Here is a 57671-nt window from a genome sequence, read left to right on the forward strand (position 1 = left end):
GCCGCCCACCTCGCCGTGCTGGCCGAACAGCGCTACGGCGGGCACGCCGGCACCACCGACCTGGTGCACCTCACCGGCGGCGTCGCGGTCGCCGCCGGGGTGATCGCCGGCGGCCGGTTGCTGCGTGGCAGCCGGGGGTTCGCCGGCGCCATCGGCCATCTCGGCCTGGACGAGTCCGGGCCGCCGTGCGAGTGCGGGCGGCGCGGATGCCTCACCGCCCTGACCGGGCTGCCCGCCGTGATCCGCCGGCTGCTGCCGGACGTCGACGCCGACGGTCCGCCGACCGACCTGCTGCCCGACCTGGAACGCCTGCACGTGCTGGCCCGCACCGGCGACGCCGGCGTGCACGCCGGCCTGGCCGACGTCGGCCGCGATCTCGGCCGGGGGATCGCCGTGCTGGCGAACCTGCTCAACCCCGAGGCCGTCGTGCTGGGCGGTCACTTCGCGACGCTGGCCCCCTGGCTGTTGCCGGCGGCCCGATCGGAGCTGGCCGCCCGGACCTACGCCCCGGGTGCCGGCGGCTGCCGGGTCGACGCGTCCACCCTGGACCGCATCGCACCGGCCCTGGGCGGCGCCACCGCCGCCCTGTCCACCGTCGAATCCGGCCGGCTGCCCGCCGGCTGAACGGCGCACCGGGCGAACGGCGACCGGCGGTCCCGGCCCGGGGCCTTGACCGGGGCGGGTCGCGGTGCCAACCTCGAACGAGCCGTCCCGTCCGGGCAACCGGGGCGGCCATTCTTCGCACGGTTGTCGAAACGCTTCGCCAGCGTCCGGGCCGACACCGCGCCACCCCACCATGCGATCCCACTCACCTTCCGGTCCGCTCGTCGAAGCGCTTCGACGGCGCCGGTCGGCGAGTCACGGAAGGCGACCACCATGACCGACAGCGTTGCCCCGCCCCGGGCCCGCCTCGACGACCTGCTACGCCAGCTCACCCTGCCGGAGAAGATCGGCCTGCTGCACCAGTGGCAGGCCGCCGTGCCCCGGCTCGGCCTGCCCCCGTTCCGGACCGGCACCGAGGCGCTGCACGGCGTCGCCTGGCTCGGCCCGGCCACCGTCTTCCCGCAGGCGCTGGGCCTGGCCAGCACCTGGAACCCCGATCTCGTCGAGGCGGTGGGCGCCGCCGTCGGCGTGGAGGTCCGCGCCAAGCACGAGGCCGACCCGACCGTCGGGCTCAACGTGTGGGCCCCGGTGGTCAACCCGCTGCGCGATCCCCGGTGGGGACGCAACGAGGAGGGCTGGTCGGAGGACACCGGACTGACCGCGCGGCTGGCCACCGCGTACGCCCACGGCCTGCGCGGTGACCACCCGAGCCGGCTGCGCACCGCGCCGACGCTCAAGCACTTCCTCGGCTACAACAACGAGACCGACCGCGCCATCACCTCCAGCGACCTGCCGCCCCGGGTGCTGCACGAGTACGAACTACCCGCCTTCCGCGCCCCGCTCGCCGCCGGCGCGGCGGTGGCCGTGATGGCCTCTTACAACCTGGTCAACGGGGTGCCGGCGCACCTGAGCCCGCTGCTGGCCGGCGAACTGCGCCGCTGGTCGCCGGACGTGCTGGTGGTCGGCGACGCCCTCGCGGTCGGCAACATCGCCGGGGTGCAGGCGTACCTGCCCGACCACGTCGCCGGCTTCGCCGCCGCCCTGCGCGCCGGCATCGACAGCTTCACCGAGGACGACGCCGACAGCGGTCCCACCGTCGCCCGGATCAGCGAGGCCCTGGACCGGGGGCTGATCGACGTCGCCGACGTCGACGCGGCGGTCCGCCGGATCCTCGGCGTCCGGCTGCGCCTGGGTGACCTGGACCCGCCGGGGGCCGACCCGTTCGCCGGGGTCTCCCCCGACGTGGTCGACTGCCCCGCCCACCGCGAGCTGGCCCGGGAGGCCGCCCGGCAGTCGGTGGTGCTGCTGCGCAACGACGCCCTGCTCCCCCTCGACGAGACGGTGCGGGTGGCGGTGCTCGGCCCGCTGGCCGACACCGTGCACACCGACTGGTACAGCGGCACCCTGCCGTACGCGGTGACCCTGCACGCGGCGCTGGCCGGGCGGCTGCCGGCGGTCACCGGCCACCCCGGCGTCGACCGGATCGCGCTGCGTGTCGGTGACCGTGCGGTGGGGTGCCCGGCCACCGCCGACGGCGGAGTGCTCACCCTCGGCGACGAGCCGGCCGCCTTCGACGTGTTCGACTGGGGCCGCGACACGGTGGCGCTGCGGGCCGCCGGCAACGGCCGGCACATCGGCGCCACCGACGACGGCGCGCTGGTCAACGACCGTCCCGGACCGGGCGGCTGGGTGGTCCGGGAGACGTTCCGCTTCCACCACCGGGCAGACGGGACGGTCCTGCTGCACCACCTGGCCACCGACCGGTACGTCACCGTCGACGACGACGGCCGGCTGCGCGTCGACGGTGACGGCCCCGGCTCGGCCACCGCCTTCGAGGTGGACCTGATCGTCGACGGGCCGGCCGCGGCCGCCGCGCTGGCCGCCGACGCGGACGTGGCGGTGGTGGCACTGGGCAACCACCCGATGGTCAACGGGCGGGAGACCGAGGACCGCGTCGACCTGGAACTGCCGCGCGGCCAGGAGGAGCTGCTGCGGGCGGTGCGCGCCGCCAATCCCCGTACCGTGCTGGTGCTCACCAGCGGCTACCCGTACGGCCTCGGGTGGGCGCAGGAACACCTGCCGGCGCTGCTGTGGTCGGCGCACGGCGGCCAGGAGCACGGCACCGCGCTGACCGACGTGCTGCTCGGCGACGCCGACCCCGCCGGGCGGCTCACCCAGACCTGGCACGCCGACGCCGGTGAGCTGCCCGACCTGCTCGACTACGACGTGATCGGCGCGGACGCCACCTACCTCTACCACCGGGGCGAACCGTTGTACCCGTTCGGCCATGGCCTGAGCTACACCGAGTTCACCTACTCCGAGCTGCGGTGCGGCACGGACCTCGCCGCCCTCGGCGAGGAGGTGCCGGTGCAGGTCGAGGTGACCAACACCGGTGCCCGCCCCGGCGTCGAGGTCGTGCAGCTCTACACCCGGCAGCGGCGCTCGCGGGTCAAGCAACCGCTGCGCCACCTGCGCGACTTCGTCCGGATCACCCTGGATCCCGGGCAGCGGCGCACGGTCACGCTGCGGCTGCGTACCGACGACCTGGCCTGGTGGGACGAGACCCGGGGTGGCCTCGTCGTCGAGGACGCCACGCACACCCTGATGGTGGGCCGGTCCGCGCGCGACGTCCGGCTGCTCGGCGCGCTGCGGGTACGCGGCGGACCGGTCGACGCGGTCCCCACCGCCACCCCGCACGACGCGGGCCGGCGGCGATGACGGCCGGCACGCCACGGCTCTCCGGCCAGCCGACCATCGTGGACGTGGCCCGGCACGCCGGGGTGGCGGTCAGCACCGTGTCGTACGTGCTCAGCGGCAAACGCACGATCTCCGCCGGAACCCGGGACCGGGTGCTCTCCAGCATCCGTCTGCTCGGCTACCACCCGCACGCCGGTGCCCGGGCCCTGGCCAGCCGGCGGGCGAACGTGGTCGCCCTGGTGCTGCCGCTGCGCAGCGGCATCCAGGTACCGGTGGTGATGCAGTTCGCCACCGCCGTGGTGACCTCGGCCCGCCGGCACGACCACGACGTGCTGCTGCTCACCTCCGACGAGGGACCGGCCGGGCTGCGACGCATCGCCGCCGGGGCGCTTGTCGACGGCATCCTGTTGATGGACGTGGAGCTGGACGACGCCCGGGTGCCGCTGCTGCGGGAGCTGGGCCGCCCCAGCGTGCTGATCGGCCTGCCCGCCGACACCACCGGGCTGACCTGCGTGGACCTGGACTTCGACCGGGCCGGTGACGTCTGCGTCGATCACCTCGCCCGGCTGGGACACCGGCGGATCGGCCTGCTCGGCGCGCCCGCCGCGGTCTACCGGCGGGGCACCGGCTTCGCCCACCGCACCCTGTCCGGGGTGACCCGGGGGGCGTCCCGGCACGGCGTGGACGTGGTGAGCACGCCCTGCGAGGAGAGCGCCACCGACGTGCGGCGTACGGTGGCGGACCTGCTGGCGCGGGGCGTGACCGGGCTGGTGGTGCAGAACGAGTCGGCGGTCGGCCCGGCCCTGGCCGCGCTGGCCGAGCTGGGCCGGCGGGTTCCCGACGATGTGTCGGTGGTGGCGATCTGCCCGGACCCGTTCGCCGCCCAGGCCAGCCCGATGCTGACCTCGGTGCCGGTGCCGGCCGAGGAGATCGGCCGGCAGGCGGTGACGCTGCTGATGGCCAAGCTGGCCGGCGAGCCGGTGCCGGAGACCACGCTGCTCCCACCCCGGTTGACCGTGCGGGACAGCACCGCCGCCCCGGGCGGTGCGCCCCGGTGACCCCGCCCCCGTCGGCCCACCGCCTCGTCGACACCGCCCCGGCCACCTGCTGGCAGGACGCGTTCCTCGCCGGCAACGGCGAGTACGGGATCATGGTGTCCGGCGCGGCGTACGCGGAGCGGATCGTCTGCAACCACCACCGGTACGTGCTGCCCAACGGCACCCGGCACGCCCGCCCGCCGGAGCTGGCCGCGCTGCTGCCCCGGATCCGGGAGCTGATCCTCACCGGCCGGCAGGCCGAGGCGGGCGTGCTGCTGGCCGGTGCCGGGCCGCTGCGCTGGACCCAGTCGTACCATCCGGGGTTCGCCCTGACCGTCGACGCCGAGGATCGGCAGGTGCACGACTACCGGCGGGTGACCGAATTCGGCACCGGAGAGGTCACCGTTCAGTGGTCCGGCGGGCGGCGACGGTCGTTCGTGTCCCGCACCGACCGGCTCGTGGTGACCGAGGTGGCGATGGGGCCGTGCACCGTCGGCGCGACCGGTGACCTGCCGGGCCGGCCGGACGGGGTGCGCTACGCGAGCGTCGCGTACCGGCGGGGTGGGCTGGTGTTCCTGCGGATCCGGGGCCGCTACCCCGACGCCGGCGGCGCGTACGGCTTCGAGGGGCTGACCCTGGTGCGCGGCGACGCCGAACCGGACGGCGACCGGGTGCGGGTGCGTGGGCCGGCGCTGCTGACCACGGTGCTGCACCGGGTGGACACCCCGGCCTGGCGGACCCGGGAGGGCGAGCGGCGACTGACCGCCGCGCCGGGCGACTACGACACGCTGCTGGCCCGGCACCTGCCCCGGCACACCGAGCCGTACCGGCGGGTGAGCCTGGACCTGGGCGTGCCCGACGCCGATCGGGAGCTGCCGGTCGGCGCGCTGCTCGACCGGCAGGCGGCCAGCCCGGACCGGCTCGACCCGGCACTGCTGGAGCGCCTGTTCCACGCCGGCCGGTACCTGCTGCTCAGCGCCTCCGGGGTGCTGCCGCCCCGGTTGACCGGGCTGTGGCTGGGCTCCTGGGACGCCGCCTGGGCGGGTGACTTCACCACCGACGCGAACCTCAATCTCCAGCTCGCCGGGGCGAACCTCGGCGCGTTGCCGGAGGTCACCGCCGCACACGCCCGGCTGGTCGGCGACCAGGTCGACGACTGGCGGCGCAACGCCCGGGCGGTCTACGGCGTGGCCGGGCTGCTCGCGCCCAGCCGCACCGACGGCGAACACGGCCACCTGTTCCACCTGCACCCGAAGTGGCCGTTCGCCGCGTGGCTGCCGGGGGCGCACTGGCTGCTGTTCCCCCTGTACGAGCACCACCGGGTGACCGGGGAACCGCTCGGCCCGGTGGCCGGCTGGCTGGTCGAGGTGGCGGAGTTCTTCGCCGGCATCCTCACCGTGACCGGCGACGACGGGCGGCTGGTGATCGTGCCGTCGTACTCGGCGGAGACCGGCCCGTTGGACCACGACAACCGGCCGCAGCCGGCGGCGGTGAACGCGACGATGGACATCGCCGCCGCCCGGCACGCCTTCCGGGTGGCCGCCGAGCTGACCGGCGAGGATCGGTGGACGGCCCTGGCCGCGCGGCTGCCCGACTACCTCGTCGACGGGCGCGGGGCCCTGACCGAGTGGGCGTGGCCGGGCTACCGCGCCGACGACGACCACCGGCACGTCAGCCACCTGTACCCGGTGTGGCCACTGGGCGAGATCGACCCGGACGACACGCCCGCCCTGGCCGCGGCCGCGCACCGGGCGTTGACGGTGCGCGGCGACGAGGACCGCTCGGCGCACGGCGGCCTGCACCGGGCCCTGGCCGCGGCGCGGCTGCGCGACGCGGACCTGGTGGCGGCGAACCTGCGCAGGATCGTGGGGGCGGACATGTTCTTCCGGTCGCTGATGAGCGCGCACAACCCGGGGCGGGTCACCTACAACGCGGACGCCGCGCACACCCTGCCGGCGGTGCTGATCGAGGCGCTCGTGCACGCCCGCGGCGACGTGGTGCGGCTGCTGCCGGCACTACCGCCGGACCTGCGGCGCGGAGTGCTGCGCGGGGTACGGCTGCCCGGCCGGCTCACCGTGACCGAGCTGGCGTGGGGCGACGGCCGGGTACGCGTCGTGCTGACCAGTGCGGTCGACCGGCGGGTCCGGGTGACGGTGGCCGACCGGTGGCACCCGGTCGAGCTGGCCGCCGGGGCGCCGGCGGACCTGACCCTCGCCTGGCGTCCGGCCGGCCCCTGACCGGCTCGGCGGCGATGCTGGCGCTCAGGTCGTCCGGGACCGCCACCACCGCTGCCACCAGCCGCGCCGCCACCGTCCGGCGGACGGGGTCGGTGCCACCGGGGGTACCGGCGGCCGGTCCACCGGGGCGGCGCGCCGGCGGTCCTCCCGCCAGCGGCGTACGGTGTCGTCGGCGTTGACCGGCCGCACCACCACCCGGGGCCCGGACGGGTTGCGCAGCCAGGAGATGATCTCCGTGTTCAGGACCGCGACGAAGGCGCGCACCGACTCCTCGGTGGGCAGGTCCCGCACCTCGGCGGGCACCTGCTCGATCTTTCGCCGCAACAGCAGCGGGGTGGGCAGCAGCAGGTCGCTGGGCAGGGACTCGCGCTCCAGGAAACTCTTGATCCACCACGCCTCGTCGTAGGGCAGGTTCCGGCCGGGGATCGGCTTGCCCATGCCGGGCAGGTTGTCGAACTCGCCGCGCTCCTGGGCGCCGCGGATCTGCGCCTCGACCGTCGCTTCCCAGCTGTCCATGTCCCCGCCACCTCCCGGGCCACCGTAACGCGGGCGGCCGGGGCGGGGCCGCCGGGAGAATTCAGCGCAGCGGGCGTACCTGGCATTCCCGGCGTCAGCCTGCCGGGCGGGCCCGCACGTGCGCCCGCTCCCCCTGCGGGCCGAAGAGAATCAGCAGCTCGGCGGGCTCGTCGGCGGCGTTGGCCAGCCAGTGCGGCACCCGGGTGTCGAACTCGGCGACCTCGCCCTCGGTGAGGACCAGGTCACGTGCCCCGAGCACCAGCCGCAGGCGTCCCGACAGCACGTAGAGCCACTCGTATCCCTCGTGGCTGCGCGGGTCCGGCTCACCGCCCGGCGTCCCCGCCGGCATGATCAGCTTGAACGCCCGCACTCCCCCGGGCCGGCGGGTCAGCGGCAGGTAGGTGACGCCGTGCCGGCGCACCGGGCGGGGGTGTACGCGCGGGTCACCGGTGGGTGGGGCGTCGACCAGTTCGTCCAGCGGTACCTGGTGGGCCTGGGCCAGCGGCAGCAGCAGCTCCAGGGTGGGCCGGCGCTGGCCGGACTCCAGCCGGGACAGGGTGCTCACCGAGATGCCGGTGGTGCGGGACAGCTGGGCCAGGGTGGTGCCGGTGCGCTCGCGCAGGGCCCGCAGGCGCGGACCGACCGCGGACAGCACGTCGCCGAGGTCACTCATCCCGCGATGTTGCCATACCAGCAAGAACATTTGCCATACTGCGACGGCCGGCGCATCGTCGCAACCGACGGCGGGGCGGACAGCCCGGCCGGAGACGAGGGGGGAAGGACCATGCGTGAGACGTACGACGTGGTGGTGGTCGGTGGCGGCGCCGCCGGGCTGAGCGGGGCGTTGGCCCTGGCGCGGGCCCGCCGGTCGGTGCTGGTGGTGGACGCCGGCGCGCCGCGCAACGCGCCCGCCGGACACGTGCACAACTTCCTGACCCGCGACGGCACGCCACCGGCGGAGCTACTGGCCGCCGGTCGGGCCGAGGTCACCGGGTACGGCGCAGAGGTCGTCACCGGCACGGTCGCCGCGGCGGAGCGGGTCGACGGCGGGTTCCGGCTTGCGCTGGCCGGGGGCGGCGCGGTGGGCGCCCGGCGGCTGCTGGTGACCACCGGTCTGGTCGACGAGCTGCCCGAGGTCGCGGGCCTGGCGGCGCGGTGGGGCCGGGACGTGCTGCACTGCCCGTACTGCCACGGGTGGGAGGTGCGTGACCAGCCGATCGGGGTGCTGGCCACCGGGCCTCTGGCCGTGCACCAGGCGTTGCTGTGGCGGCAGTGGAGCGCCGACGTGACGATGTTCCGGCACACCGCGCCCGCGTTCGGCGACGAGGAGCAGGAGCAGCTCGCCGCCCGCGACGTCGCGGTGGTCGACGGCGAGGTCGCCGCCCTGGAGGTCGCCGACGACCGGCTCACCGGGGTCCGGTTGGTCTCCGGCCTGGTGGTGCCCCGCGCCGCCCTGGTCGTCGCGCCACGCTTCGCGGCGCGCGCCGACCTGCTGACCGGTCTCGGCCTGACCGCGGCGCCGCAGGAGATGGGCGGGCACGTGATCGGCACGGCGGTGTCCGCCGACGCGTCCGGCGCCACCGACGTGCCCGGCGTGTGGGTGGCCGGCAACGTCGCCGACCCGCGCCTGCAGGTGATCGGTGCCGCCGCGGCCGGCCTGAACGCCGGGGCGATGATCAACGCGGACCTGATGGCGGAGGACACCCGGCGGGCGGTCGCCGCGCGCCGCGCCGGCTGACGGCAGACGCCGGACGTGTAGTGGGCGACCGGCGGGCACGGCGTCGCGCACCGGGCCGGCGGATGACCCGTGGGGGTACGGTCAGCCGGCCCGGTGCCGGCGGCGCATTCCCTCGGCCAGCGGCGCCGCGTCCAGGTCCCCGGCGGCCACGCGCTTTTCGACGGTACGCCGGACCAGCCGGTCGGCCAGCCCCGGCGCGTGCCGGGCCAGGGCCATCTCCAGCCGGCCCCGCCCGGTGGTGGCGACGTCCCGGGGTGCCCGGCGGGCGGTCGCGGCGCGCAGGATCGCCGCCACCACGCCCTCGACCGGCTCGAAGCGGGACACCCCGCCCAGGGACAGTCCCGCCTCGGCGGTGCTGTCGTGGATCGGGGAGGCGACCATGCTCGGGTAGACCACGCTCACCCCGACGTGGGTGCCCACCTCGTGGCGCAGCGCGTCGGCGTACGCGACCAGGGCGCGCTTGCTCACCCCGTACGCGGCGGCCAGGGGCAGTGGCAGCAGGGCCATCCGGCTGGCCACGAAGATCACCCGTCCGCGGGCGGCCTCCAGGGCGGGCAGCGCGGCGGCGGTGGTCCGCCAGGCGGCGAGCAGGTTCACCTCCAGTTGCCGGTGGACCGCCTCGTCGGGTGCCCGCTCGGCGGGGGCCGGGCCGCCCACGCCGGCGTTGTTGACCAGCAGGTCCAGCCCGCCGAGGCGGTCGACGGCGGCGGCGACGGCGGGTGGCACGGCGGCCGGGTCGGTCAGGTCGCACCCGAGCACCGGCACCCCGGCCGCGGTGCCGGGGCGCAGGTCGAGGCCGACGACGTCCGCCCCGGCGTCGCGCAGGGCGGCGCACAGCTGCCGGCCGAAGGTCCCCCGGGCGCCGGTGACCACGACCCGGCGGCCGTGCAGCGCGTTCATCGGTCACCCCCGTCGGCGCGGGTCGCGCTGCCGGCGCGCTGGGCGCGGCGGGCGCCCACGGTCAACTCGCGGCGCAGCTGGGCCAGGTAGGTGTCGAAGTCCACCCGCATCGCCGGGCGGCGCTGTCCCCAGCGGGCGGTGGCGGCGCGCAGTTCGGCGCGGATGTCGGCGTGCTGGCGCTGCCGGTCGGGCAGGGCGTACCGGCCGGCGCGGTGCGCGGCGACCAGTTTGGCCTGCGCCTCAACCAGGGGGAACGCCGCGCCGGTGGACTGCATCAGCCCGACGAACGCCAGTCCGGGGGCGTCGGGGTGGAAGATGTGCCGGTACAGCGGCAGTCCCTCCGCGCCGTCGGCGAGCAGCGCCGGGTCGAGGAAGGGCAGCTCCACCCGGTAGCCGGTGCACCAGACGACCAGGTCGACGGTGTCGGCGCGGCCGTCGGTGAAGGTGACCCGGTCGCCGTCGAAGCCGGCGACGCCGGGCCGCACCTCGATCTCGCCGTGCGCCAGGCGGGACAGCAGCCCGTCGGACAGGGTGGGGTGGTCCTGGAGGAACCCGTGCGCCGGGGCGGGCAGGCCGTGCCGGGCGGGCGCGCCGACGGTGGCGGTGAGCAGGGTCTGGCTGATCCGTTGCCGCATACGCCAGGGCAGCCGGCGGGCCAGGGCGCCGTTGAGGGTGTCCGACGGCCGGCCGAGCAGGTGCTTGGGCACCACCCAGACGCCGCGACGCAGCGACAGCAGGGTCCGCTCGGCGGCGTACGAGGCGTCCACGGCGATGTCCATCGCGGAGTTGCCGCCGCCGACGACCAGCACCCGCCGGCCGGCGAGCTGTTCCGGGCCCCGGTAGGCGTGGCTGTGTATCTGCCGCACCGTGCCGGAGCCGGTGGGCTCGGGCTGCGGCGGCTTGGGCACCCGGTTGTGGCCGTTGGCGACCACCACCGCGTCGACGGTGACCCGGACCGGTCCGTCCGGGCCGTCGGCGTGCACCGTCCACCGGTCGCCGGGTTCGGGCACCACCCGGTCGACGGTGTGCCGCAGCCGGATCGCGGCGTGCAGGCCGAACCGGTCGGCGTACGAGGTGAGCCAGCCGGCGATCCGGGCGTGGTCGGGGTAGTCCGGCCAGTCCACCGGCATCGGGTGGTCGGCGAACTCGGTGCGGGTGCGGCTGGTGTTCAGGTGCAGGGTCCGGTAGGCCGGCGAGCCGGTGGCGCCGTAGACCCAGAGCCCACCGACCTGGTCACCGGCCTCGAAGCAGACGGCGGGCACACCGGCGTCGGCGAGGGCCTTGAGGGTGGCCAGGCCGGCCGCGCCCGCGCCGATCACCGCCACCGAGGGCTGCGGGTCCACGGCCGGCTCCTTCCGATTAATCCAACGACTGTCGGATAATGGCCTCCTCGGTGCGGCGCGTCAAGGGCCGGCCGGACCCGCCGGTCCGTACAGCCCGTCGAGGAAGCGGTGCACGAACACCCGGAACTCGCGGCGCTGCCGCGCCGGGGACTCCCCGCCGGCGGCGAGGGCCACCACGTGCCCGTGCACCGCCCAGACCAGGGCCCGCACCGTCACGAGCGGGGTCGGCTCCACCAGCGCGCCGCTGGCCGCCGCGGCGTCGAGCAGTTCGGCGACCAGCCGGTACAGCGGCGCGGCGTACCGCTGGTCCAGCTCGGCGTGCCGCTGCGGCTCCAGCCAGCGGCGCAGCCACAGCGCGGTGGTCTCCGGCCGGTCCTCCAGGAAGTCCACGAACACGTCGACGAGGTCGTGCAGGGCGCGCAGCGCCGCCGGCGGTCCCTGGGCCAGGGCGGCGCGGGCGTGCTCGGCGGCGGCGGTGAGCACGTCCCGCTCGGCCTCGAACACCCGCGCGAAGCAGGCGTCGTAGAGCTGCGCCTTCGTACCCGTGTGGTGGGCGACCGTCGCGACGTCGACCCCGGCGGCGGCGGCGACCTCCCGCAGCCCGACGGCGTCGAAACCCCGCTGGGCGAACAGCGCGGCGGCCGCGGTGAGCACCACCTCCCGGGTGGGTCGGGTCTCGTCGCGGCGGGGCCGACCCGGGCGGCGGCGGGGCATGGTCATGGCCGCCATTCTGCCCCTACAATCCAGCATCCGTTGGATTGGCGGGCGGTACGCCCGGAGAGGACGCGGCCATGAGCGGGCTCGACCAGCAGCCGGCCGGTACCGGCGTCACCGCCCTGCCCCGGGGGCCGTTGCTCGGCTTCGCCACCGGGTCGGTCGGCATGGGCGTCTGGGTGACCGTGCCCGGACTCCTGCTGCTGTACTTCCTCACCGACGTGCTGGCCGTCGCGCCGTGGCTGGCCGGCCTGGCACTGCTGCTGCCGAAGATCGCCGACGTGGTGCTGCACCCGTGGATCGGGCACCGCTGCGACGTCGAGCTGGCCCGCCGGGGTGACCGGCGGCGGCTGCTGCTGGTCGGCTGCGCGCTGCCGCTGGCGTTCGCGGCGCTGTTCGCGGTGCCCGGCGGCCTGACCGGCGCGCCGGCCGCGGCCTGGGTGGCGGTGGCGTTCGTCGCCGGCAACCTGCTCTTCGCCGCCTACCAGGTGCCCTACCTGGCGACCCCGGCGGACCTGCGGATCGGCTACCACGAGCGGACCCGGCTGATGGCCTTCCGGATGGTGGTGCTGACCCTGGGCATCCTCGTCTCCGGCCTGCTGGCGCCGCTGATCGCCGGCGGGGACTCCGCCACCCGCGCCGGCTACCAGCGGATGGGCGTGCTGCTGGCGGTCGGGATGCTGGTGACCATGCTGGTCGGCGTGACCGGGATCGCCCGGCTGCGCCGGGCCGCCGCCGGGCCGGACGGGCACGCGGCGGGCTGGCGGGCGCTGCTGCAAGCCCTGCGGGACCGGCAGTTCCGCTGGCTGGTCGGCGCGTACCTGGCCATGTCCACCACCACCCACCTGGTGCTCGCCGGGGTGCCCTACTACGCCGAGTACGAGCTGGGCCGTCCCGGCCTGACCACGGTGCTGGTGGCGGCGTTCGTCGCCCCGGCGCTGCTGGTCACCCCGGGGTGGCTGGCGGTGGCCCGCCGGGTCGGCAAGCAGCGGGCCCTGCTGGCCGCCCAGGGCGCCTTCGCCGCCGGGTCCCTGGTGCTGGCGGTGGGCCGCCCGGCCGGACTGCCGGTGCTGGTCGCCGCGGTGGCGGTGCTGGGGGTCGCGTTCGCCGGGATGCAGCTGCTGCCCTTCTCGATGGTCCCGGACGTGATCCGCGCCGGTGGTGGCGCCGCCGGCACCTACACCGGGGTGTGGACCGCCACCGAGGCCACCGGCGCGGCGCTGGGCCCCTGGGCGTACGCGCTGTGCCTGGCCGCCGGCGGTTTCGTCGCCTCCGCCGCCGGCGAGACCGTGGTGCAGCCCGACGCCGCGCTGGACGCGATCCGCTGGGGATTCGGGCTGCTGCCAGCCGCGGCGATGCTCGCGGCGCTGCTGCTGCAACGCCGCTACACCCTCGACGGCGCCGCCCGCGCCGACGCCTGAGCCGCCCGGCACTACACTTCGCCCTCGATGGACGCCCCGGCCACCGACCCCGAGACCCGCCCCTGCGCCCACTGCGGGCGCGACGTGCCGCAGCGCGCCGGCGCCGGCCGCCCGTTCCGGTACTGCCGGGACAACGACGGCGCCTGCCAGCGCGCGTCGCGCAACAACCGGATGCGGCACCGCAACGCCCCCGGCCTGACCGGTCAGGTCGCCCGCACCTGGGAGGCGGTGGACCGGCTCGACCAGATCGTGGCGACCCTCAGCGAGGCGCTGCACGCCGAGCTGTCCCCGGTCGGGGTGGAACGGCAGGTGGCGCAGGCCCGCGCCGAGGCGGCCACCCAGGTGGCGGCGGCGCAGGCCGAACGCGACGACGTCCGCCGGGACGCCGAGGACGCCACCGCCGCGGCCGTGCGGGCCCGGGAGGAGGCCCGGGTCGCGGTGGCCGACGCCGAGGCCGCCCGCGAGCAGGCCCGCCACGCCACCGCGGAGACCACCGCCGCCACCGAGCGGGCGCAGCAGGCGGAGACGGCCCGCGAGCAGGCCCGGCACGCCGCCGGCGCCGCCGAGGCGTTGCGGGTGCAGGCCGAACGGGACCGCGACGCGGCCCGCGACGAGCTGCGTACCCTGCGGGTCGAGGTGGAGGCCGAGCGGCGCCGCGCCGCCGAGGCCAACGCCGAGCGGGACGCGGCCCGCGCCGACGCCGAACGCGCCGCCACCGAGGCGCTGGACCGCGCCGACCGTGCGCGCGGCGAGGCCGACCGGGCCAGGACGGAGGCGGATCGCTGGCGGGTGACCGCCGAGCAGGCGCACGCGCGGGCCGAGCGGGCGGCGGCGGAGGCCGTCGAGGCGCAACGGGCGAGCCGGCAGGCCGACGCCGCCCGCGAGCAGGCGTCGGTGGCGGCGGAACGGGCCCGCGCGGACCTGGCTGACCTGGCCGGCCGGCACGACGCGTCGCGAGAGGACCTGACCGCCGCGCGGGCCGCCACGAGCGCCGCCGAGGGCAGGCTGGCGGAGCTCACGGTACGGCTGCACGCCGCCGAGTCCGACCGGGACGAGGCTCGGCAGCAGGTGACCCGGCTGGCCAAGCAGGTCAGTGACCTCGCCGCCGCGCTGGCCGGCCTGGCCCCCGGCCGCCCGACGCCCTGACCCACCCGCCAGGTGCGGTCGAGCGGGTCAGGCGTCGACGTAACCGGGCCAGCCGACCGGATCGGCCCGCAGTTCGGCAAGCAGTTCCGGACGCCGTTGCGCCAACCGCTGGACGTGCTGCTCGCGCAGCCACCGGACCATCCATTCGGCGGTGGCGGTGGCCGGGCCACCGTGCCGCCATCCGACCACCAGCCGGACTCGGAGGTCCTCGGCGAGCCGTACGGTGCGCAGCGCACCGGCGGGAACCAGCGTCGCGCTGGTGAGAGCCACCGCTTCCCCCGCCTCCAGGATGTGCCGGCCGCTGGGTCCGTTGAGGGCGGTGAACCGGACCCGGGGCACGAAGCCCGCGGCACGGCATACGGCCAGCACCGACCGGTGGTTCCGGGTGCCGGCCGGCCCGGTCAGCCAGTCGTGGCCGGCCAGATCGCGCAGCTCGACGGTCTCCCGGTCGCTGACCGCTGTCCGGGGCAGGAGCACGTACGCCGGTTCCTCGAACGCCACGGCCGTGGTCCATCCGGGCGGTGTGGTGAGGCTGGCCAGGGGTAGGTCGGCGTAGACGCAGATGTCGGCGTTGCGCATGTCGGGGGTCCAGTCCGGGCCGGGCACGCTCACGATGTGCTGCTGCACGTCGACCAGCGCCTCGTCACGGAGCGCGTCGAGAAGTCCGGTGAATCCGAACTCGCAGGCCACCTCCAGGTCGCAGGGTACGCCCGGGTCGTCCTCGGGCATTCCCGTCGCCGCCAACCGGGACAGCGACTTCTCCAGTAGCCGCAGGTGGGGCAGCAACCGGTCGAGCGCGGGTGTGGCGGACACCCCGCCGGGGGCGCGCTGGAACAGCACGTTTCCCCAGCGTCGTTCGATCCGGCTCAGCTGGGCGCTCAACGAAGGCTGGGGCAACCCGAGCTGCCGGGCGGCCCCGCTGATCGAGCCGCTGGCCAGGATCGCGGTCACCACCCGTACGTGCCGTACCGGCAGGACCTCGACGCCGAGGACGGCGGTGACCGCCGCGCACGCCGAAGCCGCCTCGCCGATCGCGCCGAGGGCGGCCCGGCCCCCGTCGGTGAGGTGGTAGCCGCTGCCCGCCCGGCGCAGCCACGGCGTGGCGCCGGAGGTGGCGAGCCGGCGCAGTCGTTTGCGGACGGCGGTTTCGCCGAGCCCGAGCCGGCTGGCGAGGGCCGACTGGTCAGCTCCGTCGGCAACCCCGAGCACCAACCGCAGATCCACCGAGTCCACGCCCCGAATGGTATGGCAGCCGCGCCGGTTGGTAGTGCCGGCGATCGACTAACCCTGATGGAATTCTTCCGACCGGACGATCGCGCAGCTCAACCCGCCGTTGCGCGCCGGTCGTCGTACGGCCTCGTCCGGCGCGACGGGGGCTCTGCTACTTCTACGCCGGGCGGCCGTCGAACCGGACGCCCGGCGAGGGCCCGCACTCCCGGATCGGCACGCGGGACTTCACCCACGGCGACCCGGTCACCGCCACCGCCCCGGTCGCCGGCGGCCTCGTGGACCGCCTGCTGGGATACGGGGCAGCACTCCGGGCCGGGGCGGGGTGATGATGGGGCGATGGGGAAGACACACGAACGCATCGACGGCCGGCTGCGCACCTTCATCGAGGAGCAGCCCCTGTTCTTCACCGCGACCGCTCCGCTGTCCGGTGACGGCACCATCAACCTGTCGCCCAAGGGCCTGCGCGGTTCGTGGGCGGTGCTGGACGGGCACACCGTGGCCTACCTGGACTTCGCCGGCTCCAACGCCGAGACCGTCGCCCACCTGCGGGAGAACGGCCGGATCACGCTGATGTGGTGCGCGTTCACCGGCCCGCCGAACATCGTGCGGGTGCACGGGCGGGGCGAGCCGGTGTTCCGCGACGACCCGCGCTTCACCACGCTGGCCGCCCACTTCCCGGACATCGACACCAGCCAGCACGGCCTGCGGGCGATCATCGTGGTGCGCGCCGAGCTGATCCGGGACACCTGCGGCTACGCGGTGCCGTTCATGACCTACGACGCCGACCGGGACCTGCACGCCAAGCGGTTCGCCCGGGAGGACGACGCGTCGCTGGACCGCTACTTCGCCGGCAAGGACCACGTCGCCACCAGCATCGACGGCCTCCCCGGCCTGCCGCTGCCGCTGCCGCCCACCCCGGTGGCCTGACCTTCCGGCCGGCCGCGGTCAGTGGATGCCGGCCATCAGGGTCCGGATCTGCCGGGTGAACAGCACCGCCGCGCCGCCGAGCAGCACCGAGGCCAGGCCGAAGGCGAGGAAGTACACCGGCGGTGACCAGGTGTCGGCCAGGCGGGCGACCTGGCCGCCGATCGCGTCGCCGACGGCGGTGGCGAGGAACCACAGGCCCAACATCTGGCTGGCGTACTTCACCGGGGCCAGTTTGGTGGTGGCCGACAGCCCGACCGGGCTCAGTGACAGCTCACCGGCGACCTGGACGGCGTAGACGGCGACCAGCCACCACGGGGAGACCAGGTCGCCGCCGACGGCGGCCCGCGCGGCGGCGGCCATCAGCACGAACGACAGGCCGTTGAGCACCAGCCCGACGGCGAACTTCACCGGGGTGGACACCCGGTGGCCCAGCCGCACCCACAGCAGGGCGGCCAGCGGCGCCCCGATGATGATCAGGATCGGGTTGACCGACTGGAGCCAGGACGCCGGGAAGGTGAACCCGGCGACGTCACGGTCGGTGTCCTCGGCCGCGAAGACGTTCAGCACCGACCCGGCCTGGTCGTAGATCAACCAGAACGCGGCGGCGAACACGAACAACCACACGTAGGCCTTCATCCGGTTGCGTTCGGTGGGGCTCAGTTCCCGGTCCAGCAGGATCCGCGCGAAGTACACGACGGTCACCAGCACGGTGACCGCGGTGAGCAGGTTGACCACGGTGTCGACGGTGAACAGCCCGGCCAGGGCGAGGACCGCGGCCACCAGCACCACCACGGCGGTGGCCGCGCCGATGCGCCACAGCGCCCGGCGGCGGTCCGCGCCGAGCAGCGGGTCGGCCGGGCGGGCGCCGGCGTCGCCGAGCCGCCGCCCGCCCAGGACGTACTGGATCACGCCGAGGGTCATCCCGATCGCCGCCGCACCGAACCCCAGATGCCAGTTGATCTTCTCGCCGAGGAAACCGGTGACCAGCGGCGCGAGGAACGCGCCCAGGTTGATGCCCATGTAGAAGATCGAGAAGCCGGCGTCGCGGCGGGGCGAGTCCCGGTCGTAGAGGTCACCCACCATGCTGGAGATGTTCGGCTTGAGCAGGCCGGTGCCGACCACGATCAGCGCCATCCCGGCGAAGACGCTCCACCGCACCGGGATCGCCATCACGTAGTGACCGGCGGCGATGACGATCCCACCGACCAGGACGCTGCGGCGCGCGCCGATCAGCCGGTCGGCGACCCACCCGCCGGGCAGCGCCAGCAGGTACACCATCGCGTTGTAGGTGCCGTACACGGCGTTGGCGGTGGACTCCCCCAGCCCCTGGCCGTCGTCGGCCACCGACGCGGTCAGGTACAGCACCAGGATCGCCCGCATGCCGTAGAAACTGAACCGCTCCCACATCTCGGTGAGGAAGAGGGTCGCCAGGGCGGGCGGGTGCCCGAAGAAGCCCCGCCCGGCGGGTGGCCGGGCGGCGACCGGCGTCTCACTGGTCATGGCGGACCTCCGCTGTCGCTCGGGGCGGCTGACATCCCCGTTGGCGGCGGAAACACTCCACCGTTTCGACCGGGTCGGGCCGCGTGCGCGTCGGGTGCGCGGCGCGGCCGGTTACCCTTGGGTCGGCCCGACCGCGCACGCGGCGACGCCACCGGCGGGAATGGCCCGGCGGGTACGGGCCGTTGGACCAGAAGACCAGCACCACGAACGAGGGGAAGTCGATCATGGGCGAGCGTATGCTGCGCGGAAGCCGGCTGGGCGCGGTCAGCTACGAATCCGACCGCAACACGGAGCTCGCGCCGCGGCAGACCCGCGAGTACCTGTGTGCCAAGGGCCACCAGTTCGAGGTGCCGTTCGCCGTCGACGCCGAGGTCCCGACGACCTGGGAGTGCAAGTTCGACGGCAGCGTCGCGCGGCTGGTCGACGGCAACGAGCCGGAGCAGAAGAAGGCCAAGCCGCCGCGTACCCACTGGGACATGCTGCTGGAGCGTCGCTCGATCGCCGAGCTGGAGGACATCCTCGCCGAACGGCTCCAGGAGGTCCGCACCCGCCGCGGTCGCGCCTGACCCACCCGCACGACAGCGCCCCCGGCAGCCTCGGCTGCCGGGGGCGCTCGCCGTACCCGAATCCTAGTTGCGGCCCGGCTCGACGATCTCGCCCTCGATGGCCCGGCCGCCGTCGACCACCGTGGGCTCGGCCGTCGGCGGCGCCGGCGGCGGCTGCGGGTCGCCGCGACGCACCCGCACCCGGCGCGGCCCGAACAGGTCACCGGCGACCATCGACGACACCCGCCGCTCCGCGGCGCGTCGCACACCGGCGCGCGACAACCGGCGCAACGGCGGCACCAGCAGCAGCAACCCCACCAGACCGCTGAGCAGGCCCGGCGCCGCCAGCAGCAGCGCCCCGACCAGCCCCACCAGGCCGTCGGTGACCTGCGCCCCCGGTGGCTGGCCGGCCTCGGCCGCGGCCCGGAAACCCCGCCACGCCCGCATCCCCTCGCGGCGCAGCAGCACCAGGCCCAGCAGCGACGCGACGAACACCGCCAGCACCGCCGTGCCGAACCCGACCTGCCGGCCGACGGCCACGAACACCACCAGCTCCAGCACCACCGCCAGCAGCAGCGCCAGCGGTACGAATCTCAGTCCTCGGCGCATCTCACCCCATCCACCCTGCGTGGGGCCCTCGTCCGGTTGTGTCCGCTCGTGTCCGGTCCACCCGCGGCCGGTGGGGCGTCACCACCCGTCCAGCATGACACGCCCACACTCAGGGCCACCGCACCTGACCGGTGGGGGTGCCGTGCACGCCCCGGCGCACCGCCCGCCGCCGGTCCTGCACCCCCCACATGGTGATCCGCCACAACGCCTCGGCCACGATCAGCGGGCTCATCTTGCTGGTGCCCCGCTCCCGCTCGGCGAACGTGATCGGCACCTCCACCATCCGCGCCCCCGCCTGATGGGCCAGCCGGGCCAGCTCCACCTGGAACGAGTAGCCCTGGGAGCACACCGCGTCCAGGTCGACGGCGTCCAGCACCGCCAGCCGGTACACCCGGTAGCCGCCGGTCGCGTCGGACACCGGCACACCCAGCGCGAGGCGCGCGTACAGGTTGCCGGCGCGGGACAGCAGCAGCCGCCGCAGCGGCCAGTTCACCACCCGCGCCCCCTCGGTCCACCGGGACCCGATCACCACGTCGGCGTCGGCGGCGGCGGCCAGCAACGCCGGTAGTTCCTCCGGGGCGTGCGAGCCGTCGGCGTCCATCTCCACCACCGCGTCGAAGCCACGCTCGCGTGCCCACGCGAAACCGGCCAGGTAGGCCGCGCCGAGTCCCTGCTTGCCCTCGCGGTGCAGCACGTGCACCCGAGGGTCGGCGTCGGCCAGCGCGCCGGCCAGCGCGCCGGTGCCGTCGGGGCTGTTGTCGTCGGCGACGAGCACCTCCACCTGCGGGGCGGCCCGCCGTACCCGGGTGACGATCTGCCGTACGTTGTCGGCCTCGTTGTAGGTCGGGATCACCACGAGCACCCGACCTGGTCCGGGGTGTCCCGATTCGGGCGTGCGGACCTCGGTCGCTTCGGCCACTGGTCGCTTCCCCCTCCGCCGGCGCAGTCCCGCCGGCCGTCATCCGGTGTGCGGCCACCCCGGCTCGCCGGCCGCGCCACGCCGCCGGCGCAGCACCGCCGCGCCGGCCAGAGCGGCCACCGCGAGCGCGGTCAGCGCCACCTCCGGCCACAACCCGACCCGGGTGGCCAGGGTGCGCCCGTCGGCGAGCCGCATCTCGCGGACCACCACCGCGCGGGTGTTGAACCCGGTGGCGTCGCTTACCCGCCCGTCGGGGGTGACGAACCCGGACACCCCGACCGTGGAGGCCATCAGCGCCGGCCGGCCGTGCTCGACGGCCCGCAACCGCACCATCGCCAGCTGCTGCCGGGCCTCCGCCACGTCGAACGTGGCGTTGTTGGTCTGCACCACCAGCAGCTGCGCGCCGCCGGTGACGGTGTCCCGGACCACCTCGTCGTAGGCGACCTCGAAGCAGATGACGTCACCCAACACGGCCGGGCCGGTGCGCAGCACACCCGGTTCGGTGCCGGGCACGAAGTCGGCGCGGACCCGGTCGACCTCCTTGCTGACCATCCGGGCGACGTCACGCAACGGCACGTACTCGGCGAACGGCACCGGGTGCCGCTTGGTGTACAGCTGGGCGAGGTCCGGGCCGCTGCCCGGACGCCACAACAGCCCCGCGTTGCGCACCTGCCCCACACCGGGGCCGCGCAGCACCGCCCCGACCAGGATCGGCGCCCCGATCGCGTCGGCGGCCGCGGAGATCCGGGCGCCGGCCGAGGCGTCCCGCAGCGGGTCGATGTCCGAGGAGTTCTCCGGCCACACCACCAGGTCGGGGCGGCGCTGGGCACCGGCCTGCACCTGCCGGGCCAGCTCGACGGTGGCGTCGGCGTGGTTGTTGAGCACCGCCTGCCGCTGCGCGTTGAAGTCCAGCCCGAGCCGCGGCACGTTGCCCTGCACGATCGCCACCCGCACCGCCGCGCCGGGATCGGCGGCGCCGACCGGCACCAGCAGCCCGACGGCGGGCACGGCCAGGGCCGCGGCGGCCAACCCGGCCACCGGCGCCCACGGTCGCCGACCCGGCCGCCCGGCGGCGGTGGCCACACCGGCGGCGAGGAATCCCCCGGTCAGGGCGACGGCGAAGGTCACCAGCGGGGCGCCGCCCCACGCGGCCAGTCGCAGCAGCGGCGAGTCGTCCTGGCTGAACGCCAGCCGCCCCCACGGGAACCCGCCGAACGGGGTCCGGTCGCGCAACGCCTCCTGCGCCACCCACAGCAGGGCGGTCACCGCCGGCCACGCCACCCGGAACCGGTCGGCCAGCGGCGAGGCGTACGCGGCGGCGGCGCCCAGCAGCGCCAGATAACCGGCCTGCAGCAGCGACAGCAGCACCCACGGCAGGTAGCCGGTGTGCAGATTCGTCCAGCTCAGCATCGGCGCGAACAGGGCCACCCCGGTCAGGAAACCCAGGCCCGCCCCGGCCCGCGGGCGGCGGCGGTGCACCGCGACGGCCAGCGCCGCCACCCCCACCGGGGCCAGCGGCCATACCCCGTACGGGGGGAAGGCCAGCAGCAGCGCGACCCCGGCGAGCACCGCGAGGACGACGGCCACCGGCAGGGCCACCGCGGCGGCGGCGTCCTGGGACGGGGGTGCCTCGTCGGCCTGGTTGCGGCTGCTGTCCACGGTCGTCACGGGGGTGAAGGCTACCCGGCCGGCGGCGGGTCGCCGGTGGTGACCGGGCGGGGGAAGCAGCCCAGGAATCGCAGGGCGCTGCGCCGGTCGCCGCGCATCCGCAGCAGTCCGTCGCGTTCGGCGTCGTCCAGGCGCCGGTAGCCGTACACGACCTCCAGCAGGCTGCCGACGTCGTCGGTGGCCACAGTGGCGACGCACCGGTCCGTTTCGCCGCGGGTGACGGTCAGGCCGCCGCCCGGGTCGGCCACGGCGACGAACCGGTCGGCGCCGACCCGGACGGCGACCGGCGATGTCGGGCCGCCGTCAGGGCCGGGATCGTACGTGGTGCGCAGGGCGAGCATCAGGGCGTCCACGCTGAGCTGCCCGGTGGGCGGCAGCGGTTGCCGGCTACCCCACCGTCCCAGCGCCAGCAGGGTCTCCTCCAACTCCCGGCCCCGCGCGGTCAGCTCGTACACCCGGGCGCTGGCCGGGGGACCGAGGACACGCCGGGTGACCAGCCCGGCGTGCTCCAGCTCCCGCAATCGCTGCGACAGCACGTTCTGGCTGATCGCGGGCAGTCCCCGGGTGAGATCGGCGAACCGTTTCGGGCCGAGCAGCAGTTCACGGACGACCAGCAGCGCCCACCGCTCGCCGACCACGGTCAGCGCCCGGGCCACGCCGCAGAAGTCGTCGTAGGAACGCATCGGTCCAGGATAACCACGGTGCTTGCCCCGCCGTAGAGTCTGCTCCTAGAGTAGGAGTGATTAGTGCTGGAGGGGGATCACCGTGACCGTGACCGTGGCCAGCGCCCTGCCGCAGGGCGATCTACGACTGCTCGACCATCCGGTGGCGCATCAGCTGCAACACCTGGCCGCCCACCGCCGCTACGGCGGCGAGGCACAGGAGGCCGCCGTACGCGCCGAGACCGACGTGCCGGGTCTGCGGATGGCCCGCACCGGCCTGCGCCCCACCTGGGTGGGGGTGCTCGACTTCACCACCCGCTTGCCCGGCGGCGGCACCGCCGACGACTTCGCCCGCCGGGGGCAGGCATGACCTACGTGCTGATCCCCGGCGCCGGTGGCAGCGGCGCCTACTGGGACCTGCTCGTCGCCGAACTGCGCCGACGCGGCCACGACGCCGACGCGGTGGACCTGCCGGCCGCCGACGACACCGCCGCCCTGCCCGAGTACGCCGAGGTGGTCCGCTCCGCCGTCGGCGACCGCCACGGCGTGACCCTGGTCGCCCAGTCCCTCGGCGCGTTCACCGCACCCCTGGTCGCCGACGACCCCCGGGTGTCGCAGGTGGTGCTGGTCAACCCGATGATCCCCGCGCCTGGCGAGACCGCCGGCCAGTGGTGGGAGGCCACCGGCCACGCCGCCGCCCGCGCCGCGTACGCGCAAGCGCAGGGCCGCGACCCGCATCCCGACGTCGACCTGATGGTCGACTTCTTCCACGACGTCGCTCCCGACGTCACCGCCCGCGCCCTGGCCGGTGAGGCGCAACCGGAGTCGGCGGCCGTGTTCACCACACCGAACCCGCTGCGCCGCTGGCCGGACGTACCCACCCGGGTCGTCACCGGCCGCGACGACCGGTTCTTCCCGGCGCAGTTCCAACGCCGGCTGGCCCGCGAACGCCTCGACGTCGACGTCGACATCCTGCCCGGCGGGCACCTGATCGCGCTGAGCCAGCCCCGGCTGCTGGCCGACCAGATCGAGTCCTACCAGGACCGACGGGGCCGCTAAGAAAGAAATCGGGGCGCGGCTCGCGCCGCGCCCCGATGCTCCCAGGCCCTCCCCGGCCGGTGGGGCGAGAATGCGGCACGCCGACCTTCGGACCGACCCGACGAAAGACTGGCTGTCCCCGCCTGGCCGTTGTCTACTGGCCGTGCACCTCACCCTGCCCGTACACCGGTAACCGCGACCGGTTCGCGCCGCCCCGCCGACCCCCGCCCGCTGGACCTGGCCGCCGCGACGCACTGCTCGGTGTCGCTCGGCCAGCGGACGAAGGGACGAAGCGAACAACAGCCGCTTCCCGTAGTAGGACTCAAAGACGGTACGTGCTGCACCCCCGCCGCTGTCAACCCACCCCCGACGAGTCGCGCCGGTCACACCGGCGTGTCGCGCCGGCGCGCCTGGCTCACAAGGCGCCCAGCAGCGCCCGGGCCGCCTCGGGATGCTCCCCGGCGAGCAACCCCCCGGCGGCCAGGACGTAGTCGACGTCGACGACCCGGCGGGCGGCCCGGGGCAACGGCCACCCCCCGGCGTGGTCGGCCAGCACCCCGGCGAGCACACCCGCCGCGGTCCCCGCGGAGGCGTGCCGCAGCACCCCGCCGGACCCGACCAGCAGCCGCACGTCCCGCAGGTCCCGGCCGGCGCGTTCCCCGGTGCCCGCGCCCCGGGCGTGCCGGCGCAGCGCCACCGTCGCCGCCAACGCCGCCAGCCGGGCGTCCACCGCCCGCTGCGCCTCCTCGACCGGCAGGAACCCCGGGTCGGCGGCCCGGGCGTCCGCGGCGACGGCCAGCACACCCGCGTCGGCGGCGGACAGCAGCCGCTCCTGCACGGCGGCGCGCACCACCCCCGGGGCGCTCCACCGCACCCCCAGGTCACCCTCCACCGTCCGCGCCCGCCACAGGGTCCCGGCGACCTCCCGACCCGGCCCGCCGGCCCGCTCGTCCGGCGTGAGCACCGAGTACACGTCGGTGGTCGCCCCACCCACGTCCACCACGGCCAGGTCCCCGCCCAGGGTGTCGGCCAGGACCTCCACCCCGGTGAGCACCGCGTCCGGCGTCGCCGCGCGCACCAGCCGCGCGAACCGGCCACCCCGGGACAGCCGCTTACCGCCGATGACGTGCCGCAGGAACACCGCGCGGATCGCCGCCCGCGCCGACTCCGGCGCGAGCACCCCGATGCGCGGCAACACGTTGTCCGCCACCGTCACCGGCACCCCGGCGGCGGCCAGCACCGCGTGCAGGTCGTCGCGGACCTCGCCGTTGCCGGCCAGCACCACCGGCACCCGCCACCGGGCCCGCGCCAACCGGGTCGCGTTGTGCGTCAACGTCTCCGCGTCACCGCCGTCGGTGCCACCGGCCAGCAACACCACATCGGGCCGGGCCGCCCGCAACGCCGACACATCTCCCCCGCCCAACCGACCGGCCGCCACGTGCACCACGTTCGCGCCCGCCGACAGGCCGACCCGCCGCCCGGCCTGCGCGGTCACCAGCGGCTCGTACCCGATCACCGCCAGGCGCAGCCCCCCGCCGGCCGACGAACACACGTACCACGGCGCGTCACCCACCCGCAGCCCCGCGGTGGCCGCCGCGACCGCCGCGTCCAGGCCGTGCAGCACGTCACTGTCCACCGTCGTGCGCGCCGACGCCGCGCCGAACAGGCCGCCGCCGTCCAGGTCGACCACCGCGACCTTGGTGTACGTCGAACCGACATCGGCGCAGACGGCGACGTTCACGGTGCCGCCGTTCCTCGCGGCTGCGGGGCTCGCAGACCCGGCTCACTCCTCGCGCTCACGGTGCCGGCGGTACGACCACGGTGCCGGTCGCGGTGACCGCCACCAGCGGCTCGTCGAGGACCTCGGCGGCGGACTCCCCCTTGTCGGGGCGCCCCCGGCACACCACCCGCGCGGCGAAGTCGATGGTGCGGCTGCGGGTGCCCACCCGGGTCACCGTCGCGGTCACCTCCAGCACGTCACCGGCCTTCATCGGCGCCCGGAACTGCACGTCGGAGTAGGACGCGAACAACCCCTCGTCACCGTCAGTGCGGATGCACACCTCGGTGGCCACGTCACCGAACAACCCCAACGCGTACGCCCCGTCGACCAGGTTCCCCGCGTAGTGCGCATGGGAGTACGGCACGTACCGCCGGTGCGTCACCGTCAACCCCAGCCGCTCGCTCATGCTGGCACCCTCCTGTTCGTGACCAACGCGTGCACCAGGTACGACGCCACCTCACCGGGAGTGGTGCCCCGCCCGAAGATCCGGTCCACACCCAGCTCACCGGCCATGTGCTCGTCGAACCTCGGCCCGCCGACGATCAGCAGCGGACGCTTCTGCGCCGGCATCGCCTCCCGGAACGCCGCGGTCATCTCCCGGGTGTTGTGCAGGTGCGCGTCGCGCTGCGTCACCACCTGCGACACCAGCACCGCGTCGGCCCGTTGCGCCCGCGCCGCCTCCACCAACTCCGGCACACTCACCTGCGCGCCCAGGTTCGTCACCGTCAACTCCCGGTAGTACTCCAGGCCCTTCTCCCCCGCGATGCCCTTGACGTTGAGGATCGCGTCGATGCCCACGGTGTGCGCGTCGGTGCCGATACACGCCCCCACCACCGACAACTTGCGGCGCAGCCGCCGCTTCACCACCGCGTTGACCTCCTTCGCGCTCAGCAGCGGATAGTCACGCTCCACCACCCGCACCGCGGACAGGTCCACCAGATGGTTCACCCGCCCGTACACCACGAAGAACGTGAACCCGTCGCCGACCGGCTTGGCGTGCACCAGCATCGCCGGGTCGATGCCCATCTTCGCGGCCAACTGCACCGCCGCGCCCTCGGCCCGCTTGTCGTGCGGCACCGGCAGGGTGAACGACACCTGCACCATGCCGTCACCCGTGGTGTCCCCGTACGGCCGGACGATCGTCGTGTCACTCACGAGGCCCGCTCCAGGATGTCAGTGGCCGGGTTGTAGTAACCGCTCTCGTGCCGCGCCACCCCGGCCAGGCCCTTGCCCCGGTCCGCGGGCCGCTTCATGATCCCGAAGGTGCCCTCGGCGATCGCGGTCAGCAACGACTGCTCCCCGATCCGCTCCAACAGGTCCACCGCCTCACCGAGAACCCGGTTGGCGCGCTGCTGGATGAACCCACCCGGCGCCGGCACGAAGTCCTCGTGCAACCCACCGGCCGCGCCCAACACGTACCGCACGTTCTGCAGGGCGATGTCCCGGTCCGACAGCCACGGCGTCACCACCGCCTCGGTCATCATCCCCACCAGCAGAATCCCCTGCCCGGTCATCGTGCCCACCAGGTTGAAGAACCCGTCGAGCAGATTGCCCCGGAACACGTCACCGGTCATGTGCTTCGTCGGCGGCATCCACTTCAACGGCGCGTCCGGGAACAACTCCCGCGCCAGCAACGCGTGCGCCAACTCCAGCCGGAACGACTCCGGCACCTCCGGGTTGATCTCGAACGCGTGCCCCAACCCCAACTGCCAGTCCGCCAGCCCCGCCTCATGGGCGAAGAACTCGTTGAGCAACTGCGACACCGTCACCGTGTGCGCCTCGTCCACCGCGTCCGCGGTGGTCAGGTAGTTGTCCTCACCGGTGTTGATGATGATCCCCGCCCGGGCGTGCACCTGCCGGGAGAACCGCTGGTCCACGAACGTACGGACCGGGTTGATGTCGCGGAACAGAATCCCGTACATCGAGTCGTTGAGCATCATGTCCAGCCGCTCCAGACCGGCCAGCGTCGCCATCTCCGGCATGCACAACCCCGACGCGTAGTTCGTCAGCCGCACGTACCGACCCAACTCCCGCGACGTCTGGTCCAACGCCGCCCGCATCAACCGGAAGTTCTCCTGCGTCGCGTACGTCCCCGCGAAACCCTCCCGGGTCGCCCCCTCCGGCACGTAGTCCAGCAACGACTGCCCCGTCGACCGGATCACCGCGATCACGTCCGCACCGGCCCGCGCCGCCGCCTGCGCCTGCGGGATGTCCTCGTAGATGTCCCCGGTCGCCACGATCAGATAGATCCACGGCCGCGACGGCGGATCCCCGTACCGCCTCACCAGCCGCTCCCGCTCGGCCCGCCGCCGGTCCACCAGCCGGACGCCCGCGGCGACCGCCCTCCGCGCGGCCCGGCGGGCAGCGGTGCCCGCCTTCCCGACCGGCACCTCGAAGCGCACCGACCCGGCGGCGGCCTTCTGCGCCAGCAACGTCACGTCCGCCACGCCCTCCCGGGCCATCGCGTCGAACACCGGCGCCGCCACCCCGTGCCCCAGGCCAACGTCGGCGACCACCGCGTCCACGAGCCGGTTCACCCACGGAATGCCGTCCGGGTCGGCACCGGACACCCCGGCCAGCCGCAACACCGCACGCTCCACCGACACCGTGGTGTGGCTGCGCGCCAGCTCCACCACCGGCGCGCCGGCGCGCCGGGCCAACTCCCGCGCCCGCGCCACCAGCACCGGATCCAGGTCAAGCTTCCCGCTCACGCAGCACCTTCCTGATAGATGACCTCACCACGCAGCACCGTGCGCCGGCACACCGGCAACGGCGTCGGATCCTGCGGACCCCGCGCCTCCGGGTCCTCCGCCAGCAGCACCGGCAACCCCCGGTCCACCCCCGCCGGGGTGTCCCACACCGCGAACGTCGCCGGCGCCCCCAACGCCAACACACCCTCGTTGTCCAGGTGCACCGCCCGCCACCCGCCCCGGGTGTGCGCCGCGAACGCCGCCCGCACACTCATCCGCTGCTTCGGGTTGTGGTGCGCCGCCGCCGCCCGCACCGACCCCCACGGATCCAGCGGCGTCACCGGCGAATCCGACCCGAACGCCAACGCCACCCCCACCGAGTGCATCGCACCCATCGGGTTGGACTCCAACGACCGGTCCAGACCCAACCGCGACTCGTACATCCGACCCGCGCCACCCCACAACCGGTCGAACGCCGGCTGCATCGACGCCACGATCCCGTACTCCACGAACCCGGCGATCAACCGCTTACTCATGATCTCCGCGTGCTCCACCCGGTGCCGGGCCGCCCGCAACCGGTCCGTGCCCACCTCCACCGCCGCCGCCGCGAAACCCTCCAGCACCGTGCCGATCGCCGCGTCACCGATCGCGTGGAACCCGCCCTGCATCCCGTGCGCCGCACAGTCCACCAGGTGATCACGCACCTGCTCCACGCTCAGGTAACCGTGCCCGCACGACCCCCCGCCGGAATCCAGGTACGCCGACGACACATGCGCCGTCCGCGAACCCAACGCCCCGTCGGCGAACAGATCCCCACCCGCGCCCACCGCACCCAACTCCCGGGCCCGCGCCGCGCCGGACAACTCACCCCAGTACCCGTACACCTCCGGCACCTGAGCCCCGGAGACCGCCAACAAGCCGGTGAAGTCCTCCTCGTCGGAGATCTCCGGACCGCCGCACTCGTGCACCGCCGCGATCCCCAACGACGCCGCGTGCCGCAGCGCCACCCGCTGCGCCGCCGTCCGCTGCGCCCGGCTCACCGACCCCTGCGCCGCCGCCCGCACCACGTGGTGCGCGTCCCGCCGCAACCAACCCGACACGTCGTACCCCGGCGCGGCCGCCGCCTCCGGACACGCCGCCAGCAACGCCGACGACACCAACGCCGAATGGATCGACGCCTGCGACAGGTACACCCGCCGCCCACCGGCCGCCCGGTCCAACCCGACCGCGTCCGGCAACCGCCGATCCGCCCACGACGACTCGTCCCACCCGTGCCCCAGCACCACCGCGTCACCCGGCAACCCCGCCGCGAACGCCGCCACCGCGTCCACCAGCTCACCGGCCGACCGCACCCCCGACAGGTCCAGGCCCGACAACACCAGCCCGGTGTCCGTGGCGTGCACGTGCGCGTCCACGAACGCCGGCGTCACCAACGCGCCGTCCAGCTCCACCACCTGATCGGCCACCGGCGCGTCCGCATCCGCACCCAACCAGGCGATCCGACCGTCACGCACCAGCAGCGCCGTCGCGCGCGGATCCGCCGGGCAGTGCAGCACTCCGCCGCGGTACAACGTCGAGGGGTTCATCATGGCAATCAGTCTGCCGCCAGCCGGGCCTCGAAGAGGCGACGCACCCCCGGCTCGGACCGCAACAACCCCAACGCCAACTCCGCATGCCCCGGCACATACCCGTTGCCCACCAGCATCGTCACGTCCGCCGCCAGACCCTCGGCACCCAACGCCGCCGCCGCGAAACTCGTCGCCATCGAGAAGAAGATCACCGTGCCGCCGTCGGCGGTGGCCAGCACCGCCCCGTGCTCGCAGCCCGGCACATCCACACACACCACCGTCACGTCCGCCGGCGCACCCAACGCCGACGTCACCGCCGTCGACAACGCCACCGGATCCCGCGCATCGGCCAACGCCACCACATCGGCCAGCCCGACCCGCTCCAGCGCCGCACGCTCCGCCACCACCGGAACCACCCCGACCGTACGACCGGCACCCGCCCGCCGCGCCGCGGCCAACGACAACGACCCGCTCTTACCCGCACCACCGATCACCGCCACCCGCACCGGCGTCGGATCACCCTCGCGCCGTCGCCGCGCCACGTGATCGGCCACCACCCGCGTGGTCAGCGCCGGCGCCCCACACACGTCCAGCACCGCCAGGGACAACTCCGGGTGCAGATCGGCCGGCAGCACCGCCGCGATCGACCGGGCGAACAGAATCGCGTACCCGTCACACGGCACCTGCTCGCTGCGGCCGTCCCACCGGGCCAGGCCGTCCAGGATCGTCAGCGGCGTCAACGTCAGCGACACCAGCGTCGCCACCCGCTCCCCCGCCTTCACCCCGAGCGGCGACCGCCGCCCGGCCTCCTCCACCGTGCCGATCAACATCCCACCGGACCCGGTCACCGGATTCTGCATCTTGCCCCGGGCGGACACGATCTCCAGGACCTCCGCGCGCACCGCGTCCCCGTCACCGCCGTGCTTCTCCCACAACTGCCGGAAACTCGCCGCGTCCAGATTCAACCGCTCCACCCGGATCCGGACCTCGTTCGCCGCGATCTCCGGACGCGCGTCCAGCCGCCAGGCCGCCTGCGGCAGCACCCCCGCCGGTTCCACGACGCGGTGCAGACCCACCGGTGACGTCACGCCGACCTCCCCTGTCAACCGCTCGAAGCCCCGGCCAGGACTCGCATCACGGGAAAACTTACGGCAGACTAATTTCTTCACCGGATAATTTCCAGTAGCCTTCGGGCCGCTGATCAACAACACCGCACCGAGGAGGGGCCGTGACCCAGACCCGACCGCCGGAGACCATCCCCGCGGCCCGCCCCGCACCCGTCGCCGTACCCACCACCGGACAGCCCTACGAATACCGCCGCGCACCCCTGGTCGAACCCGACTGGACCCGCTTCCCCGGATGGCGCCACGTCACCCGGGACCAGTGGGAAAGCGCCCAGTGGCAACGCGTCAACTGCGTCAAGAACATCAAGCAGCTCCGCGCCGTCCTCGGCGACCTCGTCGACGACACCTTCTACGACGACCTCGCCGCCGACCAGGCCGCCCTGGCCACGATGTCCATGCTCGTGCCACCGCAGATGATCAACACGATGGTGCCGTTCGCGCCGATGACCACCGAGGCCTTCCACGCCGACCCCATCCGGCGCTACATGATCCCCGTCGCCTCCGACCGGCGCACCGACTGGCCCTCCCACCCCTACGCCAGCCGCGACTCACTCCACGAACACGACATGTGGGTCGCCGAAGGCCTCACCCACCGCTACCCCACCAAAGTCCTCGCCGAACTGCTCTCCACCTGCCCGCAGTACTGCGGCCACTGCACCCGCATGGACCTCGTCGGCAACTCCACCCCCGCCGTCGACAAACTCAAACTCACCCTCAAGCCCGTCGACCGCTACGACGCCCACATCAGCTACCTCAAGGCCCACCCCGGCGTCCGCGACGTCGTCGTCTCCGGCGGCGACGTCGCCAACGTCCCCTGGCGCAACCTCGAGACCTACCTGATGCGGCTGCTCGAACTCGAAACCGTCCGCGACATCCGGCTCGCCACCAAGGCCCTCATGGGCCTACCCCAACACTGGCTCCAGCCCGACGTCGTCGAAGGCCTCGAACGCGTCGCCCGCACCGCCGCCCGCCGCGGCGTCAACCTCGCCATCCACACCCACGTCAACCACGCCCAGTCGCTGACCCCACTGGTCGCCCGCGCCGCCCAGACCGCCCTCGACGTCGGCGTCCGCGACGTCCGCAACCAGGGCGTCCTCATGCGCGGCGTCAACGCCACCGCACCCGACCTGCTCGACCTCTGCTTCGCCCTGCAGGGCGAAGCCGGAATCCTGCCGTACTACTTCTACATGTGCGACATGATCCCCAACGCCGAACACTGGCGGGTCCCGGTCTGGCACGCCCAGCAGCTGCAGCACGACATCATGGGCTACCTGCCCGGCTACGCCACCCCGCGCATCGTCTGCGACGTGCCCTTCGTCGGCAAACGCTGGGTCCACATGCTCACCGACTACGACCGCGACCGCGGCATCTCGTACTGGACGAAGAACTACCGCACCTCCATCGAGTCCGCCGACCTGGAAACCCTCAACAAGCGCTACGCCTACTACGACCCGATCGACACCCTGCCCCCCACCGGGCAGCAGTGGTGGGCCGAACACCGCGACGACTGACCCACCCCACCGTCACCCCCGCCACCACCCGGTGCGCGGGGGTGACACCGTCTCAGCCCCGCGGCGCGTACATGATCACCGCGACCCCCACCAGGCAGATCAGCGCACCCGCCACGTCCCACCGGTCCGGCCGGAACCCGTCCACCACCACACCCCACGCCAACGACCCGGCCACGAACACACCCCCGTACGCGGCCAGGATCCGCCCGAAGTTCGGATCCGGCTGGAACGTCGCCACGAACCCGTAACAGCCCAGCGCGATCACCCCCGCCGCGACCCACCACAACCCGCGGCTCTCCCGCCAGCCCTGCCAGACCAACCACGCACCACCGATCTCGGCCAACGCGGCGAGCAGGAACAACACCAAAGAACGGACGACCGACACGCCGCGACCCTACCGACCACCGATTTCCTCCCGTGCCGCGAACTCGATCGGACACTCCGCGCTGCCGACACAGTCGACCAGATCCGCACACCCCGCCGACAGCGCCGCCCGCAACGTCCCGGCCACCACCGCCAGCTCCGCCATCCGCCCCTCCACCTCGGCCAACTTCGCCGCCGCCCGCGCCGCCAACGGCACCTCCCGGTGTCCCCGACGCCCGGCGTCGAGCAGATCGGCCACCTCGTCCAGCCGGAAACCCAGGCGCTGGGCGGCCTTGATGACCCGCAGCACCGTCACCGTCTCCGCCGGGTAGAGGCGGTGCCCACCGGGGCTGCGCGCCGGCGCGGCCAGCAGGCCCCGCCGCTCGTAGTAACGCAACGTCTGCCGGTTCACCCCGGCCGCCTGCGCCACCTGCCCAGTACGCAACCCGCTCACGCCGCGAGCCTCGTCACGCGGGCGGCCAGCGCGTCCAGCACCTCGACGTACGCCGGCGGCACCACCACCTCCACCACCAGCGACTCCGGTGCCACCGTGACGGCGAACATGAAGAACGCGCAGCAGTCGCTCTCCCGCCGGGTCAGGTCGCGCACCTTCGCCTCGACCGTCGGGTCCAGTTCCCACCGCAGCCGGTCGGGCGCCACCCGCTCCTGGGCCCGCAGGGCGGCGGTGAGCAACTCGTCGAACTCGACCAGCCGCTCCGGCCGGCGCACCCTGGGCAGGGTGCACGCCTCCGGCACCCACTCGTGGTTCCCGCTCATGCTCCGACGGTAAGCCGGTACCCCGGTACCGGATGCAACCCCGGACAGCGGGAAGGGCCGCCGGTCCTCCGGCGGCCCTTCCCGTTCGGCGCGGTCACCGCGTGAAGGCGTCCCGCACGTCGCGACCGGCGTCCTTCGCGTGCTCCCCGGCATTCTTCGCCCGGGCGTCGCTCTGGGCGGTGGCGCCCTCGGCGCGCATCCGCTCGTTGTCGGTCATGTCACCGATCCGCTCCTTGGCGGCGCCGGTGAGCTGCTCGGCCTTGTTCTTGGCCTTGTCGGCGAAGCTCATCTTCCGCTCCCCTCGGTCGGGTTGCTGGCCGTGGATGGTGTTCCCGGTGCCGGTCGGCTCATGCGACCGGCGGCACACCCTGTAAGGCATCCTAGGAAGCTAGGTGTGGTGGTCGGAAGCGCGCCCCGCACGGCACCGGGAATGGTTGACTGGACAGATGGGGGACATCCTGCTGATCCGGCACGGCGAGACCACCTGGAGCGCCAGCCACCGGCACACCTCGTACACCGATCTGGAGCTGACCCCCGACGGCGAGCGGCAGGCCCGCGCGCTCGGCGGGTTCCTCACCGGCCGGCACTTCGCCGCCGTGCTGACCAGCCCGCGCCTCCGGGCGCGGCGCACCGCCCAGCTCGCCGGCCTCCCCCTCACCCGCACCGACGACGACCTGGCCGAGTGGAACTACGGCGAGTACGAGGGACGCACCACCGCCGACATCCGCGAGGACAACCCCGGCTGGACCATCTGGAACGACGGCTGCCCCGGCGGCGAGTCACCCAGCGAGGTCGGCGAACGCCTCGACCGCCTGCTCGCCCGCGTGCATCCGCTGCGGGAACGCGGCACCGTCGCCCTGGTCGGCCACGCGCACAGCCTGCGCGTGCTCGGGGCCCGCTGGATCGGCCTGCCACCGTCGGCCGGCGGGCTGTTCCGGCTGGAGACCGCCACCGTGAGCCTGCTCGGTCATGAGCACGGGCGGCCGGTCATCCTGCGGTGGAACCAGCCGGTTCCCCCGAGCCCCGACCCCGCGACCGCACCGGCGGGTCGGCACTGATCCTCGGCGGGCGGCTCTCGTACGGGGTGGACAGCACCACCGTCGTCCGGGTGGTCACGTTCGCCGCCGTACGGATCTCCTGGAGCACCCGCTCCAGGTCCGACGGGCCGGCCACCCGCACCAGCAGCAGGTAGAAGTCCTCCCCCGCCACCGAGTAGCACGAATCGATCTCCGGAAGGTGGGCCAACCGCTCCGGCGCGTCGTCCGGCTGGGACGGGTCGAACGGCCGGATCGCGACGAACGCGGTCAACGGCAGGTCGAGCGCCTCGAACGACACCCGGGCCGCGTACCCCCGGATCACGCCGCGCTGCTCCAACCGGCGCACCCGCTGGTGCACCGCGGAGACCGACAGCCCCACCTTCTCCGCCAGGTCGGTGTACGACAACCGACCGTCAGCGGTCAGCGCGGCGACGATGGCCCGGTCGATCTCCTCCACGGCGTGCAACCTACCGTAACCGGACCGACCACCGGCAACCCGCGAACGGTCCCGGTCCGGCTTCGCCGCCGCGGGCCGACGGTCAGGCCGCCCCGGCGAACCGTCGGGGCGTCAGCGGGCCGCGCGCTCGCGTACCGCGTCGGCGGCGTAGTGCAACACCTCGGCGATGTCGTCCTCGTCCAGGAACGGCAGGTCGGTCAGGATGTCGGTGGTGCTCATCCCGTCCGCCAGCAGTGCCAGGATCATCGTCACCGGCACCCGGGACTGCCGTACGCAGGGTGCGCCGCCCATCACCTCGGGGTCGACGGTGATCCGTGGGAACGTCACCGGCACAGGCTACGCGATCGCCCGTCGATCACTCCCTGGCCAGCGCGCGGGAGATCACCAGCCGCTGGATCTGGTTGGTGCCCTCCACGATCTGCAGCACCTTCGCCTCCCGCAGGTAACGCTCCACCGGGTGGTCGGCGACGTAGCCGGCCCCGCCGAGCACCTGCACCGCGTCGGTGGTCACCCGCATCGCCACGTCGGTGGCGAACAGCTTCGCCTTCGCCGCCTCGATGGAGTACGGCCGGCCGGCGTCGCGCAGCCGCGCCGCGGCCAGCGTCAACGCCCGCGCCGCCGAGATCTGGGTGGCGCTGTCGGCGAGCAGGAACCCGAGGCCCTGGAAGTCGATGATCGCCCGGCCGAACTGCTGCCGTTCCCGCGCGTAGCCCACCGCGTAGTCCAGCGCGCCCTGGGCCAGCCCCACCGCGCAGGCGGCGATGCCGAGCCGACCCGAGTCGAGGGCGGACATGGCGATGGTGAAGCCCGCGCCCTCGCCACCGATCAGGCGGTCGGCCGGCACCCGGGCGTCGTCGAAGGCGATCTGCGCCACCGGGGAGGCGTGCAGGCCCATCGTCCGCTCGGCGGCCTGCGGCTCGATGCCCGGCGTGCCCCGGTCGGCCAGCAGGCAGGAGATGCCCTTCGGGCCGGGCCCGCCGGTGCGGCAGAAGATGTTGTAGAAGTCGGCGACCTGGGCGTGGGTGATCCACGCCTTGGTGCCCGAGACCAGGTAGTCGGCGCCGTCGCGGACGGCCCGGGTGCTCAGCGCCGCCGCGTCCGAGCCACCCTCCGGCTCGGACAGGCAGTACGCCCCCAGCAGCTCCCCGCCGATCATGTCCGGGAGCAGCTTGCGCTGCTCGTCGGTGCCGAACTGGGCGACCGGGTAGCACGACAGGGTGTGCACGCTGACCGCCTCGGCCACGGCGAGCCAGCGGCTGGCGAGGATCTCCAGCACCTGGAGATAGACCTCGTAGGGCTGCGCCGCGCCACCGTGTTCCTCGGGGTACGGCAGGCCGAGCAGTCCGGCCCGACCGAGCGTACGCAGCACCTCGCGGGGGAACTCCGCGCGCTGCTCGAAGTCGGCGGCCTTGCCGGCGAGTTCCCGGTCGGCCAGTTCGGTGGCGAGGTCGAGCAGGTCGTGGGCCTCGTCGGTGGGCAGGATCCGGTCGACAGTCATGGCGCGATGAGCTCCGTAGGGGACGAAGGTGAGCTGGTGGCCCGCCGTGGTCGGCCGCCGGACGGGTACCCGCCGGCCGCCACCCCCACAGCTTAACGGTCGTTCGGGTGCCGGCGTAGCGGCGGCGGCGATCTCCCCGTCCTCCCCGCCGCGGCACCGGGACAGCGGCGCTTGCCAGCAGGGGCGAAGATGGGCAGACATTCAACCCCGGCGATGAGAGGGGCTCCGGCTGGTGTATCCGGACCTGTACACGACGTGCGCGCAGGTGCTCCCCGTGCTGATGCTCGCCCTGCTCTGGGAGTCACGGTTCCTGGAACGGCTGCGGCGACAGTCCCGGCGGCCCCGGCGGGAGGACCCGCAGGGGGTGCGGTTCTGGACCAAGCAGCGGGTGCGCTGGTATTCGAGTTTCGTCGCCACCACCAGCGTCGCCGGAACGGCCACCGCCCTGCTGGTGCTGGCCGGGTTGCTGGACGACGCGGCGGTGGTCCGGGTATTCGTCTGCGCGTGCACCCTGCTGACCCTGGCCACCCTGCTGACCCGCACGCTGATCGACATCGCCGCGGCGACCCTGCCGGACTGAACGGCCGGTCGACGCACGGGTGGGCGGACCATCGGAGAACGGGGCGGGAGGCAACGATGGAGCGGGTGAAGTGTCGGGCAGCGGACAGTCGGGGCGGGGCCGGGACATCGACTGCGAGCATGAACCTCCCCCGTGCCGCCGTGCCCGCGGAACCGGCGGCCGGCGGACCGCCCCTCCCCCGCCGGACCGACACCCCCGGAAGGACGATCCCGTACGACAGACGGCGTGACAGACCGGATGGTCCATGACCCACCTCCCACCCCACGATCAGAGCGAACGGCACCGTATCGAGGAGGAGCTGATCTCCATGCTCGCCGAGATGCCGCTGTTGCAGCAGCCGGACAGTCGACAGCTGCTGGTGCAGAAGCTCCGCGAACGGTTGACCGGCGGCAGCACTCTCCACGACATCAACAACCCCCGCATGCAGAGCATGGAGATCGTCGGAGCCTGCCTCTCCGGAGACGGCCAACTGGGCACGCTCCTCCAGGTGCTCGCCCTCTTCGACCCGGCGGCGGCCCAGCTGACCCGCCTGGAACGGCTGCACTGCGAGCTGGGCGCGATCGGTCTGCTCACCAGCACCGACTGGGCCGAGTTGCGGGCACCCCTGTCGGCGAACCGACCGCGCTCCCTCGGCCGGCTCTACCAGAGCGCCAGCTCCCACCAGCTCGCCATGGCTCCGCACTGGTGCGTGAGCGCCTGGGACGTGTTCATCTACCTCACCGGGCAGAACGCCCCGCCCCGCGGCCTGCCACCGAACATGCTCTTCCTCGCCCTGCTGGAGCCGGAGGTGGACGCGGAGGTCGGCAGCCTGATCCGGTCCCGCAACCAGCGGGAGGCGACCCGGCTCGGGCTGACTCCCGACCTCGACCGGCGTCGCCGGGAGGTCAACGCCGGCGGCGGCTCCGCCACCCCCTTCGTCTACCTGGTCATCCAGGTGGAGCCCGACCTGGAACCGGGCAGCACCGGATACACCGTGTCGCACTACCGGCAGTGGCACGGCGCGGAGACCTGGCACTCGCGCCTGTGGGGTCAGGTCCCCGGCGTGCCCTACACCGGGCTGGAGGAAACCGTCGAGGGGATCATCCGGCAGATGGAGGTCGAGTGGTCCCACCGGCGGGCCGAGGTCGCCGTCGAACTCGTCCTGCCGGTGGCCCTGCTCAACGAGGACGTCGCCTGGTGGCGCAAGGAACGGGCCAGCGCCTATCTGCCGCAGAAGGTCCTGGCGATGGACTACCCGGTCGTCGTACGCAGCCTCGACCGGCTCCGCCAGCCCGAGTGGCACCGGGCGTGGCGGCTGCGGTGGAACCGGATGCAGGCCGAGCCGGCCCACAGTCGGGTTTACCGCAGCGAGCCCGACGGGGAGGCCTACCTCACCCGGCTGGAGGCCGACCTCAACGCCGATCCCCGGTGGACGACGTTGCTGCTCAGCGAGCCGCCCACACCGGTGAACGACTGGGGACTGAGCGAGATGATGACCGCCCTGCGGGCCGGCCTGCCGGCCGTCGTGTGGCATCGGGAACGACCATCGGACGATCGATTCTGGGAGGAGATCCAGGGGATGACAGCCGACGGCAAGGTGGCGAGACTGCCGGTGCACGCCCGACACTCCCGACTGGACGCGCTGCGGTTGGCGCCCCCGCACCTGGACGACCACGCCGGCCGGCACCTGGTGGTGCTCTGGGACGACCCGGACCGCACCCCCGAGCTGCGGCAGCCGGTGGACACCCTGGGCGGCGAGGCGTGACCGGCCCGGCGTCCGGCCCGCCCGTCGACGGCGACCGGCGGATCTACCACGGCACCGGCCGGATACTCGATCCCACCGAGCGGGACCGGCGCTGGCCCGACCCGCCGCACTGGCGGGCCTTCGGAGGCGGCCCGGACGAGCCCGATCCCGCACCGGACGACGCCGAACTGGAGCGGCGGCTGGGCCGGCCGGTGCTCTCCGACCACGCCGACCCGGACGAGGTCGACGCGGTCAACGCCGCGCTGCGCCTGCGCCGCCCCCTGCTGGTCACCGGCCGCCCCGGGTCCGGGCGGTCCAGCCTGGCCTACCGCATCGCCCGGGAGCTGCGGCTCGGCCGGGTGCTGCGGTGGCCGGTGACCACCCACGACACGGTCCGGGCCGGTCTGTACGACTACGACCCGGTGGGCCGGGTGCGGGCGGCGGCCCGGACGGACGACGCCGACCCGGCCGGCGACTCCGGCATCGGCGACCACGTCAGCCTGGGACCACTGGGTACCGCCCTGCTGCCCTACCGGCTGCCGCGGGTGCTCCTCATCGACGAGCTGGACCAGAGCGACATCGACCTGCCCCAGCAGCTGCGGACCGTCTTCGACGACGGCGGGTTCGACATTCCGCAACTGCTGCGGACGGCCCGGCACGCGCCCGAGGTGACGGTCCACACCGCCGACCCCGGGGGTACCGCCACGGTGCGCGAAGGACGGGTCCGCTGCCACGCGTTCCCCCTGGTGGTGATGACCTGCGCCGAGGACCGGGTCTTTCCGCCCGCCTTCCTGCGGCACTGCCTGCGGCTGCGGATCCAGGAACCCGACCGGGAGGCGGTGCTGCGGGTGATCGACGCGCACTTCCCCGACGGCGTCGCGGGGAGCACGACCGTCGTCGAGGCGTTCCTGGCCAGGCGCGGTCGACCCGACGCGCCCACCCTGGACCAGTTGCTGGACGCGGTGCACCTGCTGCGGACCTGCCCGGTCAACGACCTGCCGAAAGACTGGGACCAGCTGCTGCGGACCCTGCTCCGGGGCGTGCCGGCGGCAGAGCCGCGATGACCGACGCGCCATCGGCCGTCGCCGGCCCGGCACCGCGCGAGTCATCCGGACCGGCGCGTACGCCCCTGTTCGGGGTCCCCGATCCGGCGGACCCGGGCGACATCCGGCTGGACGACGACGAGTCGTTGGCCGAGGTGCTGCGCCCGTTCCGCCGGCTGGTCTCCGCCCGTGACCTGTACGCCTTCGACGAGGAGGCCAGCGCCGCCCAGGCCGCCGCCGGGCTGCCGCCGGTGTTCGCGCCGGTTCCCCGGGCCCGGTGGGACGCCGTCGTGGTGGTCGACGACCACCTGACGATGAGCGTCTGGGCCGACCAGGTCGCCGCGTTCGGCGCGCTGCTGCGCCGGCACGTGGCCTTCCACGACGTCCGGGTCTGTCACCTCGCGACGGGGACCACCCGCACGGAGGACGTCGTGCTGCGCGGATCCCGGGGTGGGCCGGCTCTCGCCGCCGCCCACGGCCTGCCGGTCGTGCACCGCCGCCGCATCGTGCTGGTCATCTCCGACGGTGCCGGCCCCGGCTGGAGCAGCGGAGCCGTCCAACCCCACCTGCGCGCCTGGGCGCAGCGGCAGCCGGTGGCCCTGGTGCACCTGCTGCCCCAGCAGATGTGGCACCGGGGCGGGATCGCCCCGCAGCGGCTGCGACTGCGCGCGCCCCGGGCCGGCGCGGCCAACGCACGGCTCGACTGGCGGCACGACGACCCCCTCCACGCGTTGGCGGCCGCCGGCGACCCTCCGGCGGACACGGTGCCGGTTCCGGTGGTGGAGCTGCGGCCCCGGTGGCTCGCCGCCTGGGTGGAACTCGTCGCCGGTCGCCACCCCCGGTGGATCGACCTGCCGGCCCTGCTGGTCGACGCCGAGGCCGGGGCCCGGCCGGGCGCGGCGGAGCCGCGGTCCGAGCCGTCCCCCTCCCGGCGGGTCCGGGAGTTCGTCTCCTGGGCGTCGCCGGAGGCGCTGCGCCTGGCGACCCGGCTCGCGGCGGCCCCGCTCGACCTGGCGGCCATCCACGTGGTCCACGACGACCTCCACCCCGACCCGGCCCCGCTGCACCTCGCCGAGGTGCTCACCAGCCCCCTGGTCCGTCCGGGGCCGGCCGACGCGCGGACCCGGTTCGAGTTCGTGTCCGGCGTACGCGAGCACCTGCTGGCCATCGGCCGGCGGGCCGACACCGTCCGGGTGTGGCGGGCACTGGCGGACCGGCTCGGCGGCACCCGGCCGGCGCTGGCGGAGTGGAGCGCCGTGCTCGACGCACCGGACGACCGGCCGGTCGGTCCGGGCACCTCGGACACCACCGGCCTGCTGCACATCGAGCGGTCCGTTCTGCACGCGCTGTCGGGTCGCTACCTGGCCCGGGCCCGCCGCCTCGACCAGCTGCTGGAGCCGGACACGCCCGACGAATCCGGCACGCTCAGCCCTCCCGGAGCGGGGCACGGCAGTGTCATGATGTCGGTAGGCGAAGAGGCCGACGCCCCCCGTAGCCTTGCAACTGAAGGAGCCGGATTGACGTCGAGCACCCCCACGGACTCCGCCACCCCGGCGCACACCCCCGCCGTCTGGGGCAACGTCCCGCCGCGCAACCCCAACTTCACCGGCCGCGCCGACCTGCTCGTGCAGCTCTACCAGCAGGTTCAGGGCGGCCCCACCGCGGTCCTGCCGCACGCCCTGCACGGCATGGGCGGAGTCGGCAAGTCCCACCTCGCGGTGGAATACGTCTACCAGCACCAGGGCGAGTACGACCTGATCTGGTGGATCCCCGCGGAACGGCCGGCGCAGATCAACGCGTCCCTGGTGGAGCTGGCCCGCCGGATGAACCTGACCGCCGCCGGGCCGGACGTCGGCAGCGCCCGCGCCGCGGTGCACGAGGCGCTGCGTCTCGGCCGGCCCTACCGGCGCTGGCTGCTGGTCTTCGACAACGCGGAGAGCCCCGAGGCGCTGCTGCCGTACCTGCCCACCGGCGGATCCGGCAACATCATGATCACTTCGCGGAATCCGCAGTGGAACAGCGTCGCGCGCACCCTCGAGGTCGACGTGTTCACCCGCGAGGAGAGCATCGAGCTGCTGCGCCGTCGGGGACCGGAACTCACCGCCGAGCAGGCCGACCGGCTCGCCGGCAAGCTGGGCGACCTGCCGCTGGCGCTGGAACAGGCGGCGGCGTGGCGGGCCGAGACCGGCATGCCGGCCGAGGAATACCTGCGGCTGTTCGAGGAGAAGCGGGTCGAGCTGCTCGAACAGGCGCCGCCGCTGGACTACCCGCTGCCCGTGGCGGCGGCCTGGAACGTGTCCCTGGACCGGCTGGTGGTCTCCAACCCGGCGGCGTTCCGGCTGTTGCAGGTCTGCGCGTTCCTGGCGCCCGAGCCGATCCCCCGTACGCTCTTCATCGGCGCGCAGCACGCGGACATCCACGCCGAGCTCAACCCGACCCTGCGCGACCCGATGAAGCTCGGCCGCGCGATCCGGGACATCAACCGGTACGCCCTGGCCCGGGTGATCCACCGGACCAACTCGATCCAGATGCACCGGCTCATCCAGGCGGTGCTCGTCGACCGGATGACCGGCGCGGAGCGCATCGCGGTACGCGACAGCGCCCACCGGTTGCTGGCCTCCGGTGACCGCAACGACCCCGACACCCCCGCCAACTGGCCCAGCTACGCCGACCTGTACCCGCACGTGATGGTCTCCGGGGCGGTGGACTCCGACGCGGGCTGGGTGCAGCAGCTGGTCTACAACGAGGCGCGGTTCCTCTACTGGTGGGGCGACATGGAGGCGTCGCTGCAACTGTGCCGGCAGGCGTACGAGACCTGGCGGGCGTCGCTCGGCGAGGACGCCTCGATGACCCTGCAGATCGGACACTGGCTGGGTTTCATGCTGTTCAAGCTCGGCCGGCCCCGGGACGCGGCGGAACTCAATACCCGGATCCTCGACTCCTGGCGACGGGTCACCACCGAGGACACCGAGGAACTGCTGCGCGCCCAGGGCGCGGTGGCGGCCGACCTGCGGATCGCCGGTGACTTCTTCGGCGCCCTGGAACTGGACGAGGACCTCTACCGGCGGCACGTACGCGCGCTGGGCGAGGACGACCCCAGCACGCTCAACGCGGCGCACAACCTCGCCGTCAGTCTCCGGCTGACCGGTGACGTCCGGCGGGCGTACGAGGTGGACGCGGCGACCCACGCGCACCGGGTGCTGCTCTTCGGTGAGGACCACGCGCAGACCCTCGAATCACTGCTCAACCTGATCATCGACCGGCGGGAGCTGGGCGACTACCTGTCGGCCCGGGCCGAGATGCAGAACGTCGTCGATCGGTTGCCGATGGTGTGGGGGGAGGCGCAGACCCAGACCCTGGCCGCCCGACGCCGGCTGGCCTCGGCGGTCCGCAAGGCCGGCGACCACGAGACCGCCCGGGTGCTGTCCCAGGAGGTACGCGACGGCTTCGCCGCCCGATACGGCGAACAGCACCCGGACACCCTGCTGGCCGCGTTCGGCCTGGCGGTCGACCTGCGCGCCACCGGCGACCTCGCCGCCGCCGAGCGGCTGAGCGAGGACATCATCGAGCGGTACCGCCGGCTCTTCGACGAGGAGCACCCGTACACGGTGGCGGCCGAGTTGAACGCGGCGATCGTGCACCGCCTGCGTGGGGACGTCGCCCGGGCCCGGAAGATCAACGAGCGGGGGCTGGCGATCCTGACCCGGCGTCTGGGCAAGGACCACCCGCTGACCCTGGCCGGCACCATCAACCTCGGCAACGACCTGTTCCATCTGCGCGAGTACGCCGCCGCGTACGAGTTGGACTCCGACACCACCGCGCGGGCCCGGCGGGTGTTCGGACCGGACCATCCGACCACGCTGATCAGTCTGGGCAACCTGGCCCAGGATCTGGTCTCGCTGGGCCGCGAGGAGGAGGCGTACCGGCTGCACGCGGAGATCACGCCGAAGTTCGAGCGGACGCTCGGCCCGACCCACCCGGCCACCATCGCCGGCACCGACCTGACCCTGCGCGGCGACTGCGACCTGGACCCGATGCCGCTGTGAGGCCGGGCGGTCCGGACGCGGCCCTCGGCTCCCGCCCGGACCGCGCGGACCGCCCGGATCAGCCGACCGCCGGCAGGGCGCCGACCCAGTCGGCCACCGCCAGCGGGTCGGCCGCCGGGTCCGCCACCTCCCGGTGCACCGCGCGGACCAGCTCGGGCCGGTCCCGCAGCGCCTCGGCGGCCCGGCCGGGCACGAGCACGGCCGTGGTCAGGCCCAGCCCCGCCCACGCACCCGGCGACCCGTCGCCCGCCGCCAGCTCGGCCAGGTAGCCGGCATGGGCCCCGGCGACGTCACCGGCGGCCAGGGCGAGGTCCGCCGCGGTGGCCCCGGAGACCGTCACCCCGACCGCCGACGGGTCCTTGCACAGCTGCGCGAAGCCGTCCGGGTCGGTGATCCGCCACATCTGGAGCACCGCCTGCGTGTCGAGCCGGCGCGCCGACCCGTCCGTCACGACCACCGGCTCTCCAGCGGCGACCGCGGGCCGTCGCCCGGCATGCCACGCCCGCGCCAGCTCGACGACGACGGACCGGTCCGGCCGCCGGTGGTGCAGCCGCCACCGGGCCCGGTGGTCGGCCACCGCCGTCCGCGCGGCGGCGAGCAGGTCCGCCGGCACGTCCTCGTCCTGCCAGGCGTCGGCGGTGGCGAGCAGCCCGGCCACCAGACGCCGGCCGACGTCGTTGAGTTCGGGCAGCTCGCACATCATCCGCAGGGTCGCCCGGACCTGTCGCCGCCAACGGGCGAACTCGAAGTGCGCCAGAGCGGCCGCCGGGCCCGTCGCCACCAGGCGGTACGACCGCCAGAAGTCGGTGATCCCGACGAACGCGTAGACGCCCTGCAACAGGCCGCCGAGCGGACGCGGGTCGTCCCGCCAGGGCGCGTAGAGGCGCTGCGCCGGCTCGCCCCACAGCAACGGGGTCAGGTGCAGCAGGCCGCCCAGCTTGATGTGCTGGAACTCGTGGACCAACGTCACCGCCAGCTCGGGCGCGTCCTCCGGCTCCGACATGATCATGCTGCCGAAGGCGTCGCCGGCGGAGGCACTCATCGTCCGGTAGCGTTCCGCGGCCCGCTGGGGCACCACCGAGGTCAGCCCCCGGGCGATCGGCGCCGCCCGGTCGGGGCAGACCCTCATCAGCAACTGCCACGCCTCGGTCAGCAGCGCCCGCCACCGGTCCAGCTGCGCCACCGTGTCGAGGTCCGGTGGCGTGGGCGTACGGAGGTTGCGGTAGGGATCGAGGAAGTCGAGGGTCACCGCGAGGGTGGCGCCGTGCGCCTCCGCGCGGATGGTCGGCAGGGCCAGCCAGCCCTCCGTGCCGGTGCCACCGGAGTCGAACCGGACGACGCGGTCGGCCACCCGCACCGTCGCCGCGCCGTCGGCGCCCACCACGTCGGCGTGGGCCCAGCGGGTCGGCGACGGCAGGCTCGCACCCCCCAGGGTCGGCAGCGCGACGAACCCGTCGCGAACCGGGACGCGCATGGTGAACCCGACGCCGGCGCGGACGGCGGCCACCACCGCCAGGGCGTGCAGGTAGCCCAGGTCGACCCAGAGCGGTCCGTCGGCGGTGACGGTCCCGCCGCGCAGCCGGCGCAGCACGTAACCCGCCCAGGTGCCGACCTGCGGATGCAGGATCAGCCGGTCGACCTCGTCGGCGGCCCGCCGCTGGGCGGCGACCAGCAGTTCCCAGGCGGCGGCGACCGGCGGCAGCGGGCCGACGGCCTCCGGATCGGTGGCGACGGCGTCCAGCACGGCCCGCAACTGCACCAGCCGCCAGCTGCGCTCGGCCGACAGCAGCTCGGAGATCGTGTCGGGGTCGCCGTCACCCGCCGCCAGCGCGGCGAAGTGACCGCGGTCGAGTCGGTGTCGGGCCGGCCGGTCCGGGGGTGCCGTCACCGACTCGTGAACGGTCATCATTCCTCCATGGACGGCGGCCACGTCAGTCAAGTCGTTGCGGATTGTAACCACTGGTGATGCTCTCGGGATCCTCGACACGGCGCAGCAGCCGATTCATGATCGGACCGAGAATCTCCTGGTCATAGTCGGGAAGGTGGTCCAGCGACACACCCGCGAGGTCGACGAGTTCGGAGTCGACGTCGACAGCGTACGGTTGATTCACGGGGAACCATTATCCACAGTCCACAGCCGTTTCCGCGCCCGTGCGCGACGGAAGAGAGGACGTGGCGTGGCGGGCCCGGTGGGGGCGCCGCCGACGGGACCGGCCGGGTCGCGCGGCGGTGCTAGCGTGGCGGCCGTGACCGGGACCGCGGTGGTGTTCGTGCACGGTTTCCTCTCCTCGCCGGCCGTCTGGTCGCGGTTCGCCGACCTGCTCCGCGCCGACGAGGACCTCCCCGACGTCGAGCCGTACCCCTTCGGGTACGAGTCGCCGCTGGTCCGGGTCCATCCGCTGCGCCGCGCTCCCACCATCGACGTGGTGGCCGACAGCCTGCGCACCTACCTCGCCCACGACCTCGCCGACTCCGCGCGGCTGGTGCTGGTCTCGCACAGTCAGGGCGGGCTGGTGATCCAACGCGCGCTGGCCCGGATGCTCGCGGAGAACAGCGACGAACTCGCCCGCATCCGGCTGGTGGTCATGTACGCCTGCCCGAACGCCGGCTCGGACCTCGGCCTGCCGGTACGCCGGCTGCTGCTGGGCGGCAACCCGCAGGAGGCGGAGCTACGACCGTTCCACACGGCGGTCCTGGACGCGCAGCGGGTGGTCCTGCACCGGCTCGTCGCGGTGCCCGACCCACCCGTGCGGTTGCTGGTCTACGCCGGAGAGAGCGACCGGGTGGTCACCCCCGTCTCGGCCCGCAGCGTGTGGCCCGAGGCCGGGGTGGTCCCCGGCGACCACTCCACGGTGATCCAGCCCGACTCGCCGCGGCACCGGTCGTACGTGGTGCTGCGGCACGCCCTGCTCGCGCTGCGCGCCGCCGACGGCGCCGGTGCGCCGGCCGGCCCGGGCCGGCCACCGCCGCCGGCCCCGGCGGACGGGTCGGGCGAACTCGTCGACCTGCTGCTGGCCGTGCCGGGGATGTACGACCCGGCTTTTCGCCAGCAGGTGTACGCCATGCTGCCCCCCGCGGTGCAGGCGCAGCTACCGCGCAACCCGGTCGTCCGGGTGGAGCTGATCGGCCTGACCCGGGTGCTCGTGGCCTATCGCCACCTGGGTGCCGGACGGGCCCTGGGTGCCGCCGTCACGGCGCTGGTGCCCGAGCATCCCGCCCTCGACAACCTGCTCGACCGGCTCGCCGCACTGGACGTCCCACCCGGGGGCTGACCCGCCGCCCCGGCCGCCCTCAGAGCGCGATCAGCTCCGTGGGGGTGGTGTTGAGCCGCTGGACTCCCCGCGTCGCGCAGACCACGATGTCCTCGATGCGGGCGCCGTGCCGACCGGCGAGATAGATGCCGGGCTCGACGGAGAACGCCATCCCCGCCTCCAGCGGCCGCCGGTTGCCCGCCACGACGTACGGCTCCTCGTGGCCGTCCAGCCCGATGCCGTGGCCGGTGCGGTGCAGGAACGCGTCGCCGTACCCGGCGTCGGCGATGACGTCCCGGGCGACCGCGTCGACCGCCTCGGCCGACACGCCGGGTCGGATCGCCGCCACGGCCGCGCGCTGCGCCTCGTGCAGCACCGCGTAGTAGTCGGCGAACTCCGCCGGTGCCGGCCCACCGACGGTGTAGGTGCGGGTGCAGTCCGAGCGGTAGCCCGACGCCATGGTGCCCCCGATGTCCACCACCACCGGCTCGCCCGCCCCGATCGGCCGGTCCGAGGTGCCGTGGTGCGGGCTCGCGCCGTTCGGGCCGGCCGCCACGATGACGAAGTCGACCCGGACGTGGCCGGCCGCGCGGATCGCCGTGGCGATGTCGGCGGCCACCTCCGCCTCGGTCCGTCCCGGCCGCAGCCACTGCCCCATCCGCCGGTGCACCGCGTCGATCGCCGCGCCCGCCTCGGCGAGCGCCGCGACCTCCGCCGGGGACTTGCGGATCCGCAGCTCCCGCAGGACCTCGGAGGCGAGCCGCTGCGCGACGCCGGGCAGCGCCGCCCGCAGCGCGAGGACCTGCTCGGCCCACATCCGGTCGGCCAGCCCGACCGCCGCGACCGGCCCGCCGAGGGCGGCCACCACCAGGGGGTACGGGTCGGTGCCGTCGGCGTGGTCGACGACGCGTACGCCGGTGTCCGGCGCCGCCTCGGCCGCCGGCCGTTCCAGGGTGGGCACGATCAGCGTCGGCTCACCCTCGGCGGGCAGCACCAGGCAGGTCAGCCGTTCCCCTTCGTGCGCGTCGTAGCCGGTCAGGTAGCGCAGGTCCGATCCGGGGGTGAGCAGCAGCGCGTCCAGGCCGGCGGCGGCGGTCGCCCGCTGCGCCACGGCCAGCCGTCGCGCCGGGTACAGCGCCTCGTCTCCCACCCGAACAGCGTAACGGTGGTCCGGCGGCGGACCCGCCCCGTCGACACGTGTCCGCGTTCCACCGCCGGGGCGGTGCCGCCGCGGCTAGCCTGACCGTGGGCTCGTCGACGCCGAGGGCCCGACCCTGGGCCCGCCACGGTGGCCGGCCACGCCCGGAAGGACCGACCAGGTGGCCGCAGAGGACCGCAACCGCACGCCGGCACGGCGGTGGCTGCTCTGGTCCGGGATCCTGGCCCTGGCCGGGCTGGTCCTGCTGGTCGTCGGGCTGACCGTCGCCGACGGCGTCGCCGCGTGGATCGAGGTGACCCTCGCGATCGTGCTGCTGCTGGCCAGCTACGGCGTGCAGTACCTGGCCCGCCGCGAGTCCCTGTACGCCGACGACCAGCCCCGCTGAGCGCCACCCCGATCAGGCCCGCCGGCCCGTGTTCGTCGGTGCCGTGTGCCAGGCTGTCGGACGTGGCACACCGACCCCCGATCCTGCTCATCGACGCGCCCAGCCTCTACTTCCGGGCCTACTTCGGCATCCCCGAGTCGGCCGCCAAGGCGACCGACGGCAGCCCGGTCAACGCGGTGCGCGGTTTCCTGGACATGCTGGCCCAGCTCATCCGCACCCGCCGGCCCGACCGGATGGTCTGCGCGATGGACCACGACTGGCGGCCCGACTGGCGGGTGGCGCTGCTTCCGTCGTACAAGGCGCACCGGGTCGCCCCGGAGGGCGGCGAGGTCGTACCGGACACGCTGAGCCCGCAGGTGCCGGTCATCCTGGAGGTTCTGGACGCCGTCGGCATCACCGCCGTCGGTGCGACCGGTTACGAGGCCGACGACGTGCTCGGCACCCTCGCGGTGACCCAACCCGGGCCGGTCGAGGTGGTCTCCGGCGACCGCGACCTGTTCCAGCTGGTCGACGACACCCGGCCGGTCCGCCTGCTCTACGTGGGGCGCGGGGTGGCCAAGCTGGACGACTGCGACGACGCCGCGGTGCGCGCCCGCTACGGCGTGCCGGCCGACCGCTACGCCGACTTCGCCGCCCTGCGCGGCGACCCCAGCGACGGCCTGCCCGGGGTGGCCGGGGTCGGCGAGAAGACCGCCGCCCGGCTGATCGAGCGCTACGGCGACATCGCCGGTGTCCTCGCCGCGCTGGACGATCCGGGCTCCGCCTTCGCCCCGGGGCTGCGGGCCAAGCTGGCCGCCGCGCGGGACTACCTGGCGGTCGCCCCGAAGGTCGTCCGGGTGGCCCTGGACGTGCCGCTGCCGGACCTGCCCACCGCGTTGCCGGTGGCACCGGCCGACCCGGACCGGCTGCTGGAGTTGGCCGCCGAGTGGAACCTGGCCGGCTCGGCCCGCCGACTGGTCGACGCCCTGGCCCTGCGCAATTGATCCACTCGACTCCGATGACGTCGGGGTGTCAGGAGCGACCTGTCACCCCGACCTCACTGACGTCAGGATGATTGTGCCGGGACGGCCTCCGGGCGAGGCGGACGCGCCCGGTCAGCGGGGCGGGGTGTCCCGGCGGGACGGGAACGGGGTGCCGGCGCCGAACGTCGACCGTGCCCGCAGCCCGACCGGGTCCGCCGCCGGTGGCGCCGGCGACATCGGCTCCTCCGGGGGATCGATCCGCCGGCCGTCCAGGTAGGCGGCGGCGGCCCGGTCCTCGTCGGTCGGGGCGGCGAGCAGCGCGTACACCAGGCCGACCACCACGAAGATCACCGCCAGGATGATCGGCACCAGCAGGGTGCTGACCTCGGCGCCGGTGACCTCGCCGCGCTGCTCGTGCAGGTGCACCGACAGCGCGCTCATCCCGGTGAAGTGCATGCCGTTGACCGCGATGCCCATGACCAGCGCCGAGGCGAAGATCGCCAGTCCGCGCCGGACGGTCACCGCGAGCCAGAGCGCCACCGTGGCGGCGACCACCGCGATCACGACCGACAGGATCACCCGGGTCTGGTCGTAGCGGAGGCTGCCGTTCAGCCGCATCGCCGCCATGCCGGTGTAGTGCATCGCGGCCACCCCGGCGCCGGTGAACAGGCCACCGACGGCGATGCGCGGCACCGACACCCGGCCGGTGCCGACGATGGCCAGGCCGATCCCGACCGCGCCGATCGCGAAGGCCGCGCTGGCCACGGTGACCGGCACGTCGTACCGGATGCGGGTGCCGTCCACGGCGAAGCCCAGCATCGCCATGAAGTGCATGGTCCAGATCGCGGTGCCGCCGAGCGCCAGGGCCGCGAGCGTGCCCCACAGCGCGCGCTGCCCCGGCGTCTGCGCGGTGCGGATCCGGCCGGCGCAGACCAGGCCCAGGCACGAGCCCAGCACCGACAGCGCGTAACTCAGCGCGGGCGTGATCCACCCGTACTCGAAGTGATTGATCTCCGCCACGGCGGTCGTCCCCCCAGACAAGGTACTGGCGCGTAACACCGCGCCGCAGACATGATCGGGGACCCTCTGACCAGGCGCAACACCGCCCCCCGGGCATTTCGGCCGGTGGCGTCGCGGTGACCGTGTGATGCGTCGATTTCCGAGCGCCGGTGACCGAAAGTGATTATCAGGCGGGGGTGTGGTAGGACAGCACGCCCCGGTTGACGGCCGCTATCGCCTGCCGTGCGGTGGCGCGCAGCTCCGCCGAGGCACCGCCGGAGTCGGCGAGCTGGCCGAGCAGGTCGACGACCTGTCGCGCCCAGCGGACGAAGTCGCCCGCCGGCATCTCGCCGTCGATCTCGTGGCCGCTGCCGAGCACCTTGGCCAGCGCCTCACCCCGCGCCCACCGGTAGACCGGCCAGGCGAACCCCAGGTCCGGCTCGCGGGTGACGGTCAGCCCGCGCGCCGCCTCGTCGGCCTCGATCTCGCTCCACAGCTTGAACGTGGCGTCGACCGCGTCGGCCACCCCGCCCCGCGGCAGCGACGCCCGCTCGTCGACGTCCCGCCGCGCCTCGAAGACGACCACCGACACCGCCGCCGCCAGCTCCGCCGGGGACAACCCGTTCCAGACGCCCCGGCGCAGGCACTCGGCGACCAGCAGGTCCGCCTCGGTCCAGATCCGGCCGAGCATCCGGCCGGCGTCGGTCACCGTGCCGTCGGCCCCGAGGTAGCCGCGTGCGGTGAGCAGCGCGACGATCCGGTCGAAGGTACGGGCCAGCGAGCCGGTCCGCCCGGCCACCCGCTGCCGGAGTTCCTCGGTGTCCTTCTCCAGCCGGCGGCGACGCTCGGCCCAGCGGGCGTGTTCCTCCCGGTCCGGGCAGGCGTGGCAGGGGTGCCGGCGCAGTTCGGCGCGGAACTGGCTGAGCTGGTGGTCCTCGCCGGTGGACTGCCGGGACCGGCCGCCCCGGCGACCGCCGTGCCGGTCCAGGCCGGTGCCGCTGACCTCGGCGGCCAGGTCCCGGCGGGCGGCCGGGGAACGGTGGTTGAAGTGCTTGGGCACGCGGATCCGGGCGAGCACCTCGGCGGGCGTGGTGAAGTCGCCGGGGGTGACCCGGCCGGCCCACCGGTCCTGGGTGAGCACCAGCGGGCGGGGTTCACCGAAGCCGCCGGTGGCCGGGTCGAGCACCACGGCGAGTCCGGCCCGCCGGCCGGACGGCACCCGGATCACGTCGCCGACCCGCAGCCGCTCCAGCGACGCCACCGCCGCCGCCTTGCGCTGGTGCTGCCCCTGCCGGGCGATGGCCCGCTCCCGGTCGGCGATGGCCACCCGCAGCGCGAAGTACTCGTCGAAGTCGCCGTGGTGGCAGGCCGCCTCGACGCCGTACGCCTCGATGGTCTCGGTGTTGCGCTGCACCTGCCGGGCCAGGCCGACCACCGACCGGTCGGCCTGGAACTGCGCGAACGAGGACTCCAGCAGCGCGCGGGCCGGCTCCGCGCCGACCGAGCCGACCAGGTTGACCGCCATGTTGTACGACGGGCGGAAGCTGGACCGCAACGGATAGGTCCGGGTGGAGGCGAGACCCGCCACGTGCCGGGGGTCGGTCTCCGGGGACCACACCACCACGGCGTGCCCCTCCACGTCGATGCCCCGCCGGCCGGCGCGGCCGGTGAGCTGGGTGTACTCCCCCGGCGTCAGGTCGACGTGCGCCTCGCCGTTGTACTTGACCAGCCGTTCCAGCACCACGCAGCGGGCCGGCATGTTGATGCCCAGCGCCAGGGTCTCGGTGGCGAAGACCGCCTTGACCAGGCCGCGGACGAACAGCTCCTCGACGACCTCCTTGAACACCGGCAGCATGCCGGCGTGGTGCGCGGCCAGGCCGCGCTCCAGCCCGTCGAGCCACTCCCAGTAGCCCAGCACCGACAGGTCCTCGCCGGGGATCGCGGTCACCCGCGACTCGACCACCCGCCGGATCTCGGCCCGTTCCTCCGGTGAGGTGAGCCGGAGCCCGGCGGCGAGGCACTGCTGCACGGCGGCGGCGCAGCCGGCCCGGCTGAAGATGAACAGGATCGCCGGCAGCAGACCCTCGCGGTCGAGCCGGTCGACGATGTCCGGGCGCATCGGCCCGCGCCAGCGCGGCCCCCGCCGGCCCCCGCCGGGGCCGGCGCTGCGCCCCTCGCCCAGCTCCAGGCGGCGCACCGTGTCCCGGGTGTAGCGCAGCAGCTCCGGGTGCACGTCGTGCTTGCGGGCCGCGTCGGCGTCGTGGAACAGGTCGAACATCCGCTTGCCGACCAGCATGTGCTGCCACAGCGGCACCGGCCGGTGCTCGCTGACCACCACCGTCGTCTCGCCGCGCACGGTGACCAGCCAGTCGGCGAACTCCTCGGCGTTGGAGACGGTGGCCGACAGCGAGACCAGGGTGACCGAGGCGGGCAGGTGGATGATCACCTCTTCCCAGACCCCGCCGCGGAACCGGTCGGCGAGGTAGTGCACCTCGTCCATCACCACGTACGCCAGGCCCTCCAGGGTGGCCGACCCGGCATAGAGCATGTTGCGCAGCACCTCGGTGGTCATCACCACCACGGGCGCGTCGCCGTTGATGGCGTTGTCGCCGGTGAGCAGCCCGACGTGCGCCGCGCCGTACCGTTGGACCAGGTCGTGGTACTTCTGGTTGGACAGCGCCTTGATCGGCGTGGTGTAGAAACACTTGCGCCGGACCGCCGGGGCACCGTCGGCGGGCGCCGGCGCCGCCGGGGCGCCCCGCAACGCCAGGTGTACGGCGAACTCGCCGACCACGGTCTTGCCGGCGCCGGTCGGGGCGCACACCAGCACGCCGCTGCCCCGCTCCAGGGCCTGGCACGCCTCCCGCTGGAAGTCGTCGAGGTCGAACCCCAGGTCCAGGGCGAACTCGTCCAGCGCCGGAAACTGGGAGGCCTGCGCGGCCCGGCGGCGCGCCGCGGCGTACCGCTCGGCGGGGCTCGACATGTGACCAAGGTTAGTGCGTGCCGTCGCGGGGCACCCGGCAAGGCCGTCCGGACCGGCCGTCCGGGGCGGTCGGTAGGGTGCACGACGTGCCGGACCCTACCGAACCGACCCAGACACCCGCCCCCGGCGGCGCCGACGTCGTCGCCGGTGCGGGGGCCACTCGCCGGCCCGTGGCGGGCGTGCTCTTCGACTTCCACGGCACCCTCGCCCAGGTGGAGGACCCGCGCGCCTGGGTGACCGCCGCGGCGGCGGCGTGCGGGGTCGAGGTGGAACGGGCCCGGGCGACCGCGCTGGCCGACCGGCTGCTCACCGCCGGCCGGGCGGGTGGGCCGCTGCCGGCCCGGGTGCCGCCCCGGCTGGCCGAGCTGTGGGCCGACCGGGACCTCTACCCGCACGCCCACCGGGGCGCGTACACCGGTCTGGCCGAGACCGTGGACGCCGGCATCGACGGTTTCGCCGAGGCGCTCTACGACCGGCTGCTGGTCCCCGAGGGTTGGGTGCCGTACCCGGACACCGCGCCGACGCTCGCCGCGCTGCGCGAGGCCGGGGTGCGGGTGGCGGTGGTGAGCAACATCGGCTTCGACATCCGGCCCCTGTTCGCCGCCTGGGGGCTGGCCGACCTGGTCGACGCGTTCGTGCTGTCGTACGAGGTGGGGCGCTGCAAGCCGGACCCGGGGATCTTCCTGCGCGCCTGCGCGATGATCGGTGTGGAGCCGGAGCGGACGCTGATGGTGGGCGACACGCCGGCCGACGCGGGCGCGGTCGCCGCCGGCTGCGCGGTGCTGGTGCTGCCGGCGGCCGACGCGGGCGTCGCCAACGGCCTCGGCGGCGCCCTCGACCTGGCCGGCGTCAAGGAACGCTGACCCCCGCCGGGCGGCCAGCTCGCCGTCAGCGCAGGAGGCGCACGGCGGCCGGGACGGCGGTGATCGTCACCGGCAGGTCGAGGGCCCGCTCACCGTCGGCGTAGGTGGTGATGCCCTCGGCGGCCAGCTCGACCGTGCGGGCCCGGTAGGTGCGCACCAGTGGGTGCGCGACGTGGGTGCCGGCGTAGATGCGCGGCTTGACCCGCATCAGGGTGCGCCGGTCGAACCGGCCGCCGACCACCACGTCCAGCAGCCCGTCGGTCAGGTCGGCGGCCGGACAGATCCGCATCCGGCCCCCGTAGCAGGCCCCGTTGCCCACCGCGACCAGCACCGCGTCGAGTTCGTGGGTCACCCCGTCCAGGCGCAGCGTGTACCGGCGCGGCCGCAACCGGGCCAGCTCCGCGAGGATCGCCAGGTCGTACCGGCGGGGACCGCGTGGCCAGCGCATCCGGTTGGCCCGCTCGTTGACGATCGCGTCGAAGCCGGCGGCGAGCACCGCGCCGTACCAGCGCCGCGCGCCGTCGGCGCCGTCCACCCGCGCCAGGTCGACCGGTCGGGTGCGCCCCTGGAGCAGGGCCGCCGTGATCAGGTCCACCGCGGCGAGCGGGTCCGCCGGGTAGCCGGTGTCGAGGGCGAAGTCGTTGCCGGTGCCGGCGGGCACCGGTCCGAACGGCACCGTCGTGCCGGCGACCGCCTGAAGGGCGCGGTGCACGGTGCCGTCGCCGCCGACGGTGACCAGCGCCCCGATCCCCTCGGTGACCGCCGCCCGGCAGGCCGCCTCGGCCTCGGCGGCGGTGCCGGCCTCCAGGAGCCGCACCGGCCGGCCGGCGACGGCCAGCCGGTCCAGCAGCGGGGGCAGCAGGCCCCGGTGGACGCCCCGCCCGGCGGTCGGGTTGGCCAGCACGGCGACGGGTCCGGCAGGGAGGTGATCGGCTGCGGTCACGGCGAGCACCGTACCGCCACCGACCAGGGCCGGGCGCGCCCCGTCCCGGTAGTCGCCGGCGGGCGGACCGGGCAGCCGGCACCGGGGCGACACCACTGACATTTGTCACGGCCGACCGTGCGGCGCGCATCCACACACATGACTGAATGCACTGGAAGCACCATGCCCCGAACGGACAGACTCAGATCCGTCAGCAGGACCGCGAGGTCAGCCGAACAGCGGAGGGGTGGTCACGGTGGAGGAGCGCTACGACAGCTACTGCGCCGCCGATCGACTGTTCTACGACTCGCTCGGCAGCGCGGTCGAGCAGCCCACCTTCACCGCCGCCCGGCGGCCCGTCCCCGAGGGCTGGCGCAGCGAGCCGCTCGACGACTGGCTCATCTACGCGCCCGACGCCGGCACCCTGCCCCAGCAGGGCTGGAAGATCCACGTGGCGGCGACCCCGGCCAACGCCGAACGGGTGCTGGACAAGGTCTGGGACTACTGCGTCCCCCGGGGGCTGTCCTTCAAGTTCCTGCGCGGCCCGCGCACCCTGTTGCTGCGCAACTCCAAGTACGCCGCGCGGGCGGCCAGCGGGAAGTTCCTCACCGTCTACCCCCGCGACGAGGCGGAACTGGAGGTGACCTGCAAGGAACTCGACGAGTTGCTGCGCGGCGAGCCCGGTCCGTACATCCTCAGCGACCTGCGCCACGGGACCGGCCCGGTGTACGTGCGCTACGGCGGTTTCGCCGCCCGCTACTGCCACTCCCCCGACGGGCAGGTGGTGCCGGCGATCGAGGACGAGACGGGCACGCTGGTGCCCGATCGCCGGGATCCCGTCTTCCACGTGCCCTCCTGGGTGACCCTGCCGGAGTTCCTCGGTCCGCACCTGGCCGCCCGCAACGCGACCAGCACCGACGAGGTGCCGTACCGAATCGAGAAGGTCATCCACTTCTCCAACGGCGGCGGCCTCTACGTGGGCCGCGACGTCCGGACCGACACCCCGGTCGTGCTCAAGGAGGCCCGGCCGCACGCGGGCCTGGACGCCGACGGCGTCGATGCGATCACCCGACTGGCCCGCGAGGCCGAGGCGTTGCGCCGGCTCGCCGACCTGCCGCAGGTGCCCAGGGTGCACGACGAGTTCACCCTCGGCGAGCACCGGTTCCTCGCGCTGGAGTTCATCGAGGGCCGTCCGTTGAACAAGGTCCTGGTCGACCGGTACCCGCTGATCGACGCCGCCGCCACCGAGGCCGACCGTGCCGCGTACACCCGGTGGGCGCTGGATGTCCACCGGCAGGTCGACGAGGTCGTCACCGCGATCCACCAGCGCGGTCTCGTCTACGGTGACCTGCACCTGTTCAACATCATGGTCCGCCCGGACGACCGGATCGCCCTGGTCGACTTCGAGGTGGCCGCCCCCGTCGACGGTCACCGCCGGCCGGGCCTGCGCAACCAGGGCTTCGCCGCGCCACGGGACCGCACCGGCCCCGACGTCGACCGGTACGCCCTGGCCTGCCTGCGGCTGGCGCTGTTCCTGCCGCTGACCCAACTGGTCCGCCTCGCGCCGGCCAAGGCCGCCCACCTGGCCGACGTGATCGCCGCGAACTTCCCGGTGCCGAGGGCCTTCCTGGACGCCGCCGTCGAGGAGATCCTGGGTCCTCCGGCGTCCACCGCCACGGCCGGTGCCACCGACCCCGCCGGCCAGGCCGACCAGGTCCAGCCGGACCGCATCGCCCGGGCGATCCTCGCCAGTGCCACACCCGGGCGGGACGACCGGCTCTTCCCCGGCGACATCGAACAGTTCCGCAGCGGAGGACTCAACCTCGCGCACGGCGCGGCCGGGGTGCTGTACGCCCTGCATCTCGGCGGCGCCGGTCGCTGGCCGGAACACGAACGCTGGCTGGTCCAGCGGGCCACGGCCCCCGCGTCCGGCACCCGGTGCGGGTTCTACGACGGCCTGCACGGAGTCGCGTACGCCCTGGAGGTGCTCGGCCGGCGGCAGGACGCCCTCGACGTGCTCGACATCTGCCTGCGGCAACCCTGGACCGACCTGGACCACAGCCTGGCCAGCGGACTGTCCGGGATCGCGCTCAACCTCACCGAGCTGGCCGGACGCACCGGCGAACCGGCGCTGCGTGACGCGGCCCGGCAGGCCACCGAGCGGGTCGTCGAGCACCTCGCCGACGACCCCGGGCCGGACGTCAGCGGCGGCCGGCACCCGTACGCCGGGCTGCTGCGCGGCCGGACCGGACCGGCGCTGCTGCTGCTCCGGCGGTACGAACTCACCGGGGATCCGGCCCTGCTGGAGCACGCCGCCACCGCCCTGCGGCAGGACCTGCGCCGCTGTGTGACCCGTCCCGACGGCGCGCTCGAGGTCAACGAGGGCTGGCGCACGATGCCCTACCTGGGCCAGGGCAGCGTCGGCATCGGGATGGTGCTCGACCAGTACCTGCGGCACCGCGCCGACGAGCGGTTCGCCGCGGCCAGCGCCGGGGTGTTC

General features: G+C 74.4%; 52 protein-coding genes (2 of these 52 running past the window's edge). 22 read left to right on the top strand and 30 right to left on the bottom strand.

Annotated features, from left to right (window positions below):
* The 4 genes from D7223_RS24360 to D7223_RS24375 all read left to right on the top strand — a co-directional run.
* Nucleotides 1-624, top strand: the 3' portion of a protein-coding gene (locus D7223_RS24360) for an ROK family transcriptional regulator (RefSeq protein WP_120730761.1). It extends 591 nt beyond the left edge of the window; the window shows 624 of its 1215 coding nt (coding positions 592-1215); its start codon lies off the left edge, out of view; its stop codon occupies nt 622-624.
* Nucleotides 625-876: 252 nt separating this feature from the next.
* A complete protein-coding gene (locus D7223_RS24365) occupies nt 877-3321 on the top strand; it encodes a glycoside hydrolase family 3 C-terminal domain-containing protein (protein ID WP_120730762.1) in 2445 nt (814 codons plus the stop codon).
* Entirely contained in the window at nt 3318-4358 is a 1041-nt protein-coding gene (locus D7223_RS24370; protein WP_120730763.1) for a LacI family DNA-binding transcriptional regulator, read from the top strand. The genes D7223_RS24365 and D7223_RS24370 overlap by 4 nt, the downstream gene beginning before the upstream one ends.
* Complete coding sequence (locus tag D7223_RS24375) at nt 4355-6574, top strand: glycosyl hydrolase family 95 catalytic domain-containing protein (protein ID WP_120730764.1); 2220 nt, start codon at nt 4355-4357, stop codon at nt 6572-6574. Before D7223_RS24370 ends, D7223_RS24375 begins: the two co-directional genes overlap by 4 nt.
* 24 nt (nt 6575-6598) lie before the next feature.
* Here the strand turns inward: D7223_RS24375 and D7223_RS24380 are convergent, their stop codons facing one another.
* Nucleotides 6599-7090 carry a DnaJ family domain-containing protein gene (locus tag D7223_RS24380; protein WP_120730765.1) on the bottom strand — a complete coding sequence of 164 codons (492 nt, stop codon included), beginning with the start codon at nt 7088-7090 and terminating at the stop codon, nt 6599-6601.
* A gap of 94 nt (nt 7091-7184) precedes the next feature.
* Nucleotides 7185-7763: a helix-turn-helix domain-containing protein gene (locus D7223_RS24385; RefSeq protein ID WP_120730766.1), complete on the bottom strand. Its 579-nt coding sequence runs from the start codon at nt 7761-7763 to the stop codon at nt 7185-7187.
* A 111-nt stretch (nt 7764-7874) separates the two neighbouring features.
* On the opposite strand from D7223_RS24385, the gene D7223_RS24390 reads away from it, so the two are divergent.
* Nucleotides 7875-8828, top strand: a complete 954-nt coding sequence (locus tag D7223_RS24390) for an NAD(P)/FAD-dependent oxidoreductase (RefSeq protein WP_120730767.1) — start codon at nt 7875-7877, stop codon at nt 8826-8828.
* Between the two features lie 81 nt (nt 8829-8909).
* Here the strand turns inward: D7223_RS24390 and D7223_RS24395 are convergent, their stop codons facing one another.
* From D7223_RS24395 to D7223_RS24405, 3 genes are read right to left on the bottom strand one after another with little or no spacing between them, the layout of a single operon-like run.
* Complete coding sequence (locus D7223_RS24395) at nt 8910-9728, bottom strand: SDR family NAD(P)-dependent oxidoreductase (RefSeq protein ID WP_120730768.1); 819 nt, start codon at nt 9726-9728, stop codon at nt 8910-8912.
* A complete protein-coding gene (locus tag D7223_RS24400) occupies nt 9725-11071 on the bottom strand; it encodes a flavin-containing monooxygenase (protein WP_186832218.1) in 1347 nt (448 codons plus the stop codon). The genes D7223_RS24395 and D7223_RS24400 overlap by 4 nt, the downstream gene beginning before the upstream one ends.
* A gap of 60 nt (nt 11072-11131) precedes the next feature.
* A complete protein-coding gene (locus D7223_RS24405; protein ID WP_238162189.1) occupies nt 11132-11791 on the bottom strand; it encodes a TetR/AcrR family transcriptional regulator in 660 nt (219 codons plus the stop codon).
* A gap of 71 nt (nt 11792-11862) precedes the next feature.
* Between D7223_RS24405 and D7223_RS24410 the strand changes: the two genes are divergently transcribed.
* Together D7223_RS24410 and D7223_RS24415 are read left to right on the top strand one after the other, a co-directional pair.
* Nucleotides 11863-13206, top strand: a complete 1344-nt coding sequence (locus tag D7223_RS24410; RefSeq protein ID WP_120730769.1) for an MFS transporter — start codon at nt 11863-11865, stop codon at nt 13204-13206.
* Between the two features lie 27 nt (nt 13207-13233).
* A complete protein-coding gene (locus tag D7223_RS24415) occupies nt 13234-14352 on the top strand; it encodes a coiled-coil domain-containing protein (protein WP_120730770.1) in 1119 nt (372 codons plus the stop codon).
* Between the two features lie 27 nt (nt 14353-14379).
* Here the strand turns inward: D7223_RS24415 and D7223_RS24420 are convergent, their stop codons facing one another.
* On the bottom strand, nt 14380-15585 hold the full coding sequence (locus D7223_RS24420; RefSeq protein ID WP_147252519.1) for a LysR family transcriptional regulator: 1206 nt from the start codon (nt 15583-15585) through the stop codon (nt 14380-14382).
* Nucleotides 15586-15918: 333 nt separating this feature from the next.
* Here D7223_RS24420 and D7223_RS24425 point away from each other — a divergent pair, with 333 nt between their 5' ends.
* Nucleotides 15919-16509: a pyridoxamine 5'-phosphate oxidase family protein gene (locus D7223_RS24425; protein WP_120730772.1), complete on the top strand. Its 591-nt coding sequence runs from the start codon at nt 15919-15921 to the stop codon at nt 16507-16509.
* An 18-nt stretch (nt 16510-16527) separates the two neighbouring features.
* On the opposite strand, the gene D7223_RS24430 is transcribed toward D7223_RS24425, so the two are convergent.
* Complete coding sequence (locus D7223_RS24430; RefSeq protein WP_120730773.1) at nt 16528-18009, bottom strand: peptide MFS transporter; 1482 nt, start codon at nt 18007-18009, stop codon at nt 16528-16530.
* 224 nt (nt 18010-18233) lie between these two features.
* On the opposite strand from D7223_RS24430, the gene D7223_RS24435 reads away from it, so the two are divergent.
* On the top strand, nt 18234-18575 hold the full coding sequence (locus D7223_RS24435) for an RNA polymerase-binding protein RbpA (RefSeq protein WP_007460094.1): 342 nt from the start codon (nt 18234-18236) through the stop codon (nt 18573-18575).
* A gap of 63 nt (nt 18576-18638) precedes the next feature.
* Here the strand turns inward: D7223_RS24435 and D7223_RS24440 are convergent, their stop codons facing one another.
* From D7223_RS24440 to D7223_RS24455, 4 genes are all read right to left on the bottom strand, one after another.
* Complete coding sequence (locus tag D7223_RS24440; protein ID WP_120730774.1) at nt 18639-19163, bottom strand: FxsA family protein; 525 nt, start codon at nt 19161-19163, stop codon at nt 18639-18641.
* A 109-nt stretch (nt 19164-19272) separates the two neighbouring features.
* On the bottom strand, nt 19273-20082 hold the full coding sequence (locus D7223_RS24445) for a polyprenol monophosphomannose synthase (protein WP_120730775.1): 810 nt from the start codon (nt 20080-20082) through the stop codon (nt 19273-19275).
* Nucleotides 20083-20121: 39 nt separating this feature from the next.
* Nucleotides 20122-21681 (bottom strand): apolipoprotein N-acyltransferase, encoded by a 1560-nt coding sequence (gene lnt / locus D7223_RS24450; RefSeq protein ID WP_420330345.1) that lies wholly within the window; start codon nt 21679-21681, stop codon nt 20122-20124.
* Nucleotides 21682-21761: 80 nt separating this feature from the next.
* Nucleotides 21762-22433, bottom strand: coding sequence for a winged helix-turn-helix transcriptional regulator (locus D7223_RS24455; RefSeq protein ID WP_186832219.1), 672 nt, complete (start codon nt 22431-22433; stop codon nt 21762-21764).
* Between the two features lie 82 nt (nt 22434-22515).
* Here D7223_RS24455 and D7223_RS24460 point away from each other — a divergent pair, with 82 nt between their 5' ends.
* A complete protein-coding gene (locus D7223_RS24460) occupies nt 22516-22782 on the top strand; it encodes a hypothetical protein (protein ID WP_120730777.1) in 267 nt (88 codons plus the stop codon).
* A complete protein-coding gene (locus D7223_RS24465) occupies nt 22779-23471 on the top strand; it encodes an alpha/beta fold hydrolase (RefSeq protein ID WP_120730778.1) in 693 nt (230 codons plus the stop codon). Before D7223_RS24460 ends, D7223_RS24465 begins: the two co-directional genes overlap by 4 nt.
* A gap of 394 nt (nt 23472-23865) precedes the next feature.
* Here D7223_RS24465 and D7223_RS24470 read toward each other — a convergent pair whose 3' ends face one another.
* The 6 genes from D7223_RS24470 to kdd are packed head-to-tail and all read right to left on the bottom strand — an operon-like array spanning nt 23866 to nt 30576.
* Complete coding sequence (locus D7223_RS24470; RefSeq protein ID WP_120730779.1) at nt 23866-25191, bottom strand: glutamate mutase L; 1326 nt, start codon at nt 25189-25191, stop codon at nt 23866-23868.
* 55 nt (nt 25192-25246) lie between these two features.
* The gene (kal, locus tag D7223_RS24475; RefSeq protein WP_120730780.1) at nt 25247-25636 is read right to left on the bottom strand and encodes a 3-aminobutyryl-CoA ammonia lyase; all 390 of its coding nucleotides are present in this window, start codon (nt 25634-25636) and stop codon (nt 25247-25249) included.
* Complete coding sequence (gene kamE / locus D7223_RS24480; RefSeq protein ID WP_120730781.1) at nt 25633-26385, bottom strand: lysine 5,6-aminomutase subunit beta; 753 nt, start codon at nt 26383-26385, stop codon at nt 25633-25635. Before kamE ends, kal begins: the two co-directional genes overlap by 4 nt.
* On the bottom strand, nt 26382-27941 hold the full coding sequence (kamD, locus tag D7223_RS24485; RefSeq protein ID WP_120730782.1) for a lysine 5,6-aminomutase subunit alpha: 1560 nt from the start codon (nt 27939-27941) through the stop codon (nt 26382-26384). The genes kamE and kamD overlap by 4 nt, the downstream gene beginning before the upstream one ends.
* Complete coding sequence (locus D7223_RS24490) at nt 27938-29509, bottom strand: amidohydrolase (RefSeq protein WP_120730783.1); 1572 nt, start codon at nt 29507-29509, stop codon at nt 27938-27940. The genes kamD and D7223_RS24490 overlap by 4 nt, the downstream gene beginning before the upstream one ends.
* A gap of 5 nt (nt 29510-29514) precedes the next feature.
* Nucleotides 29515-30576 carry an L-erythro-3,5-diaminohexanoate dehydrogenase gene (kdd, locus tag D7223_RS24495; protein ID WP_120730784.1) on the bottom strand — a complete coding sequence of 354 codons (1062 nt, stop codon included), beginning with the start codon at nt 30574-30576 and terminating at the stop codon, nt 29515-29517.
* A 140-nt stretch (nt 30577-30716) separates the two neighbouring features.
* On the opposite strand from kdd, the gene D7223_RS24500 reads away from it, so the two are divergent.
* The gene (locus D7223_RS24500) at nt 30717-32123 is read left to right on the top strand and encodes a KamA family radical SAM protein (protein WP_120730785.1); all 1407 of its coding nucleotides are present in this window, start codon (nt 30717-30719) and stop codon (nt 32121-32123) included.
* A gap of 52 nt (nt 32124-32175) precedes the next feature.
* On the opposite strand, the gene D7223_RS24505 is transcribed toward D7223_RS24500, so the two are convergent.
* The 4 genes from D7223_RS24505 to D7223_RS24520 all read right to left on the bottom strand — a co-directional run bounded on the left by D7223_RS24505 (nt 32176) and on the right by D7223_RS24520 (nt 33552).
* Entirely contained in the window at nt 32176-32508 is a 333-nt protein-coding gene (locus D7223_RS24505) for a YnfA family protein (RefSeq protein ID WP_120730786.1), read from the bottom strand.
* Between the two features lie 9 nt (nt 32509-32517).
* Nucleotides 32518-32940: a MerR family transcriptional regulator gene (locus tag D7223_RS24510; protein WP_120730787.1), complete on the bottom strand. Its 423-nt coding sequence runs from the start codon at nt 32938-32940 to the stop codon at nt 32518-32520.
* The gene (locus D7223_RS24515) at nt 32937-33263 is read right to left on the bottom strand and encodes a hypothetical protein (RefSeq protein ID WP_120730788.1); all 327 of its coding nucleotides are present in this window, start codon (nt 33261-33263) and stop codon (nt 32937-32939) included. The genes D7223_RS24510 and D7223_RS24515 overlap by 4 nt, the downstream gene beginning before the upstream one ends.
* A gap of 94 nt (nt 33264-33357) precedes the next feature.
* The gene (locus D7223_RS24520) at nt 33358-33552 is read right to left on the bottom strand and encodes a CsbD family protein (protein WP_120730852.1); all 195 of its coding nucleotides are present in this window, start codon (nt 33550-33552) and stop codon (nt 33358-33360) included.
* 157 nt (nt 33553-33709) lie between these two features.
* Here D7223_RS24520 and D7223_RS24525 point away from each other — a divergent pair, with 157 nt between their 5' ends.
* Entirely contained in the window at nt 33710-34321 is a 612-nt protein-coding gene (locus tag D7223_RS24525; protein WP_120730789.1) for a histidine phosphatase family protein, read from the top strand.
* Here the strand turns inward: D7223_RS24525 and D7223_RS24530 are convergent.
* The 3 genes from D7223_RS24530 to D7223_RS24540 all read right to left on the bottom strand — a co-directional run bounded on the left by D7223_RS24530 (nt 34251) and on the right by D7223_RS24540 (nt 36255).
* Nucleotides 34251-34757, bottom strand: a complete 507-nt coding sequence (locus tag D7223_RS24530; RefSeq protein WP_120730790.1) for an Lrp/AsnC family transcriptional regulator — start codon at nt 34755-34757, stop codon at nt 34251-34253. The two genes, D7223_RS24525 and D7223_RS24530, sit on opposite strands and share 71 nt — an antisense overlap.
* A gap of 111 nt (nt 34758-34868) precedes the next feature.
* Complete coding sequence (locus D7223_RS24535) at nt 34869-35084, bottom strand: DUF433 domain-containing protein (RefSeq protein WP_120730853.1); 216 nt, start codon at nt 35082-35084, stop codon at nt 34869-34871.
* Nucleotides 35085-35112: 28 nt separating this feature from the next.
* Complete coding sequence (locus D7223_RS24540) at nt 35113-36255, bottom strand: acyl-CoA dehydrogenase family protein (RefSeq protein ID WP_120730791.1); 1143 nt, start codon at nt 36253-36255, stop codon at nt 35113-35115.
* A gap of 265 nt (nt 36256-36520) precedes the next feature.
* On the opposite strand from D7223_RS24540, the gene D7223_RS24545 reads away from it, so the two are divergent.
* The 4 genes from D7223_RS24545 to fxsT all read left to right on the top strand — a co-directional run bounded on the left by D7223_RS24545 (nt 36521) and on the right by fxsT (nt 43647).
* A complete protein-coding gene (locus D7223_RS24545) occupies nt 36521-36835 on the top strand; it encodes a hypothetical protein (RefSeq protein WP_147442474.1) in 315 nt (104 codons plus the stop codon).
* 244 nt (nt 36836-37079) lie between these two features.
* Nucleotides 37080-38579 (top strand): VMAP-C domain-containing protein, encoded by a 1500-nt coding sequence (locus D7223_RS24550; RefSeq protein WP_120730793.1) that lies wholly within the window; start codon nt 37080-37082, stop codon nt 38577-38579.
* Nucleotides 38576-39622 (top strand): MoxR family ATPase, encoded by a 1047-nt coding sequence (locus D7223_RS24555; protein ID WP_120730794.1) that lies wholly within the window; start codon nt 38576-38578, stop codon nt 39620-39622. Before D7223_RS24550 ends, D7223_RS24555 begins: the two co-directional genes overlap by 4 nt.
* Nucleotides 39538-43647 (top strand): FxSxx-COOH system tetratricopeptide repeat protein, encoded by a 4110-nt coding sequence (fxsT, locus tag D7223_RS24560; RefSeq protein WP_272948758.1) that lies wholly within the window; start codon nt 39538-39540, stop codon nt 43645-43647. Before D7223_RS24555 ends, fxsT begins: the two co-directional genes overlap by 85 nt.
* Before the next feature lie 58 nt (nt 43648-43705).
* Here the strand turns inward: fxsT and D7223_RS24565 are convergent, their stop codons facing one another.
* Entirely contained in the window at nt 43706-45553 is a 1848-nt protein-coding gene (locus D7223_RS24565) for an HEXXH motif domain-containing protein (RefSeq protein ID WP_158610928.1), read from the bottom strand.
* A 25-nt stretch (nt 45554-45578) separates the two neighbouring features.
* Nucleotides 45579-45758: a hypothetical protein gene (locus D7223_RS24570; RefSeq protein WP_120730797.1), complete on the bottom strand. Its 180-nt coding sequence runs from the start codon at nt 45756-45758 to the stop codon at nt 45579-45581.
* 135 nt (nt 45759-45893) lie between these two features.
* Here D7223_RS24570 and D7223_RS24575 point away from each other — a divergent pair, with 135 nt between their 5' ends.
* On the top strand, nt 45894-46919 hold the full coding sequence (locus D7223_RS24575) for an alpha/beta fold hydrolase (RefSeq protein WP_147252521.1): 1026 nt from the start codon (nt 45894-45896) through the stop codon (nt 46917-46919).
* A gap of 19 nt (nt 46920-46938) precedes the next feature.
* On the opposite strand, the gene D7223_RS24580 is transcribed toward D7223_RS24575, so the two are convergent.
* Nucleotides 46939-48048, bottom strand: coding sequence for a M24 family metallopeptidase (locus tag D7223_RS24580; protein ID WP_120730799.1), 1110 nt, complete (start codon nt 48046-48048; stop codon nt 46939-46941).
* A gap of 169 nt (nt 48049-48217) precedes the next feature.
* Between D7223_RS24580 and D7223_RS24585 the strand changes: the two genes are divergently transcribed.
* Nucleotides 48218-48442, top strand: coding sequence for a hypothetical protein (locus tag D7223_RS24585; protein ID WP_120730800.1), 225 nt, complete (start codon nt 48218-48220; stop codon nt 48440-48442).
* 62 nt (nt 48443-48504) lie between these two features.
* Nucleotides 48505-49425 carry a 5'-3' exonuclease gene (locus D7223_RS24590; RefSeq protein WP_120730801.1) on the top strand — a complete coding sequence of 307 codons (921 nt, stop codon included), beginning with the start codon at nt 48505-48507 and terminating at the stop codon, nt 49423-49425.
* 111 nt (nt 49426-49536) lie between these two features.
* On the opposite strand, the gene D7223_RS24595 is transcribed toward D7223_RS24590, so the two are convergent.
* Together D7223_RS24595 and D7223_RS24600 are read right to left on the bottom strand one after the other, a co-directional pair.
* Nucleotides 49537-50424: an MHYT domain-containing protein gene (locus tag D7223_RS24595; RefSeq protein ID WP_120730802.1), complete on the bottom strand. Its 888-nt coding sequence runs from the start codon at nt 50422-50424 to the stop codon at nt 49537-49539.
* A gap of 166 nt (nt 50425-50590) precedes the next feature.
* Nucleotides 50591-53386, bottom strand: a complete 2796-nt coding sequence (locus D7223_RS24600) for a DEAD/DEAH box helicase (RefSeq protein ID WP_120730803.1) — start codon at nt 53384-53386, stop codon at nt 50591-50593.
* An 86-nt stretch (nt 53387-53472) separates the two neighbouring features.
* Here D7223_RS24600 and D7223_RS24605 point away from each other — a divergent pair, with 86 nt between their 5' ends.
* Nucleotides 53473-54249 (top strand): HAD family hydrolase, encoded by a 777-nt coding sequence (locus D7223_RS24605; RefSeq protein WP_120730854.1) that lies wholly within the window; start codon nt 53473-53475, stop codon nt 54247-54249.
* Nucleotides 54250-54274: 25 nt separating this feature from the next.
* On the opposite strand, the gene D7223_RS24610 is transcribed toward D7223_RS24605, so the two are convergent.
* Nucleotides 54275-55201: a diacylglycerol kinase family protein gene (locus tag D7223_RS24610; RefSeq protein ID WP_120730855.1), complete on the bottom strand. Its 927-nt coding sequence runs from the start codon at nt 55199-55201 to the stop codon at nt 54275-54277.
* 226 nt (nt 55202-55427) lie between these two features.
* Here D7223_RS24610 and lanKC point away from each other — a divergent pair, with 226 nt between their 5' ends.
* Nucleotides 55428-57671: the 5' portion of a class III lanthionine synthetase LanKC gene (gene lanKC / locus D7223_RS24615; protein ID WP_238162190.1), read on the top strand. Its footprint extends 360 nt past the window's final position; the window shows 2244 of its 2604 coding nt (coding positions 1-2244); the start codon lies at nt 55428-55430; the stop codon falls past the right edge of the window.

This window comes from Micromonospora endolithica (assembly GCF_003626595.1).
GTDB classification, from domain to species: Bacteria; Actinomycetota; Actinomycetes; order Mycobacteriales; family Micromonosporaceae; genus Micromonospora; species Micromonospora endolithica.

Excerpts from the sequence above, each read along its gene's own strand:
- D7223_RS24380 (WP_120730765.1), bottom strand. The coding sequence starts at position 7,090 with ATGGACAGCTGGGAAGCGACGGTCGAGGCGCAGATCCGCGGCGCCCAG.
- D7223_RS24385 (WP_120730766.1), bottom strand. The coding sequence starts at position 7,763 with ATGAGTGACCTCGGCGACGTGCTGTCCGCGGTCGGTCCGCGCCTGCGG.
- D7223_RS24600 (WP_120730803.1), bottom strand. The coding sequence starts at position 53,386 with ATGTCGAGCCCCGCCGAGCGGTACGCCGCGGCGCGCCGCCGGGCCGCG.
- D7223_RS24455 (WP_186832219.1), bottom strand. The coding sequence starts at position 22,433 with ATGCGTTCCTACGACGACTTCTGCGGCGTGGCCCGGGCGCTGACCGTG.
- D7223_RS24390 (WP_120730767.1), top strand. The coding sequence starts at position 7,875 with ATGCGTGAGACGTACGACGTGGTGGTGGTCGGTGGCGGCGCCGCCGGG.
- D7223_RS24365 (WP_120730762.1), top strand. The coding sequence starts at position 877 with ATGACCGACAGCGTTGCCCCGCCCCGGGCCCGCCTCGACGACCTGCTA.
- D7223_RS24540 (WP_120730791.1), bottom strand. The coding sequence starts at position 36,255 with ATGACTGTCGACCGGATCCTGCCCACCGACGAGGCCCACGACCTGCTC.
- D7223_RS24550 (WP_120730793.1), top strand. The coding sequence starts at position 37,080 with ATGACCCACCTCCCACCCCACGATCAGAGCGAACGGCACCGTATCGAG.
- D7223_RS24415 (WP_120730770.1), top strand. The coding sequence starts at position 13,234 with ATGGACGCCCCGGCCACCGACCCCGAGACCCGCCCCTGCGCCCACTGC.
- D7223_RS24435 (WP_007460094.1), top strand. The coding sequence starts at position 18,234 with ATGGGCGAGCGTATGCTGCGCGGAAGCCGGCTGGGCGCGGTCAGCTAC.
- D7223_RS24515 (WP_120730788.1), bottom strand. The coding sequence starts at position 33,263 with ATGAGCGGGAACCACGAGTGGGTGCCGGAGGCGTGCACCCTGCCCAGG.
- D7223_RS24370 (WP_120730763.1), top strand. The coding sequence starts at position 3,318 with ATGACGGCCGGCACGCCACGGCTCTCCGGCCAGCCGACCATCGTGGAC.
- D7223_RS24465 (WP_120730778.1), top strand. The coding sequence starts at position 22,779 with ATGACCTACGTGCTGATCCCCGGCGCCGGTGGCAGCGGCGCCTACTGG.
- D7223_RS24395 (WP_120730768.1), bottom strand. The coding sequence starts at position 9,728 with ATGAACGCGCTGCACGGCCGCCGGGTCGTGGTCACCGGCGCCCGGGGG.
- D7223_RS24430 (WP_120730773.1), bottom strand. The coding sequence starts at position 18,009 with ATGACCAGTGAGACGCCGGTCGCCGCCCGGCCACCCGCCGGGCGGGGC.
- D7223_RS24425 (WP_120730772.1), top strand. The coding sequence starts at position 15,919 with ATGGGGAAGACACACGAACGCATCGACGGCCGGCTGCGCACCTTCATC.
- D7223_RS24490 (WP_120730783.1), bottom strand. The coding sequence starts at position 29,509 with ATGATGAACCCCTCGACGTTGTACCGCGGCGGAGTGCTGCACTGCCCG.
- D7223_RS24565 (WP_158610928.1), bottom strand. The coding sequence starts at position 45,553 with ATGACCGTTCACGAGTCGGTGACGGCACCCCCGGACCGGCCGGCCCGA.
- kal (WP_120730780.1), bottom strand. The coding sequence starts at position 25,636 with ATGAGCGAGCGGCTGGGGTTGACGGTGACGCACCGGCGGTACGTGCCG.
- D7223_RS24525 (WP_120730789.1), top strand. The coding sequence starts at position 33,710 with ATGGGGGACATCCTGCTGATCCGGCACGGCGAGACCACCTGGAGCGCC.
- D7223_RS24520 (WP_120730852.1), bottom strand. The coding sequence starts at position 33,552 with ATGAGCTTCGCCGACAAGGCCAAGAACAAGGCCGAGCAGCTCACCGGC.
- D7223_RS24405 (WP_238162189.1), bottom strand. The coding sequence starts at position 11,791 with ATGACCATGCCCCGCCGCCGCCCGGGTCGGCCCCGCCGCGACGAGACC.
- D7223_RS24440 (WP_120730774.1), bottom strand. The coding sequence starts at position 19,163 with ATGCGCCGAGGACTGAGATTCGTACCGCTGGCGCTGCTGCTGGCGGTG.
- D7223_RS24410 (WP_120730769.1), top strand. The coding sequence starts at position 11,863 with ATGAGCGGGCTCGACCAGCAGCCGGCCGGTACCGGCGTCACCGCCCTG.